Here is a 57,671-nt window from a genome sequence, read left to right as displayed (position 1 = left end):
TGTGGCCCTGCCCGGCGAGCCACTTGGCGAGCTTGCCGGCCAGCGTGGTCTTACCCGAACCCTGCAGACCGGCCAGCATGATCACGGTCGGCGGGGTCTTGGCGAACTGCAGCCGCCGGGTCTCGCCGCCGAGGATGGTGACGAGCTCCTCGTTGACGATCTTGATGACCTGCTGGGCCGGGTTGAGAGCCTGGGAGACCTCGGTGCCCTTCGCCCGCTCCTTGACACCCTTGATGAAGCTGCGCACCACGGGAAGCGCCACGTCGGCTTCGAGCAGGGCGATGCGGATCTCCCGCGCGGTGGCGTCGATGTCGGCGTCGGAGAGCCGACCCTTGCCGCGCAGGTTCGTCAGGACCGAGGTGAGCCGGTCGGTGAGAGTGTCGAACACGGGTTCACGGGCTCCAGAGTCGATGGGTGTACCTGGGTACCACTGCGAGGGTAACCGGCGCGGCCTACCGCCCGGCGTCGGCTGCGTGGCGGAGTTCGGCGAGCACCGCACATCCGCCCGGGTGGCGGTGCTCACCGCGGAGTCAGGTGAGCGAGCACGCCTGCCCTCGCCCGACCGTCCCCGAGGTGGCGCTACGCGCCGCTGTGCCGCAGATCGCGCTTGCCGGCCGAGGACCGCGACTGCGGCGCGCGCTGGCCCTTGCGGTGCGGTCGCCGGTCGCCGCGGTCGCGGCCGGGGCGACGCGGGCGGCGGCTGATGAACTCGTCCTCGGCGCGGCTGATGCGCAGGCCGCGCCCGGCGACCTGGGTGTTGCGCAGCTTGCTGAGCAGCTCGTCCGGCAGGTCCGCGGGCAGTTCGATCAGGGTGTGCTCGCTGCGGATGTCGATGTGCCCGATGTACTTGCTGGGCACGCCGCCCTCGTTGGCCAGCGCCCCGACCAGGGCGCGCGGCGTGACCCGGTTGCGGCGGCCGACCTCGACCCGGTAGGTCTCGGTCTCCGAGGTGCTGGGTTCGAACAGGTCCCCGTCACGCGACGGCTCGGCGCCCGGTTCGGGATCCAGCAGCAGCGGCCGGTCGCCCTGCACCATGGCCGCCAGCGCCGCGGCGATCTCCACCATCGGCACGTCGTGGGTGCGCTCGTACTCCCGGACCAGCTCCTGGAACACCTCCAGCCCACCCTTGGCCAGGGTGTCGGTGATGCTGTCGGCGAACCTGGCCAGCCGGCGGTCGTTGACCGCGTCGATGCTGGGCAGCTCCATCTGCGGGATGTTCTGCCGGGTGGCGCGCTCGATGGCCCGCAGCAGGTGGCGTTCGCGGGGCGCGACGAACAGGATGGCCTCGCCGCTGCGCCCGGCCCGCCCGGTGCGGCCCACGCGGTGCACGTACGACTCGGTGTCGTGCGGGATGTCGTAGTTGAGCACGTGCGAGATGCGTTCCACGTCGAGGCCGCGGGCCGCGACGTCGGTGGCGACCAGGATGTCGATCCGGCCGTCGCGCAGCTGGCCGATGGTGCGTTCCCGCTGCGCCTGCGCGATGTCGCCGTTGATGGCCGCCGCGCTGAAGCCGCGGGCCTGCAGCTTCTCGGCGAGTTCCTCGGTGAGCTGCTTGGTGCGGACGAAGACGATCATCGCGTCGAACAGCTCGACCTCGAGGATCCGGGTCAGCGCGTCGAGCTTGTCGGCCGCCCGCACCGGCACGTGCCGCTGGTTGATGTTGGTGGCGGTGCTGGTTTTGGTCCGGACCGAGATCTCGGCCGGTTCGTTGAGATAGGACTGGCTGATCTTGCGGATCGCGCCCGGCATGGTCGCGGAGAACAGCGCGACCTGCCGCTGGGCGGGCACCGCCTGCAGGATCCGCTCCACGTCCTCGATGAAGCCCATCCGCAGCATCTCGTCGGCCTCGTCGAGCACCACGTGCCGGAGCCCGGTGAGGTCCAGCGAGCCCTTCTCCAGGTGGTCGATCAACCGGCCGGGGGTGCCGACGACGACGTGCGCGCCGCGGCGCAGACCGCCCAGCTGCGGCCCGTAGCTCGTGCCGCCGTAGATGGGCAGCACGTGGAAACCGGGCAGGTGGGCGGCGTAGCGCTGGAATGCCTCGGAGACCTGGATGGCCAGTTCCCGGGTGGGGGTGAGAACCAGGGCCTGCGGGGTGGTGGCGTCGAGGTCGAGCCGGGACAGGATCGGCAGGGCGAACGCGGCGGTCTTGCCGGTGCCGGTCTGGGCCAGGCCCAGCACGTCGCGCCCCTCCAGCAGCAGCGGGATGGTCTTCTCCTGGATGGGCGACGGCGTCTCGTAGCCGATCTCGCCCAGCACCTGCCGGACGCGCGGGTCGAGGTCGAGTTCGTCGAAGGTGGGCATGCTGGCGCGGATCTCCTCGCTGGGGTCAGGCTGACGGGTACGGAAACGGCCCGGCACTACCCGCCCGGAGACCACGAGGTGCTGGTCGTGGGCTCGGGAGCTCGGCCCGCCGCAGTGCGCCGTTCGCGCAGTTCGAACCGCGTGTACCGCTGGACGCTCAACCCTGTTGCCAGTCACCCGCAGCTCGATCGTGCTCAGCCTGGTGCGGCTTCGTGGCACCGCACCAGGTGCCTACCCTAGCGATCGTCTGCAACGCGCGGACCGCGGGCCCCGGGGCAACGGGACGCACGTCACCCCGCGACATCCAGCCGCAACCCGCCGTCGACCTGATCGCGGGTGAACAGGTACACCCGCTGCCAGCCGCGCGGCAGGTCCCCGCCGCGCAGCCTGCGGTGCATGCGGTCGGCGCGCTGCACGTGTCGCAGGAACGACCGCGGGCGGATGAGCCGTCCCCTGGCCCGCTGCCCGGCCAACGCCTCACGCGGGTCGGCGTGCAGCCACACCAGCACCAGCTGGCGCCTGGTGAGGCGGCCGAACAACAGCAGCATGGCGCGGGTGGTGGCGCGGGTCGCCGGCTCGTGCGCGACGACCGGGTCCGTGGTCCACAGGCAGTACCAGGCGATGCGGGTGCGGTGCATCAGGTGCACCAGCGGCCGGTAGTAGCGGTAGGGCAACGCGGCGGGCACCACCCTGCGCAGCCGGGCCCGGGCCTGCTCGGAGTCCAGCGCGGCGAGGTCGGTGGCGCCGTGCAACTTGCCGAGCACCGTGCTCTTGCCCGCGCCGGGCAACCCGGCGAGCACGACGAGCGACCGGCGCTCGATGCGCACTGCCGGCGGCGGGCTGGCTGCCCCGGGGAGTACGTCCGGTAAGTCCACGACGGCACCAAGGTTACGCGTTGCTCGATCTTGGCCGGCGAGGCGCGTGGGCAACGCCACCGGGCAGAAAAGCGGGAGGCGGCCCGCTCCCCCTTCGGACCGCCTCCCGCCCCATCCCCCTGGGGTGGTACGTCGAGTCACCACCATCCCCGCGTGGATGACCTCCGGGCCACCACGCGGGCTCCTCCCCCTCGAAGCGATAGCAGGGCTCCGGTTCTCCCGCCCGACCCCCAGAACGGGCGGGTCCCCCTCCGGCTTGCCTCTCCTCGTCGCGTCGCACTGAGAAGTCTGCCGGTCGGCGGGCCTCTGGCGAGACCGTGAAGCCCCCTGAATACGGGTGCGTAGTGTTACTCATCCGGCCCGGGCGACAGCCCGCAGACCAGCTCGTGTCCTGCGAAAACGACGCGGGGCACCTCCGGCCGGACCAGCCGGAGGTGCCCCGCGGAGCACACGACGCTAGATCGCCTCGGGTCCGGTCTCGCCGGTGCGGACCCGCACGACCGTGTCCACCGAGGTCACCCAGACCTTGCCGTCACCGACCCTGCCGGTGCGCGCGGCGGTCACGATCCCGTCCACCACCTTGTCCACGTTGGCCTCCTCGACGAGCACCTCGACGCGCAGCTTGTCGATGAAGTCCACGGCGTACTCGGCACCCCGGTACACCTCGGTGTGGCCCTTCTGGCGCCCGTAGCCCTGGGCCTGGCTGATGGTCATGCCCAGCACCCCGAGCCGCCCCAGCGCCTCCTTGAGATCGTCCAGCTTGAACGGTTGAACGATCGCGGTCACCAGTTTCATGCGCGGCTGCCCTCCAGCTTGCGTGCAACCTCGTCGGCCGGGACGGGAGAACGGCGCGCGGAGCGGTCGTCACCGAAGTGGTAGGCGGTCTCGGCGTGCTCGGTCTCATCGATGCCGACGGTCTCGTCCTCGGCGGTCACCCGGAACCCGACGACCGCCTTGACCAGCAGCGCCAGCACCAGGCTGAGCACGAACGAGTAAACCAGCACGGCGACCGCGCCGACAGCCTGCCGCCACAGCTGGTCGAAGCCGCCGCCGTAGAACAGTCCGTCCACACCGGCCGGGGCGGCCGAGGACGCGAACAGCCCGACCAGCAGGGTGCCCGCCAGACCACCGACCAGGTGCACGCCCACGACATCCAGCGAGTCGTCGAAGCCGAACCGGTACTTCAGGCTGACCGCCAGCGCGCAGATCGCACCGGTGATCACGCCGACCGCGATCGCGCCCAGCGGCGTCACCGAGGAGCACGCCGGCGTGATCGCGACCAGACCAGCGACGATGCCCGACGCCGCGCCCAGCGTGGTGGCGTGCCCGTCGCGGATGCGCTCGACCAGCAACCAGCCCAGCATCGCCGCGCTGGTGGCCACCAGGGTGTTGACCAGCGTGACGGCCGCGGTGGTGTTGGCGGCCAGCGCCGAACCCGCGTTGAAGCCGAACCAGCCGAACCACAGCAGACCGGCGCCGAGCACCACGAACGGCAGATTGTGCGGCTTGCCCGGGTCCTTCGGCCAGCCGACGCGCCTGCCCAGCACCAGGGCCAGCGCCAGTGCGGCGGCACCGGCGTTGATGTGCACCGCCGTACCACCGGCGAAGTCGATCGCGGCAAGCCGGTTGGCGATCCAGCCGCCGACCGCGGTCACGTTGCCCGCGTCGTCGGTGGTGTCGAACGCGAACACCCAGTGCGCGACCGGGAAGTAGACCACGATCGCCCACAACCCGGCGAACAGCAGCCACGGGCCGAAGCGGGCCCGGTCGGCGATCGCACCGGAGATCAGCGCGACCGTGATGATCGCGAACATCGCCTGGAAACCGACGAACGCCAGCGTCGGGACGCTGCCGGAGACCTGGTCCTCACCGAGCAGCTGGCCAAGGCCGAAGAACTCCGCGGGGTTGCCGAGCAGACCGAGCCCACCGACGTCCGAACCGAAGGCGGTCGAGTAGCCGATGAGCACCCACAGCACGCCCACCACGCCGATGCTGCCGAGGCTCATCATCAGCATGTTGAGCACGCCCCGCGAGCGCACCATGCCACCGTAGAAAAACGCCAGACCAGGGGTCATGAGCAGCACCAGGGCCGCGCTCACGAGCACCCATGCGGTGTCGCCTGAATTCACCTTGCCTCCCCGTGCGGACCGAGTTGCGCCGCATCCTGGGGAATGTCTGTTTCAGGCGGCCCGTTTCGTTGTTTCGCCCCGGTGAAATCGAGCTCACCATGCGTTACGGGTGTGTTGTGAGGTTACCGGCGTGTTGCCGCGCCGATCACCGACGGCACGTGGCGCGGACGTCCGGCCAGCAGCCCCGCGGCCAGCCACCCGGCGGTGCAGACCATGAGCAGGACCAGCGGGGCGGTCCAGTCCCCGGACACGTCGTAGAGCAGCCCGACCAGCAGCGGACCGGCCGCGGCGATGAGGTAGCCGGTGCCCTGCGCCATCCCGGACAGGGCCGTGGTGGTGTCGCTGTCCGGCGACCGCAGCCCGAACATCGTCAGCGCGAGACCGAAGCCGGCGCCCTGGGCGAAACCGAGCACGACGGCCGCAGGCCACAGTCCCGCCGCGGGACCGGCCAGGATGCCCGCGAACCCCACCGCCACCATCACGGCCAGCACCACGGCGATCGGCCGCTGGTCCCGGAAGCGGCGGCACAGCACGGGCACGGACATCGACCCCACGGCCTGCACCGCAGCCTGGATGCCCAGCGCCAGCCCGGACAGCTCCGGACTCATTCCACGGCTCTGGAGCATGGTCGGCAGCCAACCGAAGACCACGTAGGCCATCGCCGACTGCAGGCCCATGAACAGCGTCACCTGCCAGGCCAGCGGGGTGCGCCACAGCTGGCCGGGCCGCGACGGCCGCGGCGGGGCACCGGAACTGCGACGCAGCGCGAACACGCTGATCACCAGCGCCAGCAACACGGGAACCGCGAGCAGCCCGAGCGGCGCCTGCCAGGCCGACCGCACCACGGCACCCAGCGGCACCACGACGCTGGCCGCGACGGCACCGCCCAGGGTCAGGCACATCGTGAAGACGGCCGTGATGACCGGAACGTTGTCCGGGAAGTCCCGCTTGATCAGCCCGGGCATCGCCACGTTGGCCACCGCGACGCCGGCCCCGACCACGACCGTGCCGCCGAGCAGCGTCCACGCCGAACCCAGGGCCCGCAGGCAGGTGCCGACCAGCAGCACGACCAGGCAGCCGACCAGCACCCTCTCGTCGCCGAAGCGCTGCCGCAGCGTGGGCGTCACGAAGGCGAACACGCCCAGGCACACCACCGGCAGCGTGGTCAGCACACCACCGAAGGTGGTCGACACGCCCAGATCGTGCTGGATGCGCGACAGCAGCGGTGCGACCGCGGTGAACGGCGGCCGCAACGCCAGCGCCACCAGCACCATGGTGACAACCGCGGCGGTGCCCGCCGGGCGGGTCTGGATGCGGCTCACTGCGCCCTCCACTGCTCGCCGAGCACTCCCCGCAGGGACGTCAGGCTGGGTTCGATCACCGCGTGCGCCGCCGCAGCGGCCGCGTGCGGTCTGACCAATCTAGGGCCCCGATCACCCGGGTCGGAACGCGCGGGAATGTGATCCCTGAAACAGCGAACAGCCCCCGCGGGATCGATCGGCGCGGGGGCTGTGGTCGTCGTTGGTCAGTCGAGGAGGGCGTCGACGAAGGCCCCGGGCTCGAAGGGGGCCAGGTCGTCCGGACCCTCGCCGAGTCCCACCAGCTTCACCGGCACCCCCAGCTCGCGCTGCACCTGGAACACGATGCCGCCCTTGGCGGTGCCGTCCAGCTTCGTCAGCACGATGCCCGTCACGTCCACCACGTCGGAGAACACCCGGGCCTGGGTCAGGCCGTTCTGGCCGGTGGTCGCGTCCAGCACCAGCAGAACCTCGTCCACCTGGGCCTTCTTGTCGACGACCCGCTTGACCTTGCCGAGCTCGTCCATCAGGCCCGTCTTGGTGTGCAGGCGGCCCGCGGTGTCCACCAGCACCGCGTCCACCGCGGTCTCGGTGCCACGGCTGACGGCCTCGAACGCCACGCTCGCCGGATCCGCGCCCTCCTTGCCGCGCACCACCTCGGCCCCCACGCGGTCGCCCCAGGTCGCCAGCTGCTCGACGGCGGCGGCGCGGAACGTGTCGGCCGCGCCCAGCAGCACCCTGCGGCCGTCGGCCACCAGCACCCGCGCCAGCTTGCCGGTGGTGGTGGTCTTGCCGGTGCCGTTGACACCGACCACCAGCACCACCGCGGGCTTGCCGCCGTTGGCGGGGTCGCCGTGCGGCAGCGCCCGCACCGCGCGCTCCATGTCCGGGCCGAGGGCGTCCACCAACACCTCGCGCAGCAGCGCACGCGCCTGCTCCGGGGTGCGGACACCGCGGCTGGCGATCTCGGTGCGCAGCCGCTCGGTGATCTCCGTGGTGGTGGCCGCGCCCAGGTCGGCCATCAGCAGGGTGTCCTCGATCTCCTCCCAGGAATCCTCGTCGAGGTCACCCGCACCGAGCAGGCCCAGCAGGCTCTGGCCGAGCGTGGACCGCGACCGGGACAGGCGGCCGCGCAGCCGCTCCAGCCGCCCCGTGGTCGGCTGGATCTCCTCGATCTCCGGCACGGCCGGTTCGGCGGGCGCCGGCTCGGGCACCGGTTCGACGCGCTCCTGCGGCGGCACCACCGGTTCCTCGACCGGCTTCTCCACCGGCTCCTCGACCGGCGCGGTCGCGGTCGGATTGTCCGGCAGCGGCACGTCCACGATGCCGCGCCGCTCGCTGTCGCGCGGCACGGCCGCGTCGTCGCCGACTCCGGGCTGCCCCTCCACCTCGGTGCGCTCGCCCGCAGGGTGCTCCGGAGGGGCGACCGTGGTGACGCCGCCGCTGGACAGGCTGATGCCGCCGTCGGCGCGGTACCCGCCGCCCTTGACGGCCCCGGCCGGGCCCGCGCTCTCGTCCCGTTCGCTCAGGTTGATCCGCCGCCGACGGTTGAGCACGACACCGGCGACCACCGCGACCGCCAGCACGACCGCGACGACGACGAGGATCAGGATCAGGGTAGAGGTCGTCACACGCCCATCCTCCCACCTGGACAGACCGGCCCCGGAGCGCCCCGCCGCAGGCGAGTGGGCAATTCACCAACAATGCGCGGATGATGCTTGCATTTACCGGGCCGTGTGGAATACACCACACCTGTGCGGGTGCTCGGGCTCATCTCCGGCACGTCGATGGACGGTGTCGACGTGGCCGCCGTCGAGCTGCGGCTGGACGGCGACACCATCGCATGCCGGTCCCTCGGCCACGACGTGGTCCCCTACCCAACGGCGCTGCGCGAACAGCTGCTCGCCGCGCTGCCCCCGGCGCAGTGCAGTCCGGCGCAGCTGTGCCGGCTCGACACCCTCGTCGGGCAGGCGTTCGCCACGGCCGCCCTGGTCGGCGTGGAGCTCGCGGGCGGCCACGCGGACCTCGTCGCCTCCCTCGGCCAGACCCTCTACCACTGGGTCGAGCCGGACGGCACGGCGCGCGGCACGCTGCAGATCGGCCAGCCGGCGTGGATCGCCGAGGCCACCGGGCTGCCGGTGGTGTCGGACCTGCGGGCCCGCGACGTGGCCGCCGGTGGGCAGGGCGCCCCGCTGGTCGGGGTGCTCGACGCCCTGTGGCTGGCCGACGAGCCCGGCACCACCGTCGCGCTCAACATCGGCGGCATCGCCAACATCACCGTCGTCGGCGGCCCGCACCCGCGGGCCTACGACACCGGGCCGGGCAACGCGCTGCTCGACCTCGCCGCCCACCAGCTGACCGGCACCGCGCAGGACACCGACGGCAGGATCGCCGCGACCGGCACCGTCCGCCACGACCTACTGGACCTGCTGCTCGCCGACGAGTACTACCGCCGCCCGGCGCCGAAGTCCACCGGCAAGGAACACTTCAACGCCGACTACCTGGCGCACGTCCTGGACGCGGTCCCCACACCGGTCGACGGCCCTGACCTGCTGGCCACGCTCACCGAACTCACCGCCCGCACCGTCGCCGACGCCTGCCGCGCCGAAGGGGCGAGGAAGGTCGTCGCCTCCGGCGGCGGCGTAGGCAACCCCGTCCTGCTCGCCGCGCTGCGGCGCCGGCTCGATGTGCCGGTGCTCGTCAGCGACGAGCTCGGGCTGCCCGCCGACGGCAAGGAAGCCCACCTGTCCGCGCTGCTCGGGTTCCTCACCTGGCACGGCATGACCGGCAACACGCCGGGCTGTACCGGCGCCGGCGGACCCCGCATGCTGGGCAGCATCACCCCGGGGGCCGGGCCGCTGCGGCTACCCGACCCCGCCACCCACCAGCCGAAACGGCTGCGCGTGCAGCCCAGCTAGGAGGACCTGTGCATCCCGTCGACGTCACGATCATCATCGGGTACCTGGTCCTGGTACCGCTGCTCGGTGTCCTGCTGGCCGGTCAACAGCGTTCCGCGAAGGACTTCTTCGTCAGCGACCGCAACATGCCGTCGTGGGCGGTGTGCTTCGCGGTGGTGGCGACCGAGACCTCCACGCTGACCGTGATCAGCACGCCGACCGTCGCCTACCTCGGGTCGTTCACCTTCCTGCAGCTGGCCATCGGCTACCTCATCGGCCGGATCGTGGTCGCCTTCGTGCTGCTGCCCCGCTACTACGGGGGCGAACTCGTCACCGCCTACGCCTACCTCGGCAAGCGGTTCGGGTCCCGGGTGCAGGTCACCGCGTCCGCGACGTTCCTGATCACCCGCCTGCTCGCGGACGGGGTGCGGCTGTTCGCCACCGCCATCCCGGTCAAGGTGATGCTGGCGGCCGCCGGTTTCGACGTCTCTTTCTGGCAGATCATCCTGGTCATCACCATCGTCACCGTGCTCTACACCTACCTCGGCGGCACCCGCGCCGTGGTCTGGGTGGACGCGCTGCAGATGATCCTCTATGTCCTCGGCGGCATCATCGCCGTCGTGGTGCTCGCCGGGAAGCTGCCCGCCGACTGGTTCACCAGCGCCGTCGACGCCGGCAAGTTCCAGCTGTTCGACTTCGGCGCGTCGATCGTCACCGAGCCGTACGCGTTCGTCACCGCGGTCGTCGGCGGCGCGATGCTGTCGATGGCTTCACACGGCGCGGACCAGCTGATCGTGCAGCGCCTGCTGGCCACGCGGACGCTGCGGGCCGGCCAGGGCGCGCTGATCGGCAGCGGCGTGCTGGTGTTCTTCCAGTTCGGCCTGTTCCTGCTGATCGGCACCATGCTGTGGTCGTTCTACGAGGGGGCGAAGCCCAGGGACATGGGCATGGCCACCAACGACGACCTGTTCCCCACGTTCATCGTCACCGAGATGCCGCCGGGCATCGCGGGCCTGCTCATCGCCAGCATCCTGGCGGCGGCCATGAGCTCCTCGCTGAACTCGCTGGCGACCTCCACCGTCACCGACGTGTACCAGCGGCTGACCAGGCGGCCGCTGGACGACCGTGCGGTGCTGCGGCAGGCCAAGATCTGGGTGCTGGTGTGGGGTGTGGTGCTGTTCGGGTTCGCGTCGATGTTCACCAGCACCGACAACCCCGTCATCGAGCTGGGTCTCGGCATCACCGGCTACACCTACGGCGCGCTGCTCGGCTCGTTCTTCCTGGGCCTGGCGGTGAAGCGGGCGACGCAGACCGACGCGGTGATCGCGTTCCTGACCACCGTGGCGGTGATGGCCGTGGTGATCCTCGGGGTCACCTTCCCCGACGGCGAGGGCGGCAACGCCCCGCTGGCCTACCCCTGGTACACGCCGATCGGCGTCGCGGTCACGCTCGTGGTGGGCGGTCTGCTGTCGCTGCGCCACCCCCGCCCGGCGCGGGAAGCCGTCGCCGAGCGCGCCGACAACGCCTGACGCAACGAGGGGCCGCGGTTCCCGGCGAACCGCGGCCCCTCTGACGTAGCGTGGCCACCCGAGCGGAACCACCGATCTGCGCAGCGAAGCTCAGAGGGCGGAGATGATCGACAGCAGCACGATCAGGAAGCACAGGCCGATGCTGCCGCCCATGATGCCCAGCGCCAGCCCCATGCCGGGGGCCTTCTGCGGCACCGGTCCGATCGCGCCGTCGACGAACACGATCACCGGTGCCGCGTAGTAGACGTCGACCTGCTGGCCGGCGTTCACCGGGATCACCGCAGTGGCGTTACCGACCCGCCACAGGTAGTTGACGTGGATCTGGATCTGGTGCTGCCCGGGCGGCAGGTCGATCGGCGTCTTGCCCCAGTTGAGGATCGGGCCGGGCTGGCCGTTGATGGTGACCTGCGGCTTGAAGAACATCAGCATCCAGGCCAGCCAGAAGTACGAGCAGTCGATCATGATGCGCGCCATGCCGGGCGGCGGAGGCGCCATCGGCTGCGGCATCGGCGCGGGCGGCTGCGGCATGCCCGGCTGCGGGTAGCCCTGCGGCGGCATCCCCTGCTGCATCGGGGGCTGCGGCATGGGGGGGTGCATCGGCTGCGGACCGGACGGCGGGCCGTAAGCGCCCGGCGGCGGAGCCATCGGGCCCTGCTGCGGGTACGGCTGGCTGCCCGGCGGCGGGCCGTACGGGTTGGTCATGGAAGCCTCCTGTACCTGATGGGACCCCGCACTCGGGGTATGTGGGCGAAACCCCGCGCCCTCTTTCGTACCGACACCCGCCCCCACGGCTCGATGCCGGGCCGCCGAACATCTTCTCGCACGCGGAATCGGGCTCTCCAACACCGTGTGGCTGCCCACCCTAATGCCTCCGGTCAGCTGTTCAGCCCGGCTCCCGGAAAGTCGATGAACTACTCGACGAACATCGGCTGCGAGCACTACGGGGGGCGCCGTGCGCGTTCGTGATCACGAGCAGTTCCGGGAGTTGCTGGGCGGATACGCGACGGGTGCGTTGACCGACGTCGAGTGGCTGCTGATGTACACGCACCTGTCCGAGTGCCGCCACTGCCGCACCGAACTCGGGCGCCCCGACCTGCCGAATCGCGCTGCGCCGCAGGTGATTCGGCCACCCGCGCCGGGACGCGCGCGGCAGCCCCGCCCGGGCTGGTCGGTGGCGGTGGGACTCGCGCTGGTGACCGCGCTCGTCGCGTTCGGCGTCGGCTACGCGCTCGGCGTCTCGGGCTGAGCCGCGGGCTCCGCGTCCGCCGGTTTCCTGTTCACGGGTTCGCCGCGCAGCCGCTGCGAGATCACCTGGGTGATGCCGTCGCCGCGCATCGTCACGCCGTAGAGCGCGTCCGCGATCTCCATGGTCGGCTTCTGGTGCGTGATGATGATCAGCTGCGACGTGGCGCGCAGCTGGTCCAGCAGCGTGATCAGGCGCCGCAGGTTGGTGTCGTCCAGCGCCGCCTCGACCTCGTCCATCACGTAGAACGGCGAGGGCCGGGCGCGGAAGATCGACACCAGCATGGCCACCGCGGTCAGCGACTTCTCCCCACCGGACAGCAGCGACAGCCGCTTGACCTTCTTACCCGGCGGCCGGGCCTCCACCTCGACACCGGTGGTGAGCATGTCGTCGGGATCGGTGAGCCGCAGCCGCCCCTCACCACCGGGGAACAGGACCTTGAAGACGGTCTCGAACTCCTTGGCCACGTCGTGGAACGCGGAGGTGAAGACCTCCAGGATCTTCTCGTCCACCTCCTTGACCACGCTGAGCAGGTCGCGGCGGCTGTCCTTGAGGTCCTCCAGCTGCGTGGACAGGAACCTGTAGCGCTCCTCCAGCGCGGCGAACTCCTCCAGCGCCAGCGGGTTCACCTTGCCCAGCAGGGCGAGGTCCCGCTCGGCGCGCTTGGCGCGGCGCTCCTGGGTGGCACGGTCGTACGGCACCGGCGGCGGTTCGCTGACCTGCTCGCCGCGTTCCTTGGCGGCTTCGTATTCGGCCAGTTCGGCCGGGCTCGGCGGAACCGGCACGGTGGGCCCGTACTCCTCGACGAGGTCGTCCAGGCCGATCCCGAAGTCCTCGATGATCTTGGTTTCCAGCTGCTCGATGCGCAGCCGCTGCTCGGCGCGCACGACCTCGTCGCGGTGCACCGCGTCGGTCAGCTTCTCCAGTTCACCGCTGAGCTCGCGCACCCGCGCGCGCACCGCGCCCAGCGCCTGCTCATGCTCGCTCTGCTTGGCCTGCGCGACGTCGCGCTCCTGCGTCGCCTGGCGCAGCGACTGTGCGATGCGCTCCAACGCCGTCTCACAGCCCGACACCACGGCTCGCGTCACGCGCGCCGCGCGTTCGCGGGCCTTGCGGGCCGCTTCGGCGCGGGCACGCGCTTCGCGCTCGTGGCGAGCCGCCCGGCGGAGCTGGTCGCCGCGGCCCTGAACCGCGCGGGCGCGTTCCTCCGCGGTCCGCAACCCAAGGCGGGCGTCCATCTCCTGCTGCCGCACCGTGGCAAGCTCGGCGCTGAGCCGGTCCCGTTCCCCGGTGTCGGGTTCGGCGGCCTGGTCCTGCTCGTCCTTGACCGCGGCCAGCCGTTCCTCCAGTTCGGCCAGCTTGATCAGGGAGTGCTCGCGGGACTGCTCGACCTTGACGCGCTGCTGCCGAATCCGGTCGACCTCGGCGGCCGCGGCGCGGGCCGCGCGCTGGAGGCTGGCGAGCCGTTCCGTGCTGCGCGCTCGGCGCACCTTGGCGTCGTTGATCTGCTCCTGCACGGCGCGGACTTCGGCGCGCCGCGCGTCTTCCTCGGCCCGCGCGCCCTCCAACGCGGCGGAGTGGTGCTCCAACCGCCGCTCGGCGGCCGCGAGTTCGCGTTCGGCTTCGTCGACGGCGGCCCGCACCTCGAGGACGCTCTGCCGGTCGTCGGAGCCGCCGGTGGCCCAGTGCGAGCCGAGCACGTCACCGGTGGTGGTCACCGCCCGCACCTCGGGGTGGCGCTGCACCAGGTCGCGGGCCTCGGCCAGCGAACCGACAACGGCGACGCGGTCCAGGACCCTGGTCACGGCCGCCTGCAGGGCCTGCGGCGCGGACACCAGGTCGACCGCCCAGCGCGCCGAGCCGTCCAACTGCGGCCAGCCCGACCGATCGACATCCACAGTGGACTCACCGATGAGCAGCCCGGCACGCCCGGCGTCGTCGCTCTTGAGCAGCTCCAGGGCGGTCACCGCGTCGGTGACACCGCGGACGGCGACCGCGTCGGCCACCGCGCCCAGGGCCGCGGCCAGCGCCGCTTCCGCACCCGACTCGACGGTGAGCAGGGCGGCCACCGAACCCAGCAGTCCCGGCACCCGGTCCCCGGCCGCCAGCAGCGCGCCCGCGCCGTCCTTGCGCTGCAGGCCCATCGACAGCGCCTCGACGCGCGCCTTCCACGACGCGATCTCCCGCTCCGCGGCCCGCTCCGCCTTCACCAGCTCCTCGACGCGGGCCCGCGCGGCATCGCGCGCTTCCGCCGCCGCTTCGCGGCGCTCCTGCAGGCCGGCGTCGTCGGAGTCGTAGCCGCCGCTCTCCTCCTCGGCGTCAGCCAGCGCGCGCTCGGCCTCCTCGGCGCGGGCGGCGGCCTCCTCCAACGCATCCGACAGCCGCTCGATCTCGTCGGCGGTGTCGTTGACCTTGCCGCGCAGCGACTCGACCTGACCGGACAGCCGCGCCGCGCCCTCCCGCCGGTCGGCGATGGCCCGGACGGCGGCCAGGTGCGCCTGCTCGGCCTGCTTCAGCGCCGACTCCAGCTCCGAGCGCCGCTGCACAACCTCGTGGAGGACTTCGCGGGCCTCCTCCATCTGCTCGCGGAGCTCGATCTCCTGCTCCGCGGCCTCCTCGGCCTCCGCCTCCAGCTGGTCGGGATCCCGGCCGGGCCGGTGCTCCTCGGTCTGCGCGGTGAGGTGCCGGTGCCGCTCGGCGGCCAGCCGCATGGTGCCGCGCAGCCGCTCCTCCAGGGCGGACAGCCGGTACCAGGTCTCCTGCGCGCGGTGCAGCCGCGGCGCGTCGGCGGCGACCTGCTCCTCCAGCTCCTTCTCCTGGGACTGCGCGAACTGCAGGGCCCGCTCCACCTCGGCGCGCTTGGCCCGCGCGGCCTCCTGGTCGGCCTCGTCGCGGGCCAGTTCGGCGCGCGCGGTGACCAGGTCGTCAGCGATCAGCCGCAGCCGCGCGTCGCGCAGCTCGGCCTGCACGGTCTGCGCCTTGCGCGCGATCTCGGCCTGCTTGCCCAGCGGTTTGAGCTGGCGGCGCAACTCACTGGTCAGGTCGGTCAACCGGGTCAGGTTGGCCTGCATCGCGTCGAGCTTGCGCAGCGCCTTCTCCTTGCGCTTGCGGTGCTTGAGCACACCCGCGGCTTCTTCGATGAGCCTGCGGTGCTCCTCGGGCTTGGCCTGCAGGATGGTGGCCAGCTGACCCTGACCGACGATGACGTGCATCTCGCGGCCGATGCCGGAGTCCGACAGCAGTTCCTGCACGTCCATCAGGCGGCACGAGTTGCCGTTGATCTCGTACTCGCTGGCCCCGTCGCGGAACATCCGGCGCGTGATGGAGACCTCGGTGTACTCGATCGGCAGCGCGCCGTCGGAGTTGTCGATGGTCAGCGTGACCTCGGCGCGGCCGAGCGGGGGGCGGCCCGCGGTGCCGGCGAAGATCACGTCCTCCATCTTGCCGCCGCGCAGCGCCTTCGCCCCCTGCTCGCCCATCACCCAGGTCAGCGCGTCGAGCACGTTGGACTTGCCCGAGCCGTTGGGGCCGACGACGCAGGTGATGCCGGGTTCGAAGCGCAGCGTGGTGGCCGAGGCGAAGGATTTGAAGCCCTTCAGCGTCAGGCTCTTGAGGTGCACGGCTGCGATCGCCCTTCGATGTCTGGTCCGTCCGGTTGACCGGGGGTCACATCCGGCAGAGCCTACCCCTCACCCACCCGGCGACCACGCAGAACCGCTGCACGCACCGAATTTCGGCAACGGCGGTCGGGTGGGGTCAGCGTTCGACGAAGCCGGTGAGGCCGCCTCGTGGCTCGGACCACTGTTCGGCGACGTGGTCGACGCGGCCTGGTGTCTCCCCGGACCGCAGCGCGGCCAGCAGCTTCTCGCACGCCTCGCGGGGGCCTTCGGCGACCACCTCAACCCGACTGGCGGGCAGGTTGGTGGCGCTGCCGACGAGCCCGAGCTCCAGCGCCCGGGCCCGCGTCCACCAGCGAAAACCCACACCCTGCACGCGTCCGTGCACCCACGCGGTCAGTCGTGCCTGTTGCGAATCCGTCACGCCCGGCATGATGCCGTACCCGCGGCACCACGGCCCGGGAGACTGGGGCCCGACAGGCGCGGTTTATGATCCGCCAGATCTTCATCGGCGCAGCCGACCGGACGAGTGGGGCACCCATGGACCCGATGCTGCTGGAAGACCCGGACGATCGGCCGAAGCGCCTCGTGGTGCTGGCCGCCTCCGGCATCGCCGTGGCGACGGTGTTCGCCACGACGGCCGCGATGGTCGCGGGCACGCAACGGCAGGACGCCGCCACACCGGACTTCACGCTCAAACCCACGGCCACGTCGCGGCCGGGCACCACGTCGCTGACACCACCGCCGCTGCTGCCCCCGCCGCCGATCGACAGCAGCACCTCGGCCACGCGGTCGTCCACCACCACGCGCAGCAGCGAGTCGACGACGCCGACGTCGACCGGTGGCGGCGACACGCCCCCGGAACCGCCGCCGACGCCCACTCCCCCCGAGCCGTCCCCGACGTCGACGTCTCGGCCGAAGCCGCCGACGAGTTCCAAGCCTCCGACGAGCTCCAAGCCCCCGACGACGTCGAAGCCAACGACGTCCAAGACGCCGTCCGAGACCTCGGGGATCGACGAATGACGGAGCTGGCCGTGCACGCCTGCCGATCGCTGTGCTCGTGGCACCGGACCCGCAAGCAGCTCAACGGGCTGCCGCTGCTGGCCTGCCGGGGCTGCGGCTCGCAGTGGATCCGCAGCGAGCCGTGGACACCGATCGACCACACCGGCCGCATCCCGGACGACGTTTGCACGGAGCTGGCCAGGCGCTGATCACAGGTCGCCGAGCACCACGAGGTCGGCCCGCGCCCGGGTCGGTGCGACCAGGGCGGCGTTGCGCTCATCGCTGCGGTACACCCATTCCGCCGCCTCTTCCGGACTGCGCCCGTACCGGACGTGCCGCGCGATGAGCCGCTGCACCCGGACGTCGTCGTCCGGCGCCAGGAACCACGCCTCGTCGAGCAGCTCCCGCACCTGCGACCAGGGTGGCTCGTCCAGCAGCAGGTAGTTGCCCTCGGTGATGACCAGCGGTACCCCAGGCTCGACGGCGATGGCGGCGGCGTAGGACTCCTCGACCTCCCGGTGGAACTCGGGCGCGTACACCGTCTCCGGCCCACCGGCCCGAATCCGCCGGAGCAGCGCGACGTACCCGGCGGCGTCGAAGGTGTCAGGAGCTCCCTTGCGATCAGCCCGCCCGAGCCGCCGCAGCTGCGCGTTGGCCAGGTGAAACCCGTCCATCGGCACGAGCACAGCAGCGTCCCCGAGCTCCCGGAGAAGCCGCTCGGCCACGGTTCCCTTCCCGGCTCCGGGAGCCCCGGCGATCCCCAGGATCCGCCGCTGCCCGCTCCGGGCCAGCGCCCAGGCCCGCTTCACCAACTCGGCATATGCGACCAAGTCCCACCTCCACCACAGCGGAACCCCAGGTTACTGCCGCGCCCCGGTCAGCCCGCGCAGACTTCGGCGAGGAGTTCCCGGACGTATTCGGCGAGTTTGGCGTTGTCTGCCGGGGCAATGGTGCTCCAGCGGCGGCCGTCGCCGCTCGTGCGGACCACATGGAGGTAGCGGCCCTGGTGGGTGTCGTGGAAGGCCACCACCCGGTTGGCGCGTTCGGGTTTGCCGCCGCGGTTCGGGCAGGATTCCGCGCCGAACTGACCGCGGATGCCCATGCCGTCGGCCATGTTCGCGATATCCGCCGCGTCGTCCGGGGGGATGCCCAGGGCGCGGAGTTCGTCGGTGAAGCCGAGCGGGTTGTTCTGGCCCGCATAGGCGCTGGCCTCGCGCAGGACGTCATTCGGCAGGCTCACCGCGCGTCCCCGGCCGGGTACCGCGTCGCCCGCGACCGAGACCGCCGCCTCGGCCAGCGAGCTGGCCCGGATCGGGGTCAGCTCGACGATGTCGCCGTCGACGATGGTGAGCAGGCCGTTGCCGCCGTTCGCCGAGGCCAGGGCGCGGATCGGGCGGTCCGCCCAGATCCGCACGTCGATGCTGCGCTGCGGGCGGTCAAGCAGGCCGAGCAGGTCGGCGAACTCGACGTCGACACGGTCCCGGTTCGGTTCGGCGAGGCGGCGCCGGCGCAGCGCCGACCACGCCTCGGCGACCAGCTCGGCGCGTTCCGTGTAGGTGGTCCCGGGGCTGGGCACGTCCAGCACGATGTGGCGGTGGTCGGTGAGCTTCTCCGCCTCGCACACCACATCGAATTCCAAGGTGGACAGAACGATCGGGTCGGCTTCGGCTCCGGGGCGCACGTCAGTCCTGCTTCTTCGGCTCGGTGTCGTCGTCGGGCTCGTCGACCTGGCCGAGCACCGGGGGCGCGACCAGGCGTTCGTCGTCGAACGGGGTTTCCTCGGCGACGTACTTGTTCTCGTGTTCGGCGTCCTCGGCGCGCTTCTCGCCGCGCGTCGCCGCCGGGGTCATCATCGACCCGGCGCCCGGGCGGCTGCCCGGCGTGTTGCCCGCGGCCTTCCCGGCCTGGGTGTCGCCGGGACCGCCGCCGATGCCGGACGACCCGCCGCGCGCCATCCCGGGGGACCTGCCCTCGAGGCCCCCGCCGCGTACGGTGCCACCACCGGCGCCGGCGGCAGCGCTGCGACCGCCGAGCATGCGGCTCGCCGCGTATGCGCCGAGACCGGCGACCGCGGCACCACCGGCGGCGATGCCGAGCACGCCAGGCATGCCGATACCGCTGCCCTGGTCGTCGCCGCCCGGCGTCGGGTCGGCCGACCCGGCGTGGTCGCGCTCCTGCGGCTCCTTGGTGCCGCTGCGGTCCCCACCGGGCGGCGGAGGCGTGCGGTCTCCGCGCTTGGTGCCGTCGCCGACGTCCCCGCCGCGGGTGTTCCCGCCGACGAAACCACCGGACACGTCACCCTGCGCGGAGCCACCTCCGCCGACGGGCGACCCGATGGAGCCGATCCCGGAACCAGCCACGCTCGGCGGCGCCGCGGCCGCGGCCACGGTGAGCGCGGGCATCTCCGGCAGCGGCCGGAAGCTGTCGGCCTGGTGCACCGAGGTGTCGCGGTAGGAGCTCAACGCGGCCTGCGCGGCCTTCTTCTGCGCGTCGATCGCCTTGGCTTCGGCGTCGTAGTCGCTCTCGTAGCCGAAGTAGCCGCCGGCCTTCTCGAAGATGTTCTCCGACTCCTTGTGCCGCAGCTCGTCGTTGTTCGGCAGCCGGTTCTTCGCCGACTCGTAACCCCGCCCCTGAGCATCGACGCTGGTCGCGGACGCCTTCAGCGGATCCGGGGCATCGGCGAGGAAGACGCTCTGCTGCTGCGTCGCGGCCGCGGCCAGGCTCCCGGCGTTGCCCTCCCAGGCGATCTGTAGCTTCCCGAGCTCCCGGCGCAGCGTCTCGTCGAGCTCGACGACGACCTTCACGCACTCGTCGAGGGCCCGGACCGCGCCGTGCATCGACTCCGCGCCGCGCCCCTGCTTGATCTGGGTGATCCACTCCTGGAGCTGGGGAATGTCCATCCCCTCGAACCGGATGTCGCGAATCGGATCGATGCTCGTCACAGCCATCCCCCTAGCTCTGGCTCTGTAAGGTCGTCACAGCCGCGTCAGCAGCCTGCTTCGCCTTCTCGCACATCTGCTGGTTGTCCATCCCGCCGGGGCTGTTCAGCGCCAGGTCCACGTACAGGGTCTGTCCCTCGGCAGCGTCGACGAACACGTGGCAGCCGAGACTCTCCGCTCCCGAAATCTGGCCTTGCACAGCACCGAAGCCCTGGATGTCGTAGTTCGCCGCCGTCTCCGGTGACGAGTCCGCGGTCTTCTTCACGAAGTCCTCGATGCCCTCGGGGACGACGCGAAGGACGATCCCGAACTGCACCCTTCCGCCCTGCAACTCACCCGCGAAGTCGCACCCGTTGTAGTTGTTGCCGTCCTTGATCACCGGACGGCCGCCCCCTACATCGAGCGCCTTCTTCTGCTCGGAGGTGAGCCACGTGCAGATGTCCGCGTCCTGCTTCCCCGCAATCGCCAGATCCTTCGGGCGTTGTGGGAGGTTCAACGAAGACGACTCCGAGGTCGTCGTCGTGGGCTCCGAGCTCGGGGGATTGGCCTCGGGAGTGGTCCCCGTGCATCCGCTGAGCGTAACCACCACAGCAGCCAACGTGATCAAGCCATACCCGTGACGCGCCCGCACGAGACTCTCCTTACTCCTGTGTATTCCGCTTGAGGGATGCCCAATCCCTCGAACCGGATGTCGCGAATCGGATCGATGCTCGTCACAGCCATCCCCCTAGCTCTGGCTCTGCAAGGTCGTCACAGCCGCGTCAGCAGCCTGCTTCGCCTTCTCGCACATCTGCTGGTTGTCCATGGTTCCGGGGGCGTCGAGCGCCATATCGACGTAGAGGGTCTGCCCCTCTGCGGCGTCCACATACACGGCGCAGCCGAGGCTTTCGGCTCCCGGAATCTGCCCCTGCACGGCACCGAAGCCCTGGATGTCGTATGTCGCGGCCGTCTCCGCGGACGGATCAACGACCTTCTTCAGGAAGTCTTCGATGCCCTCGGGCACCACGCGAAACGCGATCCCGTACAGCGCTGGTCCGTCCTCACCCGCGAAGTCGCAACCGTTGTAGTTGTTGCCGTCCTTGATCACCGGACGGCCGCCCCCTACATCGAGCGCCTTCTTCTGCTCGGAGGTGAGCCACGTGCAGATGTCCGCGTCCTGCTTCCCCGCAATCGCCAGATCCTTCGGGCGTTGTGGGAGGTTCAACGAAGACGACTCCGCAGTCGTGGTGGTGGGTTGCGGACTCGGCGGATCTACGTCTGATCTGTTCCCCGTGCAACCACTGAGTGTGGCCACAGCAGCAGCCAACGCAATCAAGCCGTACCCGTGACGCGCCCGCACGAGACTCCCCTTACTCCTGTGCATTCCGCTTGAACGAAGCCTCGATCTCTTCGTCGGTGAAACCGTACTGCTTGGCCGCTTCCTCGAGTTGGAGCCCGAGGTTGTAAACGTTGGTCACGTACTGGTTCAACCGATTGAAGTGGGAGTCCGGGTTCCCGACGAGAAACGCGCGCCAGACCGCCGCGGCCGTGTCGCTGATCTGGTCTTTGGCGGGGCTCTGGATCGCCAGGCTCGGCCGAAGGTTCCGCAGCTTCGCCTGGGCGTCCTCGGCTGCCTGCAGGACGATCTTGCGGGCCTCGAGGACGGTGTCCTTGGTGACGGAGATCTTCTGGCCCTCACCACCGGGGACCGGCGGTGGTGGCGGCGGTGCTGGCGTCGTCATCGCGGGAAACCCCCAGGTCGCGGCATCTGATCACCGGGTTCGACCGCCGACCCTAGCAGTGCGCGCCACCGCCGGGGAGCAACTCGCGGAAACTTTACACCAACCGAACGCACGTATGCCGAACCCCGCATGAGAGGCACCGACGAGGTCGGCCTACCGGCCAGCGGGAAGCACCAGCACACCGCCCCTCTGGATCCTTTGGGTTTCGCACCCTGACTCGCGTCTGCCCTGTCGACCTCGACGCACCTGGAGGCTCCGGTGCTGACGTCGTGACACTTTCCGCGAGGTGGCGCTCACACTCGGCGAACAGGAAAACCGGTAGCGATCTTCATCGACAAGGCCACGCCCCGTTGGGAGTACGGCCACGCGAGGGAATAAAAGCGTTCTGCGCTCGCGCCGAGTCACCCGCGGTCAACACCCGCGGAGCCGACGCGGTAATCATGCTGCGTACAACGAGTAAATGCCTTTTTGCCCAGTCATGGACGCTGCCGCCCTGCGCTACGTTCGTTCACTGCGTGGCGGAAAGAGGTGTCCATGACTGGCTTTCACGTCGATCCCGAATCCATTAACGGGAACTCGCACCTGCTCGCCGAAATCGCTGGCCTGGTCCAGGAAGGTCGACTCGACGGCGACCTGGCCACCATGTCGAGAGCCCCCGGGCACATCCCGAAATCGTCAAGCAGGTCATGAAGTTCTCGACCTTCGCCAACAACCAGTACCGCGACCTCGTCGCACTTCTCGGGGCTCTCTCCACCAAGCTCAAAGCCGTTGGGGAGGAGCACGTCACCATCGACGGCCAGGTCCGCGATGAGCTGGACAGGTTCCTGGCGAACAGTTTCCTGCTACCACCGGGAAAGAAGTGACGCGGATGGCCTACTACAAGGACGTCGAGTTCCTCAAAGAGGCCATGCCCGGTCTGGTGGAGGTTGGCGGCAAGGGACGAATCTGGGATGACCTGGGACAGATCGGGCGGGACCTGGCCAGCTCCGAGCTGAGTCCGGTCACGCCGGAGAACCTGCCGGGCAGACTCGGAGGCGCGCCGGATGAGGTGTCCTACGGCCCGTTGTCCGTCCAGACCCGCCGGGCGGCCGAAGTGTTGGGGTACGACCCGGAGAACCTCACCGAGGGGCAGCGGGACGAAGTCATCGCGGCCGCCAAGGACCCTCCGGCTGTCCTCCTGCTCGCAGCCATCGCCAGGTTCCTGTGGATCGACATCGCGTACCCGGTCAATGAGCAGGCGACGGCGCCAACGACCCCACGCACGTATGCCGGAGCCCGCATGATGAACCGACGGTCCTACACGACGTGCCAACGGAGACCTCCCTGAAGGACGCGAAAAGGGCAAGGCGCGAGGCACGCTTCATCCACCACCGAATCGTGTAGTTGAGCGAAGAAACGCACGCGACCGAACTCTGTAGTGTCCGCCCAGAAACCAGGGGGCAGTGATCGCGAGATGGGTGTGCGGGCGGACGACGCGGAACTCGGCTGCACCCGTGGGAGACATCCAGGTTCCGCCAAGCCTTCGACGAGGCGCCGGTCGAAGCCGACCTCGCCGCCCGCTGACCAGCACATCGACGGTCGTGAGCGCCGCCCGGTGCCACGCTCACGACCCGCTTACCGCCGAACGGAGCAATGACGACCGTGATGTACCCGATACTGCGAGTTACCGCGACCACGCATGGGCGCACCAGTCCACTTGGTACGGTCCCCTCTCGTCGATTCCATGATCCACGTTGGGGAGGCGTGGTTGCATGACGCCGACACGGCCGCGTCTCGGCGCGAATTTTCCGCGTACACAGAACGCACTGAGCCTGTCGGGCCAGCTCTTCGACGAGCCCGACCCGGTGCCAGAACCACACCAGCACCTGCTGGCAGCCGCGCACGCCCTGCACGCCGGACACGGCACAGTGCCTGACCTCGTGGCGGCATTTCGGGCCGCGACCCTGCTCGTCCCGGTCGTCGTCACCGAATCCGGGCTGTCGCTGATGCTTCCGCGTCGTTCCGACGAAGACCTGCACTGGCTGGTCGCGTTCAGCAGTGCGAGCACGCTCGCAGCCTTCTTCGCACCGTCCTCACCGACGCAGCCGGTGCGCTACGGCACCCCGACCGGTGAACAGCTACTCGACACCTACCTTCCGCAGTTGCCGCGTGGCACCGCAGTACTGCTGGACGCCGGGGCCGAGCACACGGTCGCCCTCCCTCCGGTGACCGGCATCGTCCCCGACCGCCTCGCCCTTGACCACGACCAGGACCAGTCATGACCAATGGATTCGGAGTAGACCTCTCCGCACTGCAATCACTGGAAGACAGCGTCCGCGCCGCCGTCAGCCAGCTTTCGGACATGAATCCGTGGGGATTCGAAGCGGCGGGCAAGCAGGGTGCCGGGCTCGCCACCGAATGCAGTGACGCGGCCAACGACTGCGGAGACCCGAACCTGGAGGCCGCACTCTGCGAGTTTGGCGGCCGCTGGGAGCTTGGTCTTCGCACCCTGGTGCAGGACGGACTGACCGCCGCCGACCTGATCGCGGAGGTCCGCGCCGAGTACCAGACCTTGGACGACAACACCGCGCTTGAGGTCCTGCGGATCGTCGGAGGACTGTGACGATGGTGTCCAACACCTCCTCCTTCCAGCAGGACCTCGCCGAACTCGGGGCCACCGCCGCCGAGTCGGCTCAGGACCTCGCCCACAGCGTAGGTATCGACATCGGGTACCGCAGCCCCATCCCCGGCGACCCCGCACGGCTCCACGAGCTGGCTGACCGCCTGCAGCAGTTGTCCACGACGCTGAACAGCGCCGGGGAGGCTTACAAACGGCTCGAGACCGGTGGCTGGACCGGACCCGCCGGAGACGCCTTCCGCGCCAACTACCTCGAAACAGCACCGTCGATGTGGCTGAAGGCCGCTGACGCGCTTGGTGACGGCGCCACCGCAGTGCGCACCTATGCTGACGAACTCGCCCGCCAGCAACAAGCGGCAAGCGCCGCCGCGCAGGCACTGCAGGACGCTCACGCTCGCACCGAGCAGGCACGCCAGCAGTACAACGCCAAGGTGGAGGCCAATGTCGATCCGGGGCCGTGGCAGGACCCGGGCGCGGCGGCCGCCGCCCAGGCAGAACGCGACATCGCGAAGGCGAAAGCCGCTGTCGCCAACGCCGCCAAACAGGCCGCCTACGCGGTGCGTGCCACAACCACCGGCGCCCCGGAGAAAGGTCTTCTGGACTACCTCGGCATCGCCGTCGATGCATTCCAGGCAACGACGGACACCGTCAGCGAGTTCCTCGGCGGGTTCGGCGCCGGAGCATGGGAGATGGGCAAGTCCATCCTGCTCACCCCAGGCGGGGAACTGGCCCTCGGGCTCTGGGACATGCTGCAGAACCCGGACAAGGCCCAGCAGGTTGCCGCATCGGTGCAGACGATGTGGACGCAATTCCAGGCGGACCCGCTGGGCACTGCCTACACCATGGGAAAGACCATGCTCGGCATCGAGCAACTCCGCGACAACCCCGCCCGCTGGGCCGGGGAAATGACACCCGGCGCGATCGCAGCGGCGGCCACCGCCGGCGCGGGCACCGCGGGCAAGCTCACCAGCGGCCTCGGCAAGGTCGCCAGAAAGCTCGATGACATCGGGCAGCGACCCGGCATTTTTGAGCATCACGGGCAACCGCCAGGGCCTGGCGCACCACCGCGCGATCACGGTGCGCACGCCCAACCACCCGCCCCACCGCAGGCACCGCCAGCACACCACCCCGCTCCTCCGGCTTCTGGATCACCGGTGCCGTTCGAACCGCGCCCCGACGGTGAATACGAAAAGCCCTTCGGCCCCCGGGGCTCCGACCCGGCACCCGAGCCCGACCCGGCTCCGGACCCCGGCCCCACAACGTCACGACGGGAGATGCCGGACTGGGATGACCACACGCCCGACAGCTGGATGGACGACGGCAGCGGCCACCACGCCCAGCCAGAGCTGGATCCCCCGCCGCAACACAGCGAACCAGCACCCGGCCCGGACCCGCAGCAGATCATGGCCAAGCAGGAACACGTCCAGCGGCTGGAGGCCGCGCTCAAAGACGTGGAGGACAGGCTCCGGTCCCCGGAAGGGTTGACGCCCAACGAAATCGCTTCGCTGCGGACCAATGCCGACCTCATCTCCCGCGAACTCGACCAGGCCCGGGCCGATCTCAAACGGCTGCTTGGAGGAAGGTGACCCATGACCAACGAGAACGTGGTGCGGCGAGACGTGCTGGCCTACGGGCCGGACGGCTCCGGCGCCAAGAAGATCCAGCTCACGCAGATCGAGTGGTATTTCTCCGGGAACGAGATCCACGCCTGGACCAGCGCGGAGGGCCCCTGCCCGCGCGTCGGCGGGGCCGGGCCCGACCTGTTCTGCGCGCTGCTGGGTGTCCGCCGCCAACTCGCCGAGGCCGACTGGCTGCTGCTGATCAAGGCGAGTCGCCGCGACGCCTGGTTCTCCACCAAGCAGTACCCCGCTCGACGCGCGGGGGTTCGGCTCTACCCGAACCTCGATGGCCCGCCCCTCGACGACCTCGTGGACGCGCTGGCTCCCGAAGAGGACGTGACCATGCTGGCGAGCTGGGAAGAGCAGATGTTGTGGCGCAAGCAGTGGAAGCACCCGGAAAGCCAGGCGTGGACCAGGGTCTACGGCAGCCCGCCCACGCACCGCGTCACCGGCCAGCCTTAGGTCGTCCTGAAGGACGCGTGAGACACGATGACAGCCATGAATCACGACGAGCTCGTACGCCGGTTCAGCGTGCCCTACGACTCTCGCTGACGCCTGAGCAGCGCGCATTGCGCGACTCGTCGGCCTCCACCTTGGTGCTGTTTCGAGGTAGCTGGTGCGGAAGCCACCTCCGGCAAGCCCGGTCCCCAGCGGGTTGCCGCATCGGTGCAGACGATGTGGACACAATTCCCGGCGGACCCGCTGGGCACTGCCTACACCATGGGAAAGACCATGCTCGGCCTGGCGGCGTAGCAGCCACGGCTGCATCGGGCTGATCAGCCCGGAAGGCTGGGGCGGAAAGACCCATGATCGGATGACGCGTGTTGGGCACCTTTGACCAAGCAACTGGGCGAAAGGTGCCCAACCTTGCCGAACAACTCGCTCAGGGGTCGAAGCGGTAGCCCATGCCCGCTGCCGTGATCAGGTGGCGGGGTGGCTGGGGTTGATCCAGCTTGCGGCGGAGTCGGGCCAGGACCTCCAGCATGCCCACTCCGCCGGTGTCAGGTGCACCTGCGCGCCGTCGCGCAGAACCTCCACCGACAGGTTCACCGTGATCGTCGCCGTTTCCACCACGGGCCCATGACGGGCCTCTGACGGGGCCCACACCGCTCGACGGGACTTGGCACCCGATCGGGCGAAGAGAAACGTCAGCTTTCGCACCGTTTTCACGACTCACACCTTTTGTGCGTGGGTGATTTCACTCCGTCATACGGTTTCATCAATGCAACCATCTAGTTAACATCGCTAATGAAGGGCGTGGGTGGCGCACGCCACCCCAGTCCGCGCAACCACGTCCACAACGGACCAGGAGCACCAATCCCGACGAACAGGAGAGCACCGGCATGTGCGGCATCTCCGGCTGGATCGACTTCCAGCGCGACCTGACCCGCGAACAGCAGGTGGTCGACGCGATGTGCGCGACCATGACCTGCCGCGGCCCGGACGCGGGCGGCACCTGGGTCGCCCGGCACGCCGCCCTCGGCCACCGGCGGCTGGCCATCATCGACCTGCCGGGCGGGGCCCAGCCGATGACCACGCCCGACGGCGAGGTCGCCATGGTCTACAGCGGCGAAACCTACAACTTCGCCGAACTGCGCGACGAACTCCGCCGCCGAGGCCACCGCTTCGACACCGACAGCGACACCGAGGTCGTGCTGCACGGCTACCTGGAGTGGGGCGCGCAGGTCGCCGAACACCTCAACGGCATGTTCGCCTTCGCCGTGTGGGACTCCCGCACCGAGCAGCTGCTGCTGGTCCGCGACCGGATGGGCATCAAGCCGCTGTACTACCACCCCACCGAGCACGGCGTGCTGTTCGGCTCCGAACCCAAGGCCGTGCTGGCCAACCCGCTGGCCGACAAGGTCGTCGACGCCGACGGACTGCGCGAGCTGTTCGCCATGGTGAAGACCCCGCGGCACGCGATCTGGGCCGGCATGCGCGAGGTGGAGCCCGGTACCGTGGTCACCGTCGACCGCGCGGGCCTGCGCGAGCACACCTACTGGACCCTGCGGGCCCTCCCGCACACCGACGACCAGCAGACCTCGGTGGCGCACGTCCGCGAACTGCTCGACGACATCGTCGCCCGGCAGCTGGTCTCCGACGTGCCCCGCTGCGTGCTGCTGTCCGGTGGCCTGGACTCCAGCGCCATCACCGCGCTCGCCGGGCAGCACCTCGGCCGCACCGGCGAGCAGGTCCGCAGCTTCGCCGTCGACTTCCTCGGCCAGACCGAGAACTTCGTGCCCGACCCCTTGCGCGCCACCCCCGACGGGCCGTACGTGCACGACGTCGCCGAGCACGTCGGCTCGCAGCACCAGGACATCGTGCTTGACCCGGACACCCTGGCCGACCCCGAGGTGCGGCGGGCCGCCGTGCAGGCCCGCGACCTGCCGATCGGCATGGGCGACCTGGACCAGTCGCTGTACCTGCTGTTCAAGGCGATCCGGCAGCACTCCACGGTCGCGTTGTCCGGCGAGTCCGCGGACGAGGTGTTCGGCGGCTACCAGTGGTTCCACGACCCGCGGGCCCGCGAGGCCGAGACGTTCCCGTGGCTGGCGGCCATGCGGACGCAGGCCGGTGGGCAGCTGAACCCGCTCAGCCCCGACGTGGCGGCGGCGCTGGACCTGCAGTCGTACGTGGCCGACGGCTACCGCGACGCGATTCGGTCGGTGCCGGTGCTGGAGGGCGAGAGCGGCGCCGAGCGGCGGATGCGGGAGATCTGCTACCTGCACCTGACCCGGTTCGTACGGATCCTGCTGGACCGCAAGGACCGGATGAGCATGGCGGTCGGCCTGGAGGTGCGGGTGCCGTTCTGCGACCACCGGCTGGTGGAGTACGTGTTCAACACCCCGTGGTCGCTGAAGACCTTCGACGGCCGGGAGAAGAGCCTGCTGCGGCACGCGACCGCCGACGTGCTGCCGAAGTCGGTGGTGGAGCGGGTGAAGAGCCCATATCCGTCCACACAGGACCCGAAGTACGCGGCGGTGCTGCAGCGGCAGGTCGCCGACCTGGTGGCCGCGGGCAACCCGGCACTGTCGCTGCTGAACGAGACATGGCTGCGGGAGGCGCTGGCGCAGGCCCCGGACCGCATCGACACGGCGGCGCGGTTCACCTTCGAACGAGCCCTGGACCTGGCGGCGTGGTTCGACCTGCACAACCCGACGATCAAGCTCTGATCACGTGTGGGGCACCTTCGACCACTCGGCGGGAGGTGCCCCACACCGCCGAGCAGATCAGGAGAGGGGAACGAGGAGGCGGAAGGTGCTGCCGCCCGCCGCGTTGCGGAGCAGTTCCACCCGGCCGTTGTGCGCCTCCGCCAGGGCCGCCGTGATCGCCAGGCCCAGGCCCGTGCCGCCCGCCGCCCGGTCCCGGCTGTCCGCCACCCGGTAGAACCGGTCGAACACCCGCTCCGCGTGGCCCGGCGGGATGCCCGGCCCGCTGTCGGCCACCTCCACCACGCCCATCGGGGTGCCCGGCGGCGGCTCGGCACCCGCCGCCGCCAGCACCGCCGCGGACATCACGCCGTGCCCGACGCGCAGGTGCACCGGCGTTCCCGGACTGGTGTGCACCAGGGCGTTGACGACCAGGTTGGCCACCACCTGCCGCAGCCGCGCGCTGTCGGCCAGTACCCGCACCGGGGAATCCGTCGCGGTGAACGTGATCTCGCGCTCCGGGTCGCGGGCCCGCGCGTCGTGTGCGGCGTCCTGCACCAGCGGCACCAGGTCGAGGTCGGTCAGCTCGATGGTGCGCTCCCGGTCCAGCCGGGCCAGCAGCAGCAGGTCCTCCACCAGCGACCCCATCCGCACCGACTCGCTCTCGATCCGCGACATCATCAACCGCACGTCCTCCTCGCGCGGCTGGTCGCTGCGCCGGTACAGCTCGGCGAACCCGCGGATCGACGTCAGCGGGGTCCGCAGCTCGTGCGAGGCGTCGGCGACGAACCGGCGCAGCCGCTGCTCGGAGTGCTCCCGCTGCTGCAACGCGTCCACCAGCCGCCCGAGCATGGTGTTCAGCGCGACGCCGAGCCGACCGGTCTCGGTGCGTGGATCGGGATCGGGCACGCGCCGCTGCAACTCCCCCGCCGCGATCGCGTCCGCCGTCTCCTCGATCCGCGTCAGCGGGCGCAGGCTTAACCGCACCACCGCGGTCGTCGCGGTCGCGATCACCGCCAGCACGACCACGCCCACCACCAGCTCGATCATGACGAGCTGGTGCACCGTGGCCGCCACGCTGTGCAGCGACACCGCCAGCGCGATGGTGTCCCCGTCCGGCAGCTGCACCGTGCGCACCCGCCACGCCGAACCACCCTCCCGGTCGGGCACCGTCCCGACCGCCGGGCCGTGCAGCGGGTTGCGCAGCAGCGGGCCGCTGGTGTCCCCTTCGGACTGGCCGAGCATGTCGACCTGGCGCCCCGCGGAGTCGAAGAACAGCACGCGGAAATCGGTGGGCACGTCGTCGCGCCGACCGTCATCCGGCGGCATCGGCGGCGGCCGACGGCCCTCCGCCCACGGCCGCGACATCTCGGCCAGCCGCTCGTCGACCCGGGCCAGCAACGACCGGTCCAGCAGCGCCACGCTGGTGAACCCCATCAGCAGCAGCCCCACCGCGGTGGCCCCCACCAGCACGAGCACCAGCCGCCCCCGCAGCGTGCGGAACAGCCTCATCACGCCTCCGGCGGCAGCCGCAGCACGTACCCAACGCCGCGGATGGTGTGGATCAGCGGTGGGAACGTGGAGTCGATCTTGCGACGCAGGTAGCTGATGTAGGACTCGACGATCCGGCTGTCACCGGCGAACTCGTAGTTCCACACCCGGTCCAGGATCTGCACCTTGCTGACCACCCGCTCGGCGTTGATCAGCAGGTACCGCAGCAGCTTGAACTCCGTCGGCGACAGGTTCACCAGCCGCCCGGCGCGGCGCACCTCGTAGGTGTCCTCGTCCAGCTCCAGGTCGTGGTAGCGCAGCTTCGCGTCGCTGCTCTGCTCCGGCCGCACCCGGCGCAGGATGGCGCGCAGCCGCAGCACCACCTCGTCGAGGCTGAACGGCTTGGTGACGTAGTCGTCGCCGCCCGCGGTCAGGCCGCAGATGCGGTCCTCCACGGCGTCCCGCGCGGTCAGGAACAGCACCGGCACGTTGTTCCCGCCTCCCCGCAGCCGCTTGGCCACCGCGAACCCGTCGAGGTCCGGCAGCATCACGTCCAGCACCACGATGTCCGGCCGCAACTCCTCGGCCGCGCGCAACGCGTCCGACCCGGTGCCGACACCGCGCACCTGGAAACCGCTGAGCCGCAGGGCCGCGGTGAGCAGTTCCAGGATGTTCGGCTCGTCGTCGACGACGAGGACCCGCGCGTTGTTGCCGTCTGCCACGTGCCCAGGGTCCCGCACCTTGCTGGGAAAACGCTGAACGGCAGCTGGGAACCAGCCGGGTGCTCACGTGCAGGCGTAGAGCCGCAGGGAGCTGTCCGCGGAACCGCCCCACACCGCGGGGTCAACCTCGGTGCAGTTGCGCTCCACCCACTCCTGTCGCGGCGAGTTGCCCCGCATGCGCATCGCGTCGGCCGGGCGCTGCGGCCCGTCGCCGCCGGGCCCGACACCACCGCCGAGGAGGACGAACCCGAGCTGCCCGGAGTTCTTCCACCCGGTCAGCTGCGCCACCGACGGGGCGTCGTCGCCGCCGGTGAAGCCGCCCATGCCGACCACCGTGACGTCGGAGTTGAGGATGAGCGACGACGCGCTCATCGCACCGCCCTCCACGGCCAGCGGGACCTGCAGGTCACCGGCCTGCTGCTGGACGTAGCCGAGCATCCTGCGCTGCTCGTCGGTCAGCGACGCACCGCCAGGACCGCCGGGCATCCGCGCGCCGTGCCGGTCCTGGCCCGCTGCGTCCCCGCGGTCCGGGCCCGGCGGCAACCCGTTTTGTCCCCCGCCACCGGGGCCACCCATGCCGGTGGCCGGACCGGCCATCGGGTTGGTCCCGTTCATGCCGGTCTGGCCGCTGGTGGCGGCGATCGCCGACCACGTCGTCGGCACCATCAGCACCGCCGCCAGGGCGAGCGCCGGCCCGGACTTCGCCGCGCCGCGCCTGCCGACCAGCAGCACAATTAGCGCGAGCAGCCCCAGCGCCACGGCCGCGTACCCGGCCCAGGCGTGCCAGCTCAGGTCGCGGGCCACGACCGCCATCGCCCACGCCACCGTGATCGCGACGCCCACCGGCAGCAGCAGCCACGCCCTGCCCCGCGGCTCGCGGTACCAGCGCCAGAACCGGACGAGCCCGGCACCGACGACCGCGCCGACCGCGGGCGCGAGCATGGTCGTGTAGTACGGGTGCATCGTGCCCTGGGCGAAGCTGAACACCAGGCCGATCACCACGAGCCAGCCACCCCACAGCACCCAGCCCGCGGCCCGCTCGCGGTCGAGCGGCAACCCGCCGCGCCAGCGCCGGACACCGACGGCGACCATCGCGACCAGCACCAGTGCGCACAGCGGCAGCAGCCAGCTGATCTGCCCGGCGAGCTGCTCGTTGAACATCCGCAGGACGCCCGGCGTGCCGGAGAAACCACCGCCGCCCCCCGGACCGCCGGGGAGCTCCGCAGGTCCGCCGGCGGCGTCACCGCCGGGCGCGCCGGGGCCACCGCCGCCCATGTTGCCCGCGCCGCCGAAGATCCGGCCGAACCCGTTGTAACCGATGATCAGGTTCCACGCGGAACCGTCCTCGCTGCCGCCGATGTAGGGCTTCGGAGCCGGCCACAGCGCCGTGGCCACGACCCACCAGAAGGAACTGACGAGCAGCACCCCGGCCGCGACCGCCAGGTCGACGACCCGGCGGCCCCACCCGGCCCGGCTGCCGACCAGGTACGCCGCGACGAACGCGGGCAGCACCATCCATGCCTGCAACATCTTGGTGAGGAACCCGCACCCCACCAGGAAGGCGGCCAGCGCGAGCCACCCGGTGGGCCGCCGGGCCCCGACGGCCCGCGTCATCGCGTAGGCCGCCGCGACGAGAAGCAGAACCAGCAGCGTGTCCGGGTTGTTGTCCCGGTTGATCACCACGGTGATCGGGGTGACCGCCAGCACCAGCGCGGCCAGCAGCGCCGCGTGCTCCCCGGCCCACCGGCGAACGGTACAGTGCAGCAGGAACACGGCCGCGACACCGGCGAGGACCTGCGGGAACAGCACGGCGAACCGGGTGAACCCGAACACCCACACCGACAGCACCTGCACCCACAGGGCCATCGGCGGCTTGTCCACTGTGATCACACCGGCCGCGTCGAAGGACCCGAAGAAGAAGTTCTCGAAGCTCTGCGACATCGACTTCACGGCGGCCGAGTAGTACGCGTTGCCCCACGAACCACCGATCCCCCACAGGTACAGGCCCCCGGCCAGCGCGCAGATCGCGGCCAGCGCCAGCCGCTGCCACCGGGTGCTCCGATGGCGCGGCACCTCGTCCGCGACGGGCCTGAGCACCGTCGTCGTCTCCACCGACGTCATCACGATTCCCCTTCCGCAGCGGTGGCCGCCGGGCGGAACACCCACGACCGCAGCAGCACGAAGCGCAGCGCGGTGCCGACCACCGACGACACCACGAGCACCAGGACTTCCAGCCACCGCGAGGCATCCGGCTGCCAGGCGTGCAGGCCCAGCAGCGCGCCGGAGGTGACCACGTAGTAGAGGGCGAAGACGATGAGGCCCTGCAGGTGCACCCGGCCGGACGAGCCCGGCTGGGACAGGAACGTGAACCGCCGGTTGGCCTCGGTGTTCCACAGCGTCGTCGCGGTCAGCGCCACCAGGTTCGCCAGCAGCGGCGGCCACCACGTGCGCAACAGCGCGTACAGCGCCGAGGTGAGCACTGTGGACACCAGCCCGATCAGGCCGAACGAGACCAGCTGCCACAGCAGTCCGTTCTCCCGCTTCGCCAGTACCGCCTGCGGATGCACCGCGCGGGGCTCCGGACGCCGCGGCAGACCCGGCACCCGGGCGGCGCCCGTGACCTTCGCACGCGCCACCCGGATTAGGCCCGCGATGTCCTCCGCCGCGGTCCTGACCACGTTCACCCGGGTGTCCACATCCTCCACCCAGTCCACCGGGACCTCGTGCACCCGCAAACCGTTGTGCTCGGCGAGCAGCAGCAGTTCGGTGTCGAAGAACCAGGAGTCGTCCCTGACGTGCGTGAGCAGCGGCCTGATGACATCGGTGCGCGCGGCTTTGAACCCGCACTGCGCGTCGGTGAACCGGGCACCGTGCGTCCAGCGGATCATCTTGTTGTAGCAGCGGGAGATCAACTCCCGCTTGCCGCCGCGGACGGTGCGCGCGCCCGGGGCCAGCCGCGACCCGATGGCCAGGTCCGAGTGCCCGTTGACCAGCGGCGCCACCAGCGGCAGCAGGGCTTCCAGACCGGTGGACAGGTCGACGTCCATGTACACCACGACATCGGCGTCGCTGTAGCCCCACGCGGTGCGCAGCGCGAGACCCCGGCCCTTGCGGTCCAGGTGCAGCACCCGCACGTTGTCCAGCGCACCGGCCCACTCGTGCGCGACGCGCAGCGTGTCGTCGGTGCTGGCGTTGTCGACCACCGTGATGGTCCAGGAGAACGGGAAGTCCTCGGCCAGGTGCCGACTCAGCACCTCCAGGCATCCCGGCAGGGACCGCTCCTCGTTGTACACCGGGATGACCACGTCGACCGTCGCGGTCCGGGGCGCCGCGCGACGCGCGGGATGCTCGCCGAGCTGCGACACGACACTCATTGCCCACCACCAACCTTTCCGGCTCCGCCGTTTCGGCCTCCATCAAGCCGGACCGACGTGCGAAAGCCGTGGGTCAGAGCTGGGAAAACCCCGAGAGCGCCGGGGACGCCGCGCATGAGGCGCGGGTCAGAGGTGCGCGTTGCGGGGTTTGGGTTGGCAGACCGGGCAGGTGTAGGCGGACCGGTTCATGAACGCGTCCCGCCGCACCGACGCGCCGCACCGCGGGCACGGCCGCCCCGCCTGGCCGTACACCGCCAGGGACCGGTCGAAGTAGCCGGACTCGCCGTTGACGTTGACGTACAGCGCGTCGAACGAGGTGCCGCCCGCGCGCAACGCCTCCTGCATGACGTCGGTGACCGCCGCGAACAGCTCGCGGATCTTGGGCCGGGTCAGCGTCGCGGTCGGCCGGGCCCAGTGCAGCCGGGCCCGCCACAGCGCCTCGTCCGCGTAGATGTTGCCCACCCCCGACACGAGGCTCTGGTCCAGCAGGGCGCGCTTGATGCCGGTGCGCCGCGACCGCAACCGCGTCGCCACCGCCTCGACGTCGAACACCCGCTCCAGCGGGTCGGGGGCGATGTGCGCGACCGGCTTCGGCAGCGCGATGCCGGCCACCTCGACCAGCTCGGCCAGGTGCAGGCCGCCGAAGGTGCGCTGGTCGACGAACCGCAGTTCCGGACCGCCGTCGGCGAAGGTCATCCGCACCCGCAGGTGCTTCTCGTCCGGGGTGCCGACGGGCTGCACCAGCAGCTGGCCGCTCATGCCCAGGTGCACCACCAGCGCCTCGCCACCGGACGCCGGGTCCCGCGCCTCGTCGCCGAGCTCCAGCCACAGGTACTTGCCGCGCCGCCGCGCGGCGGTCAGCCACCGCCCGGCGAGGCGAGCGGCGAGGTCCTCGGCCCCGGGCACGTGCCGACGCACCGCACGCGGGTGCAGGACCTCGACGCTGGACAGCTTCCGGCCGACCGCGTGTTCGGCGACACCGCGGCGCACGACCTCGACCTCGGGCAACTCGGGCACGCGACCATCTTCGACCACGCGGTGCGTGGCCTTGCCCGCAGGGTCAGGCGGAGGAGGTCCCGGCCTCGCCGGCGGTCTGCTCCGACAACTGCCGCCAGGCCGCCTCGGCGGCCTTCTGCTCGGCTTCCTTCTTGGTGCGGCCGTCGCCGCGGCCGTAGGTCTGGCCGCCGACCGACACGAAGGCGCTGAACTCCTTGCGGTGATCGGGCCCCTGCTCCTCGACCCGGTACTCCGGCACCCCGAGCCCGGTGGAGGCGGTCAGCTCCTGCAGGCTCGTCTTCCAGTCCAAGCCGGCACCCCGCTGCGGCGCCTCGGCCAGCAGCGGCTCGAACAGCCGGTGGATCACGTCGCGGGCGACGTCGATGCCCTTCTCCAGGTACACCGCACCGAGCACGGCTTCCAGGCCGTCCGCGAGGATGCTCGCCTTGTCGCGGCCCCCCGTCAGCTCCTCACCGCGCCCCAGCAGCAGGTAGTGGCCCAGGCCGCCCTCACCGAGCCCGCGCGCGACCCCGGCCAGCGCATGCATGTTGACCACGCTGGCGCGCAGCTTCGCGAGCTGCCCCTCGGGCAGTTCCGGGTGCTCGTTGTAGAGGCGATCGGTGATCACCAGCCCGAGCACCGCGTCACCGAGGAACTCCAACCGCTCGTTCGGTGGCAGACCGCCGTTCTCGTACGCGTACGAGCGGTGGGTGAGAGCAAGGGTCAGCAGCTCGGCGTCCAACTCGACGCCGAGCGCTGCCAACAGCGGAGCCCGGTCGACCTTCCGGGCCCGCGACTGCTTTCCCCCCACTACGCGACCGCCGCTCAGGCGGGCTGGACGACCTGGCGGCCGTCGTACTGACCGCAGGCCGGGCAGACCACGTGCGGCAGCTTCGGCTCGCGGCACGCACGGTTGGAGCACTGCGCCAGCGTCGGCGCCGAGGTCTTCCACTGCGACCGGCGGTGACGGGTGTTGGCCCGGGACATCTTGCGCTTCGGGACGGCCACGACTACTTCTCCTCCTCGGTCCCGCCGAACCGCTCCTGCAGCGCGGCCCAGCGAGGATCAATGGTCTCATGCGTGTGGTCGGGGGCGAGCTCGGCCCACTTCACGCCGCACCCGGAGCACAGCCCCTGGCAGTCCGGCGAGCACAGCGGCGCTGAGGGCAGCGACAGCAGCATCGCGTCCCGCACCACTGGTTCGAGGTCGATGAGGTCGTCCACGACCCGCTCCACCTCGTCGTCATCGGTGCTGGCGTCCGTGGCGCTGTCCGGATAGGCGTACAGTTCGCGCACCTCGACCTTGGTCTGCTCGGAGATCGGGTCCAGGCAGCGGACGCACTCGCCGACCAGGGTTGCGGCGGCGGTCCCCGACACCAGCACGCCCTCCACCACCGACTCGGCCAGCAGGTCGAGCTCGACCGGCTCGCCCTCCGGAACCCTGATCATGTCCAACCCGAACCCGGCCGGTGCTGGAGCACGGCGCGTGTAGGCGCGGCTACTGCCCGCTCGGTGGCCGATCTCCCGGGTGTCGATCACCCAGGGCCCGGCATGCGCGGTGCGCGCTTCGTGGTTCTGAGACATCACAGGTTTCGGTCGGTTGAACAGGGCGTTCGCCGGCATCGGCGGGCAAGGCACTCGCCCGTAGCCAGCTCTCCCAGGGTACGCGACACCACGCCGGCCACGACACCAGGCCCTCGCCGCACCCGCGGTGCCGCGCCAGCCCGAACGGCGCGCCCCCTGGGCAGAACCCACGCACGCAAGGAGGTACGCCGCTTCCCCGGTGAGCAACGCCGGGCGGATGGTCATCGGTCGCCCAGCGGCCGCTAGTGGCCTCCGTCGCCGCCGTTGGCGGAAGAACCGGATCGGGCGGGGTTCCACTCCTCGTAGTCGAACGGCGCCCCGACCGGGGTGCGCAGCTGCTGCCGCCCCTTGCCGACGGTGCGCAGCGTGCGGCTGAGCAGGTCCTCGAAGTCGGCGAGGCGGGAGTCCACGTAGGCGTCGCACTCGCTGCGCAGCCGCTCGGCGTCCTCGTTGGCCTCGTCCACGATGCGCTTGGCCTCGGCCTTCGCCGCCTGCACCACCTCGGTGTCGGCCACCAGCCGAGCCTGCTCGGCCTTGCCCTCGTGCACCGACTGCTCGTAGGCCGCGCGCCCGGCCTGCACCATGCGGTCGGCCTCGGACTGGGCGCGGCTGACGAGCTCCTCGTACTCGCGGCGCCCCGCCGTCACGGTTTGCTCGGCCTGCGCCCGCGCCTCCGCCAGCAGCTCGTCGGCCCGCTCGCGGGCCTCGGCGAGCATCTGCTCGGCCTCGGCGCGGGCGGCCGCCAGCGTGCGCTCGGCCTCGTTGCGGGCGTCGGTGACGGACCTGTCGGCCTGCGACTCGGCGGTCGAGATCACCTCGTCGCGGTGGTCGAGGACGTCCTGGGCGTCGTCGAGCTCCTGCGGGAGCGCGTCCCGCACGTCGTCGAGCAGCTCCAGCACGTCGCCGCGGGGCACCACGCACCCCGACGTCATGGGCACACCACGCGCTTCCTCGACGATCGTGACCAGCTCGTCGAGCGCCTCGAACACCCGGTACACCTTGATCTCCCTGCCGTCGTAGCCGCCGCAGCGGCAAGCATGTCAGAACGCCCGAGATCACCGATCCCGGACCGCTCCGACTTCCAGTCTGCCCGCGCCGGGAGGCGGGGCGGGGGAAATCCGGTGCCCGCGTGTCAGCCCGCGGGCGGGCACCGCGGTCGGCGCCCACCCACGAGCGGAGGGTCACGCGTTGATGTCGGTCAGGCGGAAGGTCTCGTAGTGGTCCTCGGTGTAGAAGTACTCGCCGCCCTCGCCGACGACGAAGCGGCGGGCGCCCCGGTCGTCGCTGCCCGGCGTCTCCACCGTGTACTCGCGGTAGTAGCCCTCGGCGCAGTCCGGCAGGATGCCCTCGCGGTTCTGGAACACCTGGCCGTCCTGCGGGTACGGGAACGGACCGCCCTGCTTGATCAGGTTCACCGTCTCGGTCGCCTCTGGCGGCAGGTCCGACAGGTTCACCTTCTCGAATCCGGAGGTGTCCCCGCACGGCTCCTGCGCGACGGCCGCCACCGGCTGGGCGGACAGGGCGCTCTCCTGGAAGCCGACCAGCCCCGCCACGGCGAGCAGGGCGGCCAGCGCCAGCTGGACTGTCTTGGTCATGATCCGGCTCATGCCCGGCACGCTAGGAGCCGGATGCGAACAACCGCTGGCCCTGTCGTGAACCCGAAGCAAAGCGGGCACCATCGTGCGAAGCCCGCTGATCCGGACGGATCAGCCGTCGGCGTTCTGCTGGGCGAGGCGTTGGCGGAGGCGCTGCTCGATCTCGGGGGGCAGCAGGTTGGAGACGTCACCGCCGTAGGTGGCGACCTCCTTGACCAGGGAGCTGGCCAGGAAGCTGTACAGCGGGTTGGTGGACATGAACATCGTCTCCACCCCGGACAGCTGCTGGTTCATCTGCGCCATCTGTAGCTCGTAGTCGAAGTCGCTGACCGCGCGCAGGCCCTTGACGATCGCGTCGATCTCGTGCGCGCGGCAGTAGTCCACCAGCAGGCCGTGCCAGGAGTCGATGCGCACGTTCGGCCACTGGTGGGTGACCTCGCGCAGCATCTCCAGCCGCTCCTCGACGGTGAACAGGCTCTTCTTGTTCTTGTTGATGAGCACCGCGACGACGACCTCGTCGAACAGCTTCGACGCTCGCTCGATGATGTCCAGATGACCGTTGGTCACGGGATCGTAAGAGCCTGGACACACGGCACGCCTCATGTGCCGGGACGGTAGCAGCAGCACGCCGCCGCCCCCACGACGACGTGGCACGGGTCACCAGGCGGAGTGGTCGGGCTCTGCGTGCACGGCCCAGTGAACCGCGGTGTCGCCGTAGCGTCTGCTGCGCAGCGCGTGCAGCGGCGGCGGCCAGTCCGGCTCGCCGCTGCGGACGGCGCGCTCCAGCACCACCACGCTGCCCGGGGCCGTCCAGCCGTTGGCGGCCAGACCGGCCAGCACGCGGTCCAGCTGGGCGGGGGCGATGTCGTAGGGCGGGTCGGCCAGCACCACGTCGAACGGTTCCTCGGCCGGGGCGCCGAGCAGCGTCTCGGCCTTGGCCTGTGCCACCCGCACCTCGCGGAAGCCGAGCGCGGCGGCGTTGCGGCGCAGCAGCTGGGCGGCGCGGCGGTCGGACTCGACGAACGTGGCGTGCGCGGCTCCCCGGGACAGCGCCTCCAGACCGAGCGCGCCGGACCCGCCGTAGAGGTCGAGCACCCGCGCCCCGGGCAGTTCGACGGCTGATTCCAGCGCGCTGAACAGGGCTTCCCGCACCCGCTCGGAGGTGGGTCTGGTACCTCGCGGCGGCACCTCGATGCGGCGCCCGCCCGCGCTTCCGGCCACGATCCGCGTCACCCGTCCATCGTCGCGCACGCCCTGCGGGCCGGCGTTCGGCGGGTCGCTGGTTTCCGCGCAGTTTACGCCTGGGTACGCAGCTTCTTGGCTCCTGGGAGCCGGTACGGCGGGCCGACGGCGGGCCGTACGCTGACTGGTCTGCCCACCGCGCCAGACGGGGAGAACGAACTCAGGTGTCCGAAGCGTCCATCAAGCAGGCCGAGATCGCGGTCGAGCAACAGCACGTCGACCGCGTCTACGCACGGCTCGACGAGTTGCGCGCCGAAGCCAGAGCGATGCGCGACAGGAGCTACGAGTACGGCCGGGAGGCGACGCCCGAGGCACTCAACGAGCGGGACGTGATGCTGCACCACGCCAACCGCACGTTGCAGGCGCTGGACGCCGAGTCCGAGGGCCTGGTGTTCGGCCGCCTGGACTTCGCCGACGGCGAGACGGTGCACATCGGCCGCCTGGGCATCCGCGACCCGCAGTTCAACAACCTGCTGGTGGACTGGCGCGCGCCGCTGGCCGCCGCGTTCTACCAGGCCACCCCGGAGCAGCCGCGGAACGTGGTGCGGCGCCGGGTGATCCGGTCCTCCCGGGAGCGGGTGGTGGACCTCTCCGACGACCTGCTGGACCCCGACCGCGCGCCCGCGGACATGCGGGTGGTCGGCGAGGGGGCGCTGATGGCGGCGTTGACCCGCTCGCGCGGCGACGCGATGCGCAACATCATCGCGACCATCCAGAAGGAGCAGGACGAGGCGATCCGGGCGCCGGAGGGCGGGGTCACCGAGATCACCGGCGGTCCGGGCACCGGGAAGACCGCGGTGGCGCTGCACCGCGCGGCCTACCTGCTGTACCGGGAGCAGCGGCGGCTGGGCGGCCCGGGTGTGCTCGTGGTGGGGCCGTCGCCGGTGTTCATGTCCTACATCTCGCGGGTGCTGCCGTCGATGGGCGAGCACAACGTGGAGCTGCGGGCGCTGGGCGAGGTGCTGGACGGCATCAGCACCGACAAGGTCGACGATCCACGCACCGCGGAGATCAAGGGGTCGTCGCGGATGGTGAAGGTGCTTCGGCGAGCGCTGCGGCTGCCGCCGCCGGACGCCCCGGACCAGCTGCAGATGTTCTACCGCGGTGTGGTGCTCAGGCTGGAGGCCGACGAGCTGAAGCGGATCCGCCGGTCGCTGCACGCCAAGGGCGGGCAGCCGAACCGGTGCCGGATGCGGGCGGCCGACGCACTGCTGGAGGCCCTGTGGCAGCAGGCCCGGCAGGCCGCGGGGCCGGACTTCCAGCCGGACCGGGACCAGCTGATCAGCGAGATCGGCGAGCGCATCGAGTTCCACCGGTTCCTGGTGCGCTGGTGGCCGCCGCTGTACCCGATGCAGGTGCTGCGGTGGTTGTCGGACCCGGCGCGGCTGTCGCAGGCCGCGCGGCGGTTGCTGTCGGCCGAGGAGGTCGACCTGTTGGCCAAGTCGTGGACCGAGGTGACTGAGTGGACGGTGGCCGACATCGCGCTGATCGACGAGCTGCGGGTACTGGCCGGGCCGCCGCCCAGGCGGCGCCGCGACGAACCGCACGCGGCCGCCGAGTCGCCGCAGCGCCCGGCCAACTACGACGAGTACGCGCACGTTGTCATCGACGAGGCACAGGACCTGTCACCGATGCAGTGGCGCATGGTGGGCCGCCGCGGGCGGCACGCGAGCTGGACGATCGTGGGCGACCCGGTGCAGTCCTCGTGGCCCGACCCGGCGGAGGCGGCCGAGGCGCGGCGGGAGGCGTTGAGCGGGCAGCGCACGCACCGCCGCTTCACGCTGCGCACGAACTACCGCAACTCGGCGGAGATCTTTGACCTGGCTGCGGACGCCGTGCGCGACCTGGTGCCTGCCGACGACCTTCCGGTGGCGGTGCGCAGCACCGGCGTGCAGCCGGTGGTGCGGGAGGCGGCGGCCGAGGTGCTGCCGCGGGAGGCGCGGTCGGCGGCCGAGGAGCTGGTGGCCGCCGCCGAGGGCACGGTCGGCGTGATCACCACGATGGCGCGCCGCGACGAGGTGCGGGAGTGGATGTCCGGGGCGAAATCCGACCGCCTGCGGGTGGTCGGCAGCCTGGAGGCCAAGGGCATGGAGTACGACGCGGTGCTGGTGGTGGACCCGGACGGGCTGGCGGCGGAGTCCTCGACCGGCCGCCGGGCGCTCTACGTGGCCCTCAGCCGCGCGACCCAGCTCCTCACCGTCCTCAAGCCGGTCTGATCGCGCGACGAACCTCAGTGTCGCCGGCCTGCCCGCCCGACCGATGCTCAAGGGGCGCTGGAAGGGCACCACGCTGGGCAGCGGCTCGGACACCTGGGCACAGAAGCGCGCCGGGGTCATCGGCGACCGGGAGTGGGACGAGATCGAGGACGGCATCGCCCGCTCCCCCGGCCACTGCATGACGATGGGCACCGCCTCCACCATGACCGCCGCGGCCGAGGCGCTGGGCCTGACGCTGCCCGGCGCGTCGTCGATCCCGGCCGCGTTCTCCCACCACCCGCAGCTGGCGGTGGCCACCGGGCGGCTGGCCGTCGAGCTCGCCTGGCAGGACATCCGCCGCCGTGACGACCCGCTGTCCGAGAGGGCGGGCTCGCGGTGCTGCGCGGCAGCCTCGCCCCGGACGGTTGCGTGATCAAGACGACCGCGGCGAGCCGAACCTGTTGCGGCACACCGGTCCCGCGCTGGTCTTCGACGGCTACGAGCACCTGGAGTCGCGCATCGACGTGCGAGGACCTCGACGTGGACGAGAACACCGTGCTGGTGCTGCGCGGCGCGAGACCGCTGGGCGGCCGGGCATGCCGGAGTGGGGCATGCTGCCGATCCCCCGGCGCCTGCTGCAGCAGGGCGTCACCGACATGGTGCGAATCTCCGACGCCCGGATGAGCGGCACCAGCTATGGCACCTGCGTGCTGCACGTCGCGCCCGAGTCGTTCGCGGGCGGCCCGCTGGCGCTGGTGCGCGACGGTGACCTGATCGAGCTGGACGTGCCGAACCGCCGCCTGGACCTGCACGTCCCGCCGAAGGAACTGGAACGCAGGCGCGCGGAGTGGCAGCAGCCGGAGCCGGTGTTCACCCGCGGCTACGGAAAGCTCTTCGGCAGGCACATCACGCAGGCCGACAAGGGCTGCGACTTCGACTTCCTGGCCGGTTCGGGTGGCGCGCCCGAGCCCGCCATCCACTGACGTTCGCCGAACACGGGGCTGCCCAACGGAAATTCCGGTTCTCTCCGCATGTGCGCCAACCGGGCGACTTGCTGGAAAAACCGCGGAACGCCGGAGTAGCGTTGCGCGCGGACGCGGGGCGAATCGCGCTGGGGGCAGAGAATTCGGCGGTTGCGCCCGGGAAAACGGTGCCGCGCCGGTACGAACCCGAATTCGGTCATCTCCACCCGCGCGTCAGCACGCCACCGGTTCGGCCCAATGCACCACTCGCGTACGAAAAACCGAGGGGAGGTCCGCCATGTCCTACATCCACTGAGAACACCCGGGGAACTGATCCGGCGGTCGGTGCCTGCCAGCCCCGATGCGGGCAGGTGCTGATCACCCAGTCGTGCCGAGGAGCGCAGATGACCGCGTCCGCCACCGGGGAGATCTTCCGCCCGCTGTCCCCCGAGATGCTCGCCGACCCGTACCGGGTCTACGCGCAGCTGCGGGCCACCGACCCGGTGCGCTGGCACGAGCAGCTGCGCTCCTGGGTGCTGACCAGGCACGACGACTGCGTGCGGGTGCTGCGCGATCCGGCCTGCTTCGGCTCCGATCCGCGCGCCCTCGGGCTGCCGATCCCGGATTCGGTGATCAGCCTGCAGACCATGGACCCGCCCGAACATCCCGCCGTGCGGCACTACTTCGTGCGCGCGTTGCGCGGTCGGGACCTGGACCGCTGGGCCGTCGAGGTGCGCCGGATCGCCGACGAACTGCTGCGCCGCGCAAGCACTTTCGACTTCGTCGACGACGTGGCCGAACCGCTTGCGCTGCAGGCGATGTGCCTGCTGTGCGAGGTGCCGTACCCGGACGACGACCGACCGCTGCGCGAGGCGTCGCGGACCATGGTGCTCGGCATGGACTCGGGCCTCGACCCGCGGCGCCGGGAACCCGCGCTCGCCGCCCGGGAGGTCCTCAACGACATCGTGGCGCGGTGGGTTTCCACCGCGCGGAGCGGGATGTTCGCCGGACTGGCCGACATCACCTCGATCGACCACCGGTACCTGGTGAACTCGGCGAAGGCCGTGTTCGACGCGGGCTACTCCTCGACCAGCAACATGCTGGGCAACGTGATGCACCAGCTGGTGCGGCGAGGCCCGCTGAAGACCTCACAGGTGCGCGGGATCGACGCGGACGGCGTCGCCGAACTCGGGCGGCTCGACCCCGTGGTGCAGGCGGTGAGCCGGTTCTGCCTGGCGGACGTGGAACTGCGCGGTCGCCGGTTGCGGCGCGGTGACGTCGTGATCGCCATGCTCGGGGCCGCCAACCACGATCCGGCGGTCTTCCCGGACCCGGCCGAACCGGACCTCACCCGGGCCGCGGGACCGAGCCTGCTGTACGGGCGCGGCGCCCACTCGTGCCTGGGCGGGCACCTGGCCAACCGGATCGGCGTGGTGCTGCTGCACGCCATGGCCGACGCCTTCGACCGCGTCGAACTCGCCGGACCGGTGCGGCAGCGCCCCACCGCCACGCAGCGCGGACTGGACGAACTGCCGCTGCGGGCCGGCTGATCAACGCCGGACGTCGTCGGCGTAGACCGCGAACCGGCCCACCGCCCACGCCACCGCGCGGGCGCTCTGCCGCATCGCGTCCCGGTTGAGGTGGGCTAGGTCGTCGCAGGGCTGGTGGTAGCACGGATCGTAGAACTGGCCCGCCGTGCCGCCGAAGAGCGCCGCCTCCTGTGGTGTCTTGATGCCGCGGATGCCGCCGTGCGCACCGCCCGAGGGCACACCGGCCGCGATGAACGCCTCGCTGTCGGAGGGCATCGTGGTGAAGTCGGCGCTGAGCACCGGCACGCCCTGGACGCGGTACCCCTGCGTCAGCACCGCCTCCACCGCACCGGACCCGGGCGGTGCGCCGGGACCGCCGGTGTCCGGGTGGTCGCTGTCGTCGCCGTCCATCACGAAGTGCGCGTAGTTGCCGGACGCCAGCATCTCGAAGTTCAGGTACAGCGCGATGGATTGGATCTGGGCGGGCGTCAGCGAGTCGACGTAGTGCCGGGAGCCGACGTTGATCAGCTCCTCCGCGCCCCAGAACGCGAACCGCACCTTGTTCGGCACCCCATGCTGGTGGGGCGCCAGCCGCAGCGCGGCCTCCAGCACGGCCGCCGCGCTGGAGCCGTTGTCGTTGATCCCCGGGCCATCGTAGGCGCTGTCCAGGTGGGCACCGGCCATCACCACCCGGCGCGGGTCCCCACCGGCGGTTTCGGCGAAGACGTTGACCATCGTGCCGTCCTCGTCGTGCCCGCACAGTTCCAGCGCGACCGGCCGCCCCGCCTGCGCGGCGAGGTCCTCGGCCGCGAGCTGGGTGATGTGCCCGACCGGGATGGCGGAATCCGGCGCGCGTAACCGCAGGACCGCCCACGGAGCGGGCGAGACGTCATGCAGCAGCAGCGCGGCCGCACCTGCTTCGCCTGCGGCGCGGGCCTTGTCCGGGGTGGTGCAGCCACCGGTACGCACCAGCGCGACCGCGCCGCGTACCGTGGTCGGGAAGTCGGTGGCCTCGCAGCCGGGCGTGGCGTCGCCCTCGGCGGGCAGCGCGACAAGCGGTGCGGTCAGGCCGCCTTCCGGGGTGGAGGGCGCGTACTGGGACATCAGGACGCGCACGGCCGACCCGTCGGGCGTGGTCAGCCGCTCCACGTCAGGCCGGAACCCGTGGTAGGGCACGTCCTGGTAGGTGACCCGGTATCCGGCGGCGGTGAGCCGGTCGGTGACGTAGCGCACCGAGGCGTCGTAACCCGGGGTGCCCACCGCGCGGGTGCCGCCGTGGGCGGCGGCGATCGCGTCCAGCGCGACCAGGTGCGCCACGACGTCGCCACCGGTGGTCATCCGGTGGGCCAGCCAGTCCCGATCCGCCGCTCCCGCTTCCGGGACGCTCGCCGCGATCAGCAGCGCAGCCAGCGCGACACCCAGCCGTCCCATGCCGAACCTCCCGGGTCAGTACCCGGATCGTGGCACGGTGGTGATCTCGCCGACAGCGACAAACGGACCAACCGCATCACAAAGACCTCTCGGGGTGACGGGTGGGACGCTCGCCCGGCGACCGACCACCAGGTTTGCCGAACCTTGGGACAGGAAGTCCGAAGTCTGCCGGAAGTTGGGGAGTGCGGCGGCGTCCGTGCGGCGAATCGCGAAGCATGCCGAAAAAGCATGCCGAGGAGGGTCATCCGCGGGTGCGCGACCTCGGCCGCGCACCCGCGCCCGGGGCTGGTCGCGCGCCGAGCGGGATCACTGCCCGTCGACGCGCACGAACGCCCGGGCGGACTGCGCCCACCGGTAGTGCTCGGTCCAGGTCGCGCCGGTGTCGAAGTCCTCGATCCGCACCGCGATGTCGCCGTCATGCACGGTCACCTGGTTGGGCACCTGGGTCCACACCGGCGGGCTCACCACGGTGCCCAGCGGCTGGATCCGGGCGTCCGAACCGGTCGTCACGCCGACCAGCGCCCGCGAGTACTCCGAGTTGCGCGGCCCGCACTCGACGAACAGCAGCGCGTCCTCCACGCCCTCCCCGGTGACGTCGGCGTACCCGACCGGCAGGTCAGGCGCGAGCCGGTACACCCAGTTGCCGACCTCGGCGGCGCCGTCGGTGAACGGCACGAACTGCTCCGGGCACGGTCCGACCGGCGGCACGGTGTACTGCGCGTTCCGCCAGTCCACGTCCCGAACCCCCGAACCGCCCTGCGCCGAGGCAACACCCCCACCGACGACCAACCCGAAGGCGAACAGCACACCCAGCGAACCACGAACCCAACGCCGCATCACAACCCCCACACCCTTCGATGGCGGACCATCCGCCGACACCTCGTGGACGCCGTTCCCCCTCAGCCGGTTGCCAAAACCCCGAAGCCAGCCACCACGCCCAACGACGTTGACCCCAGAGCCATGAAGGGGCTCACGCGAAGCGGGCCGTCCCGCTGTGGAACGGCCCGCTTCACGGACAGGGGTCAACCGAGTTCGATGATCAGGTCGCCGCCCTCGACCTGCTGGACGCCGCCGATCGCCACGCGCTTGACCTGGCCGCTTTGCGGGGCCGTGATCGCCGCCTCCATCTTCATCGCCTCGATGGTCGCGATCGTCTGCCCCTGCTCCACGACGTCGCCCTCGCCGACCGACAACGTCACCACACCGGCGAACGGCGCGGGCACGTGGCCCGGATTGGACCGGTCGGCCTTCTCCGCCACCGGCAGGTTCGACGCCACCGAGCGGTCGCGCACCTGGATCGGCCGCAGCTGGCCGTTCAGCGTGGCCATCACGGTGCGGATGCCACGCTCGTCCGGCTCGCTGATCGCCTCCAGGCCGATGAGCAGCCGCACGCCCGGCTCCAGGTCCACCGAGTACTCCTCACCCGGCCGCAGCCCGTAGAAGAAGTCCTTGCTGCGCAGCAGCGAGGTGTCGCCGAACGCCTCGCGGTGCTCGGTGAACTCCTTGGTGGGCTTGGCGAACAACAGCCGGTTGAGGGTGTTGCGGCGGTCGCTGCGCAGTCCCTCGCGGTCCTCTTCGGACAGCTCCGCCACCTTGCGGACCGCGGTACGGCCCTGAAGCGCGCGGGTGCGGAACGGCTCCGGCCAGCCCGCCGGCGGGTCGCCCAGCTCGCCCTGCAGGAAGCCGATGACCGAGTCCGGGATGTCGAACCGGCGCGGGTCGGCCTCGAAGTCGGCCGGGTCCACCCCGGCGCCCACCAGGTGCAGCGCCAGGTCGCCGACCACCTTCGACGACGGGGTGACCTTGACCAACCGGCCCAGGATCCGGTCGGCCGCGGCGTACATCGCCTCGATCTCCTCGAACTTGTCGCCGAGGCCGAGCGCCACGGCCTGGGTGCGCAGGTTCGACAGCTGGCCACCGGGAATCTCGTGCGTGTAGACCCGGCCGGTCGGCGAGGCCAGCCCCGCCTCGAACGGCTGGTAAATCTTGCGCACCGCCTCCCAGTACGGTTCCAGGTCGCACACCGCCCGCAGGTCCAGCCCGGTGGCCTGGTCGGTGTGGTCGGTGGCGGCCACCACCGACGACAGCGCGGGCTGCGAGGTGGTGCCGGCCATCGACGCGGTGGCCGCGTCCACGGCGTCCACACCGGACTGGATGGCGGCCAGGTAGGTGGCCAGCTGCCCGCCCGGGGTGTCGTGGGTGTGCAGGTGCACCGGCAGGTCGAACTCCCGGCGCAGCGCCGACACCAGCTTCACCGCCGCCGGGGCGCGCAGCAGCCCGGCCATGTCCTTGATCGCCAGCACGTGCGCCCCGGCCTTGACGATCTGCTCGGCCAGCCGCAGGTAGTAGTCCAGCGTGTACAGCTTCTCGTTCGGGTCCGACAGGTCGGCCGTGTAGCACAGCGCGACCTCGGCGACCGACTTGCCGGTGGCGCGCACCGCATCGATGGCCGGGCGCATCTGCTCGACGTCATTGAGCGCGTCGAAGATGCGGAAGATGTCGATGCCGGTGTCGGTGGCCTCCTGCACGAAGTGCTCGGTCACCTCCGTCGGGTACGGCGTGTAGCCGACCGTGTTGCGGCCCCGCAGCAGCATCTGCAGGCAGATGTTGGGCACCGCCTCGCGCAGCTTCGCCAGCCGCTCCCACGGGTCCTCGGCCAGGAACCGCAGCGCCACGTCGTAGGTCGCGCCGCCCCAGCACTCCAGGGACAGCAGCTGCGGGGTCGTCCGCGCCACGTGCGGCGCCACCGCGAGCAGGTCCTTGGTGCGCACCCGGGTGGCCAGCAACGACTGGTGCGCGTCACGGAAGGTGGTGTCGGTGACGCCGACCGCCTTGGACTCGCGCAGCCAGCGGGCGAAGCCCTCCGGGCCCAGCTCGGTGAGCTTCTGCTTGGAGCCCGCGGGCGGCTCGGTCGACAGGTCCAGCTCCGGCAGCTTGTGCAGCGGGTCCGGCGTGCTGGGACGCTCCCCGTGGGGGCGGTTGACCGTGACGTCGGCGAGGTAGCTCAGCAGTCGGGTGCCGCGGTCGGCGGAGTGCCGCGCGGTCAGCAGGTGCGGCCGCTCGTCGATGAACGAGGTGGTGACCCGGCCCGCGGCGAAGTCCGGGTCGTCCAGGACCGCCTGCAGGAACGGGATGTTGGTGGCCACGCCGCGGATGCGGAACTCGGCGACGGCCCGGCGGGCACGGGCGACCGCGGTGGCGAAGTCCCGGCCACGGCACGACAGCTTCACCAGCATCGAGTCGAAGTGCGCGCTGACGCTGGTGCCGGCGAACGCGGTGCCGCCGTCGAGGCGGATGCCCGCGCCGCCCGGCGAGCGGTAGGCGCTGATCATGCCGGTGTCCGGGCGGAACCCGTTGGCCGGGTCCTCGGTGGTGATCCGGCACTGCAGCGCCGCGCCGCGCAGCCGGATCGAGTCCTGCGTCAGACCGAGGTCCTGCAGGGTCTCCCCGGCGGCGATGCGCAGCTGCGACTGCACCAGGTCGGCGTCGGTGACCTCCTCGGTGACGGTGTGCTCGACCTGGATACGCGGGTTCATCTCGATGAACACGTGGCGGCCCTGCTCATCGACCAGGAACTCCACGGTGCCCGCGTTGACGTAGCCGATCTTGCGGGCGAAGGCGACCGCGTCGGCGCAGATCCGCTCCCGCAGCTGCGGGTCGAGGTTGGGCGCCGGGGCGATCTCGATGACCTTCTGGTGGCGGCGCTGCACCGAGCAGTCCCGCTCGAACAGGTGAATCACGTTGCCCGCGGCGTCGGCGAGGATCTGCACCTCGATGTGCCGTGGGTTGACCACGGCCTGCTCCAGGAACACCGTGGGGTCGCCGAAGGCCGACTCGGCCTCCCGCATCGCCGCCTCCAGTGCCTCGCGCAACGCGGGCGGCGCGTCGACGCGCCGCATACCGCGCCCGCCGCCACCGGCGACGGCCTTGACGAACACCGGGAACGTCATGCCCTCGGCGGCGGCCAGCAGCTCGTCGATGTCGCGCGACGGTGCGGAGGAGTCCAGCACCGGTACGCCGGCTTCGCGGGCCGCGGCGACCGCGGTCGCCTTGTTGCCGGTCATCTGCAGGATCTCGTGGCTGGGACCGACGAAGGTGATCCCGGCCTCCTGGCAGGCGCGGGCCAGTTCGGGGTTCTCGGAGAGGAACCCGTAGCCGGGGTACACGGCGTCCGCCCCGGATCGCCTGGCGGCCTTGATGATCTCCTCGACGGACAGGTAGGCGCGGACCGGGTGGCCGGGCTCGCCGATCTCGTAGGACTCGTCGGCCTTCAGGCGGTGCAACGAGTTGCGGTCTTCGTGCGGGAACACAGCCACCGTGCCAGCGCCGAGTTCGTACGCTGCGCGGAAGGCGCGGATCGCAATCTCGCCGCGGTTTGCGACGAGCACCTTGCGGAACATGCCGGACTCCTCGAGACGACGGGTGTCGGTCGGTGTCAGCACACTACCGCGAAAATTCCTCCTTCCGGGAGAACCTCCCGAGTGATGGACACCTTCACACCATCGGTGACCAGGACAAACGAAAGCCACAGGCAAGAGGCGCGAGAAAGAAAATTCCCTTGATTTTTCTTCCGCAGAATTTTGTGGATCTGCCGCAGGCGTAGGCGGCGGTGCGTCGCGGTCAGGTCTTCTCGAGGTACTCGGCCCGTTCGGCGTCGACCACCTCGGCGACCATGCGGGCCAGGCCCGGGTGGTGGCGCAACTGGGGGTCCTCGGCGACGAGTCGGGCCGCTTCCTCGCGGGCCTGGGCGATCACGTCCTCGTCGCGCAGCAGGGACAGCATCTTCAGGCCGGACTTGCGGCCCGACTGGGCCGCGCCGAGGATGTCGCCCTCACGGCGCAGCTCCAGATCCAGCCGGGCCAGCTCGAAGCCGTCGGTGGTGGAGGCCACCGCCTCCAGCCGCTCCCGCGTGGTCGTGCCCGCCACCGCCTCGGTGACCAGCAGGCACAGTCCCGGCGCGCTGCCCCGGCCGACGCGGCCGCGCAGCTGGTGCAGCTGGCTGACGCCGAACCGGTCGGCGTCCATGATCACCATCATGGTGGCGTTCGGGACGTTCACGCCCACCTCGACGACCGTCGTCGCGACCAGCACGTCCAGCTCACCGGCGGCGAAGGCGCGCATCACCGCGTCCTTGTCGTCGGCGGCCAGCCTGCCGTGCAGCACGCCCAGCCGCAGCCCCCGCAGCGGCCCGGTCGCGAGCTGCTCGGCGACCTCCAGCACCGCCAGCGGCGGCCGCCGGTCCGCCCCGTCCTCGGGCGGTGGCTCCTCACCCCCGCCGTCGCTGTCGTCCACAGCGGACTTCGCGGCCTTCTTCCGGCCCCTGCCACCGTTGTCCTCGTCGTCGCCGATGCGCGGGCACACCACGTAGACTTGGTGCCCGGCGGCGACCTCCTCGTGGATGCGCGCCCACGCCCGATCCAGCCAGGCCGGTTTCTCCGCCACCGGCACGACGCTCGTGCTGATCGGCGAACGCCCGCTCGGCAACTCCCGCAGCGCCGAGGTCTCCAGGTCGCCGTAGACCGTCATCGCGACCGTGCGCGGGATCGGCGTCGCCGTCATGACGAGCACGTGCGGCGACACGTCGTCCCCGCCGCGAGCCCGCAGCGCGTCCCGCTGCTCGACGCCGAACCGGTGCTGCTCGTCGACGACCACCAGGCCCAGGTCGGCGAACGACACCCGGTCCTGGATCAGCGCGTGCGTGCCGACGACGATCCCCGCCTCCCCGGAAGCCGCCTCCAACAGGGCCTTCCTGCGCTGCGCGGCGGTCAGCGAACCGGTCAGCAGCGTCACCCGCGTGGCGTTGTCCGCCCCGCCGAGCTCACCCGCCATCGCCAGGTCGCCGAGCAGTTCGCGCAAGGAGCGCGCGTGCTGCGCGGCCAACACCTCGGTGGGCGCGAGCATCGCCGCCTGCCGTCCGGCGTCCACCACCTGCAACATCGCACGCAGCGCGACCACCGTCTTGCCGCTGCCGACCTCGCCCTGCACCAGGCGGTTCATCGGGTGCGCGGTGGCCAGGTCGGCGGCGATCTGCTCGCCGATCTCCTGCTGCCCGCGGGTCAGCTCGAACGGAATCCGCTTGTCGAAGGCGGCCAGCACGCCGTCGTCGCGCCGCGGGCACACCGGCGCCGGGTGCGCCAGGGCGGCGTCGCGCAGCCGCGCCAGCGCCAGCTGCACCGCCAGCGCCTCGTCCCACTTCAGCCGCTGCTGTGCGGCGGCGACGTCGCGGAAGTGCTGCGGGCGGTGGATCTTGCGCAGCGCCGACTCCAAATCGGCCAGGCCCATCCGGTCGCGCAGCTCCGCCGGCAGCGGGTCGTCGGTGCCGTCCCAGACGTCGAGGACCTGACGCACGCACCGGGCGATCGACCACGAGGGCAGGCCCTGCGCCGCCGGGTACACCGGGATCAGCGCGGCGGCGAACTCCTCGGCGGCCGCCCCCACGTCCTCGTGGTCGGACTCGAACAGCTGGTATTCCGGGTGCGCCAGCTGCAGCTGGTTGCGGTAGGCGGTGACCTTGCCCGCGAACATCCCGCGCCGCCCCGGCAACAGCTCCCGCTCCCGCCACGCCTGGTTGAAGAAGGTGCAGGTCAGCGAGCGGTGGCCGTCGGTGATGCGGGCCTCGACGATGGTGCCGCGCCGCGACTTCATGGTCCGCTTGCTGACCCGCTCGACCTGCGCCAGCACCGTGGCGTGCTCACCGATCTCCAGCCCGGCGATCGCGGTCAGCTCGCCGCGTTCGGCGTAGCGGCGCGGGTAGTGGCGCAGCAGATCTCCCACACTCACCAGACCGAGCGCCGATTCGAGTGCCCGGCCGGTCTTGGCACCGAGCACCCGGTCCAGCTTCGCGTCCAATGTGGTCACTGCCTGTCCTCCGCCGTGCGCGTCGTCACCAGGGGCGCAGGAGCGATTATCTCCACCGCACCGACGTCAGTCGGCGTGGTGAGCTCCCCGGCGGCCCAACCGCCAGCCCAGCCAGCCCGCGAGCAGCCCGCCCAGCAGCAGCCAGCCCTGCCCGTGCAGCTCCGCCGCGTCGCGGAAGTCCGGAGCGTCGAGGTTGGCCACCGCGGTCAGCACCACGGTGCCGAGCATCAGCGCGCCGAACACGCCCAGCGCCGCCCCGGCCAGCGCCAACCCCTGGCGCCGCAGCACACCGCGCACCCCGAACACGCTCCAGACCGCGGCGACCACCAGCCACCAGACGAGCTTGCCGAACACAAAATCACGCAACGAGCTGGAGCTCTCCGGGGCACCGGACGACGCCCACTCGACCGCCAGGGGCTCGGGCAGCCGGGAACGCAGCGCCAGCGGCACGGCGACCATGCCCACGGCGATGAGCACCGTCCAGCCGACCACGAACCACAGATACCGCCTGCGGACACCCACTGCGCGCTCCCGTCTCGACAAACCGCCAGCATCGACGGTAGCCGCCTGGTCAGCCGGCGGGGCGCACGACCGGCCAGCGGCGCAGCACGACCATCCCGAGCACCGCGAACAGCACCCACCCGAGCAGACCGGTGCTCCCGGCGACCAGCAGGTTCGGTGGTTCGGCCGCCGATCCCACCAGCATCGGCAGCCCGGCGCTGGCGTTGAACGCCCCGTGCGCCAGCACCGGCGGCCACACGCTGCCGGAGCGCAGCCGCAGCCAGCCCATGACCACCCCGTAGACGGTGCAGAAACCGGCGAACACCACCGCTGCCAGCGGCCCGAGCTGCGGGTAGTTGTAGCCCAGCAGCGTCAGCGGGGCGTGCCAGACGCCCCAGACCAGGCCGGACACCAGCAGCGCGCGGACGGTCCCGGCGCCGGTGAGGCGGGGCAGCAGCCAGCCGCGCCATCCCCACTCCTCGCCGAAGGCCACCACCGAGTTGATCAGCGGCGCGAGAAGGACCATGGCGAGCAGCTGCACCAGCACCACGGTTCCGGCACTGAGTGGCACGCCCTGCGCGGTCAGCGCCTGCTGGAGCAGGCTGAACCCGGTGAGGTCCACGGCCAGCAGGCCCAGCGCGGAGCTGAGCGCGACCACCACCACGCTGAACACCACGGTGCCGAACCAGGCGAGCAGCACCAGCACAACGGTGTGGCGCGGGCGCGGTCCCAGGGTCAGGCCGGTGTCACGGGCCCACTGGCGGGCCGGGACGCGGTGGTCGACCAGCCGCACCGCGAGCACCCCGAGCGACGGGGTGAGCATCATCAACGGCCCGACGTAGGCCAGATGCGGACCGAGGTTCCCGCCGTCCACCCAGGCCGGCAGCGCCACCAGCCAGGCACCGCCCAGCGCCACCAGCAGGAAGAGCCAGATGTCACGCCGTCCCACGACCGCCTCCCTCACAGCGCCGAGCGTTCGGTGACCAGGGCGTTGACCAGCTCGGCACCGCGTTCGGGGTGGTCGACGCTGATGACGAAGTCGCGACCGGACGTCAGCCGCAGGACCAGGCAGGGGCCGCCGCGCAGCATGATCGCCGTGCTGGCGGGAAGCACCCGGTAGCCCCAGCCTCCAGCGCCCAGCGCGTGCCGGTGCTCCGCCCGCGCGCTGGTGATCCGGTCCAGGTGGATGCGCCGGGCGGGCCAGCGCTGCGGGCCGAACGCGGTGCGCACCCCGCGTTCGTCGATCTGCACCCGCGCCGACGACAGGGCCAGGCAGGTCACCCCGGCCAGCGCCAGCGGCATCGCGGCCGCCGGGGTTTCCAGCAGCGCGGACCCCAGCGCCGCGAGCAGCGTCAGACCACCGATCGACAGCAGCACCGGGCTGGTCACCGAGGACACCCACACCGTGCGCTCGGTCGCCTTCAGCGCCAGTGCGGGGCTACTCGTCTCCGCTTCGGGGGTCTCGTCGGGGCCGCGGTTGCCGAGCTTCCAGCCGATCCCGCCGGCGGCGCCGGCGAGGGCCAGCACCGCGAACGGCTGCCAGTTCAGCGAGCGGGCCCGCGTCCAGTCGGCGACGTCGAGGTTCGCGGCCACCACGGCGACCGCCATCCCGGTGACGAACACCGCGGCCGCGCCCAGGACCGCCGCGGACGCGGCCCGGGTCCGCCGCTGCCGTCGGCCGAGCACCCCGCACACCACCGCGATCGTCGCGATCACCAGCCAGCCGACCAGTAGGACGACCAGGAAACCGGTCCGCGACTGGAAACCGTCGGGGACGCCGGAGAACCCCCAGTGCGTGGCGAGCGGATCGGGCAGCCGGTCGCGGACGACTCCCACGCCGAGCAGCAGGGCCGCGGTCACGGCGACGACCCAGCAGACGGCCGACACGAGGAACCGGACGAGGTGGCTCATGGCACCTCCCGGCCGGGCGACTCGGCAGCGGGGTGGCAGCTCCTCACTTCTCCTCCTCGATCCACGCGGCGACGTCGTCCGGCCCGTAGCCGTGCCGCGCCGCCTCGGCGAGCAGCTCCCGCAGCTTCTGCTGGAGCGCGGCGCGCGGATCGGGACGGCGCAGCACGGTCACGCCCCGTCCCCGCCGGAACTCCAGCAGTCCCTCCTCTCGGAGCTGGCGCAGCGCCCGCAGCACGGTGTTGGCGTTGATCTGCAGCGCGACCGCGAGATCCCGCGCGGGCGGCAACCGGTCACCGGGAGCCACCTCGCCCTCGGCGATGGCGCGGCGGAGGGCGTCGGCTGCCTGCTCGTGCAGCGGACGCTGGTCGTGCAGATCCAACGAGAGCAACATGATGCTAATAAAACTAGCATCATTCACGTCTTCCGGTCACGACCGCGCAAGCACCCGCACCGGGGACCTTCGACCGGATTCCGCACCAAGTTCCGGCAAACCCGGAAGGTTCCCTCACGGGGATGGCTCTCGCGTCGCCTCACTCGACTCCGAGGAGCAGGCGGGGATGCAGGGTGCCCGCCGGGTAGTGGGTGAACTCCACCTCGGGATGGGCCCGGCGGAGGTGCTCGGCGAGGTCGTCCGGGAGCCCCGCCGGGGCGTCGTCGGAAACCAGCGCGGTCACCAGCTCGCCGCCGGTGGTGAGCATCCGCTCGGCGAGGTCACGGGCCGCCGCCAGCAGGTTGTCGCCGATGAGCACCACCTCGCCGTCGACCAGCCCCAGCACGTCCCCCGGTCGGCAGCGGCCCACCCAGGTCAGCGCCTCCGCCTCGGCGATGCGCAGCTCGCCGCGCCGAGTCGCGGCGGCCGCCTCGGCCATCGCCACCTGGTCGTCGGCCCGCCGCCGCCCCGGATCGTGCACGGCGAGCGCGGCCAGCCCCTGCACCGGCGAGGCGGTCGGCACCACCACCACGTCCTGGCCATCGCCGATGACCTCGGCCGCGACCTGCTCGATCACCGCGGTCACCGCGCCGTCGTTGGGCAGCACCGCCACGTGCGCCGCGCCCGTGGCGGCGAACGCCTCGCGCACCTGCTCTGCGGACGGCTCCGCGTCGACGACCAGGACGTCCGCGCCTTCGGCGGCGAACAGCTCGCCCAGCGCACCGCTGGGGACACAGGCGAGCACCGCGACCTCGCGGGCGAACGCCCGGCGCTGGTCGGCGAACCGGGTCACCTTGATCCGGTGCACCCGGCCGACCCCGATCCCCGACTCGATCGCCGCGCCGATGTCGTCGCAGTGCACGTGCACCGCCCACGACGCCAGCCCGTCACCGACCACCGACACGCAGTCGCCGATGCCGCACAACGCCTCCCGCAGGCCCGCCACCCGTGCGGGGTCGGTATCCGCGAGCAGGTACATGACCTCGTACTCGTACTGCGACTCGTGCTCCAGCACACCCGCTTCACCGGCGACCGGCGCCTTGGGCGCCAGCCGTTCGCCGTCGCGCACCACGGCGTGCAACGCGTCGAGCAGGACCACCAGGCCGCGCCCGCCGGCGTCGACGACCCCCGCGTCCGCCAGGACCGGCAACTGCGCCGGTGTCGCGGCCAACGCGCTGATCGCGGCCCGGGTCGCGTTGTGTACGACGACGTCCAGCTGCTCAGCCCCCTGCGCTGCGCACGCGGCCGCGTGCAGCACCGACAGCACGGTGCCCTCCGCAGGTTCGGCCACCGCCTCCCGGGCGAGTTCGGCGGCCCTGACCAGGGCCGCACCGATGTCCGCGCCGTCGGCCGCCGGAACATCCCGCAACTGCTCGGCCATGCCGCGCAGCGCCTGCGACAGCAGCACTCCCGAGTTGCCGCGGGCGCCGCCGAGCGCCCCCTTGGCCAGGGCCGTCAGCACCCCACCAAGGGTGTCCGGTTCGGCCGCGTCGAGCTCCGTGACCGCGGCCCGCATGGTCTGCAGCAGGTTCGTGCCGGTGTCGCCATCGGCCACCGGGTAGACGTTGATCCGGTCGATCGCCTCCCGCTCGACGGCCAGCGCGGCCAGCGCCAGGTCCACCCAGCGGCGGGCAGCCGCCGCGTTCAACGTCCGCAACACCCGGGACCTCCCACGCAACCACGAACGGATTGTCCGAGACTAGTCGCTGCGTGAAGCCGGCCCGCCTCACGGGCCTGGGCCGGCGAACCCACCGGACCGTGGAACGCCGCCACCGCGGCAGCACTCACGCAGGATCGCGTGCGTGCACGCGAGGCGGGAAAGGTTGCGGCCGACGCGTCGCTACGACGCGTGCCTGCGCCACTGCGGGCCGACGATCGCCCACTCCGCCGCCCAGGCGGCCAGGCGACGCCT

General features: G+C 71.3%; 54 protein-coding genes and 1 pseudogene (2 of these 55 cut by a window edge). 16 read left to right on the top strand and 39 right to left on the bottom strand.

From position 1 onward, the window contains the following. The 7 genes from ffh to ftsY all read right to left on the bottom strand — a co-directional run. Positions 1-388 carry the beginning of a signal recognition particle protein gene (gene ffh, locus IEY17_RS04195; RefSeq protein WP_188985643.1) on the bottom strand. The gene continues 1,154 nt to the left of window position 1, outside the view, so the window shows 388 of its 1,542 coding nt (coding positions 1-388); the start codon lies at positions 386-388; the stop codon falls past the left edge of the window. A 191-nt stretch (positions 389-579) separates the two neighbouring features. Further along, the gene (locus tag IEY17_RS04190; protein ID WP_188985641.1) at positions 580-2,304 is read right to left on the bottom strand and encodes a DEAD/DEAH box helicase; all 1,725 of its coding nucleotides are present in this window, start codon (positions 2,302-2,304) and stop codon (positions 580-582) included. A 290-nt stretch (positions 2,305-2,594) separates the two neighbouring features. After that, positions 2,595-3,179: an AAA family ATPase gene (locus tag IEY17_RS04185; RefSeq protein ID WP_229679835.1), complete on the bottom strand. Its 585-nt coding sequence runs from the start codon at positions 3,177-3,179 to the stop codon at positions 2,595-2,597. A 456-nt stretch (positions 3,180-3,635) separates the two neighbouring features. Continuing rightward, the gene (locus IEY17_RS04180; RefSeq protein ID WP_188985639.1) at positions 3,636-3,974 is read right to left on the bottom strand and encodes a P-II family nitrogen regulator; all 339 of its coding nucleotides are present in this window, start codon (positions 3,972-3,974) and stop codon (positions 3,636-3,638) included. Further along, positions 3,971-5,308 (bottom strand): ammonium transporter, encoded by a 1,338-nt coding sequence (locus tag IEY17_RS04175; RefSeq protein WP_188985638.1) that lies wholly within the window; start codon positions 5,306-5,308, stop codon positions 3,971-3,973. Before IEY17_RS04175 ends, IEY17_RS04180 begins: the two co-directional genes overlap by 4 nt. Before the next feature lie 122 nt (positions 5,309-5,430). Then, on the bottom strand, positions 5,431-6,630 hold the full coding sequence (locus IEY17_RS04170; RefSeq protein ID WP_229679834.1) for a CynX/NimT family MFS transporter: 1,200 nt from the start codon (positions 6,628-6,630) through the stop codon (positions 5,431-5,433). A 203-nt stretch (positions 6,631-6,833) separates the two neighbouring features. Continuing rightward, on the bottom strand, positions 6,834-8,237 hold the full coding sequence (gene ftsY / locus IEY17_RS04165) for a signal recognition particle-docking protein FtsY (RefSeq protein WP_188985637.1): 1,404 nt from the start codon (positions 8,235-8,237) through the stop codon (positions 6,834-6,836). Positions 8,238-8,366: 129 nt separating this feature from the next. Here ftsY and IEY17_RS04160 point away from each other — a divergent pair, with 129 nt between their 5' ends. Further along, a complete protein-coding gene (locus tag IEY17_RS04160) occupies positions 8,367-9,524 on the top strand; it encodes an anhydro-N-acetylmuramic acid kinase (protein WP_188986270.1) in 1,158 nt (385 codons plus the stop codon). 8 nt (positions 9,525-9,532) lie between these two features. Beyond that, a complete protein-coding gene (locus IEY17_RS04155; RefSeq protein ID WP_188985636.1) occupies positions 9,533-11,032 on the top strand; it encodes a sodium:solute symporter in 1,500 nt (499 codons plus the stop codon). Positions 11,033-11,122: 90 nt separating this feature from the next. Here IEY17_RS04155 and IEY17_RS04150 read toward each other — a convergent pair whose 3' ends face one another. Then, on the bottom strand, positions 11,123-11,734 hold the full coding sequence (locus tag IEY17_RS04150; RefSeq protein WP_188985634.1) for a DUF2057 domain-containing protein: 612 nt from the start codon (positions 11,732-11,734) through the stop codon (positions 11,123-11,125). Positions 11,735-11,984: 250 nt separating this feature from the next. On the opposite strand from IEY17_RS04150, the gene IEY17_RS04145 reads away from it, so the two are divergent. After that, entirely contained in the window at positions 11,985-12,278 is a 294-nt protein-coding gene (locus IEY17_RS04145) for a zf-HC2 domain-containing protein (RefSeq protein ID WP_188985632.1), read from the top strand. Here IEY17_RS04145 and smc read toward each other — a convergent pair. Together smc and IEY17_RS04135 are read right to left on the bottom strand one after the other, a co-directional pair. Next, entirely contained in the window at positions 12,254-15,895 is a 3,642-nt protein-coding gene (gene smc / locus IEY17_RS04140) for a chromosome segregation protein SMC (RefSeq protein WP_188985629.1), read from the bottom strand. The genes IEY17_RS04145 and smc overlap by 25 nt on opposite strands. 136 nt (positions 15,896-16,031) lie before the next feature. Further along, on the bottom strand, positions 16,032-16,325 hold the full coding sequence (locus IEY17_RS04135) for an acylphosphatase (protein ID WP_188985627.1): 294 nt from the start codon (positions 16,323-16,325) through the stop codon (positions 16,032-16,034). A gap of 56 nt (positions 16,326-16,381) precedes the next feature. Between IEY17_RS04135 and IEY17_RS04130 the strand changes: the two genes are divergently transcribed. Further along, on the top strand, positions 16,382-16,915 hold the full coding sequence (locus IEY17_RS04130; RefSeq protein ID WP_229679833.1) for a hypothetical protein: 534 nt from the start codon (positions 16,382-16,384) through the stop codon (positions 16,913-16,915). Next, positions 16,912-17,103: a hypothetical protein gene (locus IEY17_RS04125; RefSeq protein ID WP_188985625.1), complete on the top strand. Its 192-nt coding sequence runs from the start codon at positions 16,912-16,914 to the stop codon at positions 17,101-17,103. The genes IEY17_RS04130 and IEY17_RS04125 overlap by 4 nt, the downstream gene beginning before the upstream one ends. Here the strand turns inward: IEY17_RS04125 and IEY17_RS04120 are convergent, their stop codons facing one another. The 6 genes from IEY17_RS04120 to IEY17_RS04095 form a co-directional block, all read right to left on the bottom strand. Continuing rightward, entirely contained in the window at positions 17,104-17,724 is a 621-nt protein-coding gene (locus tag IEY17_RS04120; protein WP_188985623.1) for a nucleoside/nucleotide kinase family protein, read from the bottom strand. It lies immediately after the preceding gene. Positions 17,725-17,771: 47 nt separating this feature from the next. Then, on the bottom strand, positions 17,772-18,575 hold the full coding sequence (locus IEY17_RS04115; RefSeq protein WP_188985621.1) for an ESX secretion-associated protein EspG: 804 nt from the start codon (positions 18,573-18,575) through the stop codon (positions 17,772-17,774). A gap of 1 nt (position 18,576) precedes the next feature. Beyond that, positions 18,577-19,842: a PPE domain-containing protein gene (locus IEY17_RS04110; protein ID WP_373289841.1), complete on the bottom strand. Its 1,266-nt coding sequence runs from the start codon at positions 19,840-19,842 to the stop codon at positions 18,577-18,579. 4 nt (positions 19,843-19,846) lie between these two features. Beyond that, the gene (locus tag IEY17_RS04105) at positions 19,847-20,464 is read right to left on the bottom strand and encodes a DUF3558 family protein (RefSeq protein ID WP_188985617.1); all 618 of its coding nucleotides are present in this window, start codon (positions 20,462-20,464) and stop codon (positions 19,847-19,849) included. A gap of 96 nt (positions 20,465-20,560) precedes the next feature. Then, entirely contained in the window at positions 20,561-21,196 is a 636-nt protein-coding gene (locus IEY17_RS04100) for a DUF3558 domain-containing protein (protein WP_229679832.1), read from the bottom strand. After that, positions 21,183-21,554 carry a M90 metallopeptidase family protein gene (locus IEY17_RS04095; RefSeq protein WP_229679831.1) on the bottom strand — a complete coding sequence of 124 codons (372 nt, stop codon included), beginning with the start codon at positions 21,552-21,554 and terminating at the stop codon, positions 21,183-21,185. Before IEY17_RS04095 ends, IEY17_RS04100 begins: the two co-directional genes overlap by 14 nt. A gap of 686 nt (positions 21,555-22,240) precedes the next feature. On the opposite strand from IEY17_RS04095, the gene IEY17_RS25200 reads away from it, so the two are divergent. The 6 genes from IEY17_RS25200 (at position 22,241) to IEY17_RS04065 (ending at position 26,252) form a co-directional block, all read left to right on the top strand. Further along, complete coding sequence (locus IEY17_RS25200) at positions 22,241-22,417, top strand: cupin domain-containing protein (protein ID WP_229679830.1); 177 nt, start codon at positions 22,241-22,243, stop codon at positions 22,415-22,417. 5 nt (positions 22,418-22,422) lie between these two features. Continuing rightward, the gene (locus IEY17_RS04085; protein WP_188985612.1) at positions 22,423-22,881 is read left to right on the top strand and encodes a hypothetical protein; all 459 of its coding nucleotides are present in this window, start codon (positions 22,423-22,425) and stop codon (positions 22,879-22,881) included. A gap of 424 nt (positions 22,882-23,305) precedes the next feature. Continuing rightward, positions 23,306-23,815, top strand: coding sequence for an SseB family protein (locus IEY17_RS04080; RefSeq protein ID WP_188985610.1), 510 nt, complete (start codon positions 23,306-23,308; stop codon positions 23,813-23,815). After that, positions 23,812-24,156, top strand: coding sequence for a hypothetical protein (locus IEY17_RS04075; RefSeq protein ID WP_188985608.1), 345 nt, complete (start codon positions 23,812-23,814; stop codon positions 24,154-24,156). Before IEY17_RS04080 ends, IEY17_RS04075 begins: the two co-directional genes overlap by 4 nt. 2 nt (positions 24,157-24,158) lie before the next feature. Then, positions 24,159-25,757, top strand: coding sequence for a putative T7SS-secreted protein (locus IEY17_RS04070; protein ID WP_188985606.1), 1,599 nt, complete (start codon positions 24,159-24,161; stop codon positions 25,755-25,757). Positions 25,758-25,760: 3 nt separating this feature from the next. After that, positions 25,761-26,252, top strand: coding sequence for a hypothetical protein (locus IEY17_RS04065; protein ID WP_188985604.1), 492 nt, complete (start codon positions 25,761-25,763; stop codon positions 26,250-26,252). Positions 26,253-26,673: 421 nt separating this feature from the next. On the opposite strand, the gene IEY17_RS25925 is transcribed toward IEY17_RS04065, so the two are convergent. Then, positions 26,674-26,775: a helix-turn-helix domain-containing protein gene (locus IEY17_RS25925; RefSeq protein ID WP_308423943.1), complete on the bottom strand. Its 102-nt coding sequence runs from the start codon at positions 26,773-26,775 to the stop codon at positions 26,674-26,676. A 358-nt stretch (positions 26,776-27,133) separates the two neighbouring features. Between IEY17_RS25925 and asnB the strand changes: the two genes are divergently transcribed. Next, the gene (asnB, locus tag IEY17_RS04055) at positions 27,134-28,963 is read left to right on the top strand and encodes an asparagine synthase (glutamine-hydrolyzing) (protein WP_188985602.1); all 1,830 of its coding nucleotides are present in this window, start codon (positions 27,134-27,136) and stop codon (positions 28,961-28,963) included. Positions 28,964-29,020: 57 nt separating this feature from the next. Here asnB and IEY17_RS04050 read toward each other — a convergent pair whose 3' ends face one another. The 12 genes from IEY17_RS04050 to rsmD form a co-directional block, all read right to left on the bottom strand. After that, on the bottom strand, positions 29,021-30,451 hold the full coding sequence (locus IEY17_RS04050; RefSeq protein WP_188985600.1) for a sensor histidine kinase: 1,431 nt from the start codon (positions 30,449-30,451) through the stop codon (positions 29,021-29,023). Then, positions 30,451-31,152, bottom strand: coding sequence for a response regulator transcription factor (locus IEY17_RS04045; RefSeq protein ID WP_188985598.1), 702 nt, complete (start codon positions 31,150-31,152; stop codon positions 30,451-30,453). Before IEY17_RS04045 ends, IEY17_RS04050 begins: the two co-directional genes overlap by 1 nt. A 63-nt stretch (positions 31,153-31,215) precedes the next feature. Further along, positions 31,216-33,273, bottom strand: a complete 2,058-nt coding sequence (locus IEY17_RS04040) for an ArnT family glycosyltransferase (protein ID WP_188985596.1) — start codon at positions 33,271-33,273, stop codon at positions 31,216-31,218. Beyond that, positions 33,273-34,526, bottom strand: a complete 1,254-nt coding sequence (locus IEY17_RS04035; RefSeq protein ID WP_188985594.1) for a bifunctional glycosyltransferase family 2/GtrA family protein — start codon at positions 34,524-34,526, stop codon at positions 33,273-33,275. The genes IEY17_RS04040 and IEY17_RS04035 overlap by 1 nt, the downstream gene beginning before the upstream one ends. A gap of 126 nt (positions 34,527-34,652) precedes the next feature. Continuing rightward, positions 34,653-35,543: a bifunctional DNA-formamidopyrimidine glycosylase/DNA-(apurinic or apyrimidinic site) lyase gene (gene mutM / locus IEY17_RS04030; protein ID WP_188985592.1), complete on the bottom strand. Its 891-nt coding sequence runs from the start codon at positions 35,541-35,543 to the stop codon at positions 34,653-34,655. Positions 35,544-35,586: 43 nt separating this feature from the next. Next, positions 35,587-36,333, bottom strand: a complete 747-nt coding sequence (gene rnc, locus IEY17_RS04025; RefSeq protein WP_188985590.1) for a ribonuclease III — start codon at positions 36,331-36,333, stop codon at positions 35,587-35,589. Positions 36,334-36,347: 14 nt separating this feature from the next. Then, a complete protein-coding gene (gene rpmF / locus IEY17_RS04020; RefSeq protein WP_188985588.1) occupies positions 36,348-36,530 on the bottom strand; it encodes a 50S ribosomal protein L32 in 183 nt (60 codons plus the stop codon). 2 nt (positions 36,531-36,532) lie between these two features. Further along, complete coding sequence (locus IEY17_RS04015) at positions 36,533-37,105, bottom strand: YceD family protein (protein WP_188985586.1); 573 nt, start codon at positions 37,103-37,105, stop codon at positions 36,533-36,535. Between the two features lie 242 nt (positions 37,106-37,347). Further along, positions 37,348-38,103 carry a F0F1 ATP synthase subunit B family protein gene (locus tag IEY17_RS04010; RefSeq protein ID WP_188985584.1) on the bottom strand — a complete coding sequence of 252 codons (756 nt, stop codon included), beginning with the start codon at positions 38,101-38,103 and terminating at the stop codon, positions 37,348-37,350. Between the two features lie 183 nt (positions 38,104-38,286). Further along, a complete protein-coding gene (locus tag IEY17_RS04005) occupies positions 38,287-38,700 on the bottom strand; it encodes a guanyl-specific ribonuclease (RefSeq protein ID WP_229679829.1) in 414 nt (137 codons plus the stop codon). A gap of 111 nt (positions 38,701-38,811) precedes the next feature. Further along, entirely contained in the window at positions 38,812-39,303 is a 492-nt protein-coding gene (coaD, locus tag IEY17_RS04000; RefSeq protein ID WP_188985580.1) for a pantetheine-phosphate adenylyltransferase, read from the bottom strand. A gap of 54 nt (positions 39,304-39,357) precedes the next feature. Beyond that, positions 39,358-39,933, bottom strand: coding sequence for a 16S rRNA (guanine(966)-N(2))-methyltransferase RsmD (gene rsmD, locus IEY17_RS03995; protein WP_188985578.1), 576 nt, complete (start codon positions 39,931-39,933; stop codon positions 39,358-39,360). 173 nt (positions 39,934-40,106) lie between these two features. Here rsmD and IEY17_RS03990 point away from each other — a divergent pair, with 173 nt between their 5' ends. From IEY17_RS03990 to IEY17_RS03980, 4 genes and pseudogenes are all read left to right on the top strand, one after another. Beyond that, positions 40,107-42,158, top strand: coding sequence for a HelD family protein (locus tag IEY17_RS03990; protein ID WP_188985576.1), 2,052 nt, complete (start codon positions 40,107-40,109; stop codon positions 42,156-42,158). 43 nt (positions 42,159-42,201) lie between these two features. Further along, positions 42,202-42,570 carry a dihydroxy-acid dehydratase domain-containing protein gene (locus tag IEY17_RS25195; RefSeq protein ID WP_229679828.1) on the top strand — a complete coding sequence of 123 codons (369 nt, stop codon included), beginning with the start codon at positions 42,202-42,204 and terminating at the stop codon, positions 42,568-42,570. Then, positions 42,534-43,120 (top strand): annotated as a pseudogene (locus tag IEY17_RS25190) (hypothetical protein). The gene IEY17_RS25195 and the pseudogene IEY17_RS25190 overlap by 37 nt, the downstream one beginning before the upstream one ends. Positions 43,121-43,503: 383 nt before the next feature. After that, positions 43,504-44,649: a cytochrome P450 gene (locus IEY17_RS03980; RefSeq protein WP_188985575.1), complete on the top strand. Its 1,146-nt coding sequence runs from the start codon at positions 43,504-43,506 to the stop codon at positions 44,647-44,649. On the opposite strand, the gene IEY17_RS03975 is transcribed toward IEY17_RS03980, so the two are convergent. From IEY17_RS03975 to IEY17_RS03930, 10 genes are all read right to left on the bottom strand, one after another. Continuing rightward, entirely contained in the window at positions 44,650-46,059 is a 1,410-nt protein-coding gene (locus tag IEY17_RS03975) for a M20/M25/M40 family metallo-hydrolase (RefSeq protein WP_188985573.1), read from the bottom strand. It abuts the gene before it with no gap. 306 nt (positions 46,060-46,365) lie between these two features. Then, positions 46,366-46,896, bottom strand: a complete 531-nt coding sequence (locus IEY17_RS03970) for a hypothetical protein (RefSeq protein WP_188985571.1) — start codon at positions 46,894-46,896, stop codon at positions 46,366-46,368. A 185-nt stretch (positions 46,897-47,081) separates the two neighbouring features. After that, positions 47,082-50,459 carry a pyruvate carboxylase gene (locus tag IEY17_RS03965; protein ID WP_188985569.1) on the bottom strand — a complete coding sequence of 1,126 codons (3,378 nt, stop codon included), beginning with the start codon at positions 50,457-50,459 and terminating at the stop codon, positions 47,082-47,084. Positions 50,460-50,679: 220 nt separating this feature from the next. Further along, on the bottom strand, positions 50,680-52,917 hold the full coding sequence (gene recG / locus IEY17_RS03960) for an ATP-dependent DNA helicase RecG (RefSeq protein ID WP_188985567.1): 2,238 nt from the start codon (positions 52,915-52,917) through the stop codon (positions 50,680-50,682). A 66-nt stretch (positions 52,918-52,983) separates the two neighbouring features. After that, positions 52,984-53,439 carry a hypothetical protein gene (locus IEY17_RS03955; protein WP_188985565.1) on the bottom strand — a complete coding sequence of 152 codons (456 nt, stop codon included), beginning with the start codon at positions 53,437-53,439 and terminating at the stop codon, positions 52,984-52,986. A gap of 49 nt (positions 53,440-53,488) precedes the next feature. After that, positions 53,489-54,367, bottom strand: a complete 879-nt coding sequence (locus tag IEY17_RS03950; protein WP_188985563.1) for a CPBP family intramembrane glutamic endopeptidase — start codon at positions 54,365-54,367, stop codon at positions 53,489-53,491. An 11-nt stretch (positions 54,368-54,378) separates the two neighbouring features. Beyond that, positions 54,379-55,329, bottom strand: coding sequence for a DUF1648 domain-containing protein (locus IEY17_RS03945; protein ID WP_188985561.1), 951 nt, complete (start codon positions 55,327-55,329; stop codon positions 54,379-54,381). A gap of 43 nt (positions 55,330-55,372) precedes the next feature. Further along, complete coding sequence (locus tag IEY17_RS03940; protein ID WP_188985559.1) at positions 55,373-55,720, bottom strand: GntR family transcriptional regulator; 348 nt, start codon at positions 55,718-55,720, stop codon at positions 55,373-55,375. Between the two features lie 139 nt (positions 55,721-55,859). Then, a complete protein-coding gene (locus IEY17_RS03935; protein ID WP_188985557.1) occupies positions 55,860-57,419 on the bottom strand; it encodes a DAK2 domain-containing protein in 1,560 nt (519 codons plus the stop codon). Between the two features lie 180 nt (positions 57,420-57,599). Next, on the bottom strand, positions 57,600-57,671 hold the 3' portion of the coding sequence (locus tag IEY17_RS03930; RefSeq protein WP_188985555.1) for an Rv1733c family protein. The gene runs 510 nt beyond the window's last position; the window shows 72 of its 582 coding nt (coding positions 511-582); its start codon lies beyond the right edge, outside the window; its stop codon occupies positions 57,600-57,602.

It is taken from the genome of Saccharopolyspora thermophila, from assembly GCF_014646075.1.
In the GTDB taxonomy this organism is placed as follows: Bacteria; Actinomycetota; Actinomycetes; order Mycobacteriales; family Pseudonocardiaceae; genus Saccharopolyspora; species Saccharopolyspora thermophila.
The sequence above is the reverse complement of the archived record's forward strand: the minus strand, read 5'-3'. Positions and strand labels throughout refer to the sequence as shown.

Excerpts from the sequence above, each read along its gene's own strand:
- IEY17_RS04190 (WP_188985641.1), bottom strand. The coding sequence starts at position 2,304 with ATGCCCACCTTCGACGAACTCGACCTCGACCCGCGCGTCCGGCAGGTG.
- IEY17_RS04180 (WP_188985639.1), bottom strand. The coding sequence starts at position 3,974 with ATGAAACTGGTGACCGCGATCGTTCAACCGTTCAAGCTGGACGATCTC.
- IEY17_RS04150 (WP_188985634.1), bottom strand. The coding sequence starts at position 11,734 with ATGACCAACCCGTACGGCCCGCCGCCGGGCAGCCAGCCGTACCCGCAG.
- IEY17_RS04135 (WP_188985627.1), bottom strand. The coding sequence starts at position 16,325 with ATGCCGGGCGTGACGGATTCGCAACAGGCACGACTGACCGCGTGGGTG.
- IEY17_RS04130 (WP_229679833.1), top strand. The coding sequence starts at position 16,382 with ATGATCCGCCAGATCTTCATCGGCGCAGCCGACCGGACGAGTGGGGCA.
- IEY17_RS04125 (WP_188985625.1), top strand. The coding sequence starts at position 16,912 with ATGACGGAGCTGGCCGTGCACGCCTGCCGATCGCTGTGCTCGTGGCAC.
- IEY17_RS04110 (WP_373289841.1), bottom strand. The coding sequence starts at position 19,842 with ATGGCTGTGACGAGCATCGATCCGATTCGCGACATCCGGTTCGAGGGG.
- IEY17_RS04100 (WP_229679832.1), bottom strand. The coding sequence starts at position 21,196 with ATGCACAGGAGTAAGGGGAGTCTCGTGCGGGCGCGTCACGGGTACGGC.
- IEY17_RS04095 (WP_229679831.1), bottom strand. The coding sequence starts at position 21,554 with ATGACGACGCCAGCACCGCCGCCACCACCGCCGGTCCCCGGTGGTGAG.
- IEY17_RS25200 (WP_229679830.1), top strand. The coding sequence starts at position 22,241 with ATGAAGTTCTCGACCTTCGCCAACAACCAGTACCGCGACCTCGTCGCA.
- IEY17_RS04085 (WP_188985612.1), top strand. The coding sequence starts at position 22,423 with ATGGCCTACTACAAGGACGTCGAGTTCCTCAAAGAGGCCATGCCCGGT.
- IEY17_RS04080 (WP_188985610.1), top strand. The coding sequence starts at position 23,306 with ATGACGCCGACACGGCCGCGTCTCGGCGCGAATTTTCCGCGTACACAG.
- IEY17_RS04075 (WP_188985608.1), top strand. The coding sequence starts at position 23,812 with ATGACCAATGGATTCGGAGTAGACCTCTCCGCACTGCAATCACTGGAA.
- IEY17_RS04070 (WP_188985606.1), top strand. The coding sequence starts at position 24,159 with ATGGTGTCCAACACCTCCTCCTTCCAGCAGGACCTCGCCGAACTCGGG.
- IEY17_RS04065 (WP_188985604.1), top strand. The coding sequence starts at position 25,761 with ATGACCAACGAGAACGTGGTGCGGCGAGACGTGCTGGCCTACGGGCCG.
- IEY17_RS25925 (WP_308423943.1), bottom strand. The coding sequence starts at position 26,775 with ATGCTGGAGGTCCTGGCCCGACTCCGCCGCAAGCTGGATCAACCCCAG.
- asnB (WP_188985602.1), top strand. The coding sequence starts at position 27,134 with ATGTGCGGCATCTCCGGCTGGATCGACTTCCAGCGCGACCTGACCCGC.
- IEY17_RS04050 (WP_188985600.1), bottom strand. The coding sequence starts at position 30,451 with ATGAGGCTGTTCCGCACGCTGCGGGGGCGGCTGGTGCTCGTGCTGGTG.
- IEY17_RS04040 (WP_188985596.1), bottom strand. The coding sequence starts at position 33,273 with ATGACGTCGGTGGAGACGACGACGGTGCTCAGGCCCGTCGCGGACGAG.
- IEY17_RS04035 (WP_188985594.1), bottom strand. The coding sequence starts at position 34,526 with ATGAGTGTCGTGTCGCAGCTCGGCGAGCATCCCGCGCGTCGCGCGGCG.
- IEY17_RS04015 (WP_188985586.1), bottom strand. The coding sequence starts at position 37,105 with ATGTCTCAGAACCACGAAGCGCGCACCGCGCATGCCGGGCCCTGGGTG.
- IEY17_RS04005 (WP_229679829.1), bottom strand. The coding sequence starts at position 38,700 with ATGACCAAGACAGTCCAGCTGGCGCTGGCCGCCCTGCTCGCCGTGGCG.
- coaD (WP_188985580.1), bottom strand. The coding sequence starts at position 39,303 with ATGAGGCGTGCCGTGTGTCCAGGCTCTTACGATCCCGTGACCAACGGT.
- IEY17_RS25195 (WP_229679828.1), top strand. The coding sequence starts at position 42,202 with ATGCTCAAGGGGCGCTGGAAGGGCACCACGCTGGGCAGCGGCTCGGAC.
- IEY17_RS03980 (WP_188985575.1), top strand. The coding sequence starts at position 43,504 with ATGACCGCGTCCGCCACCGGGGAGATCTTCCGCCCGCTGTCCCCCGAG.
- IEY17_RS03975 (WP_188985573.1), bottom strand. The coding sequence starts at position 46,059 with ATGGGACGGCTGGGTGTCGCGCTGGCTGCGCTGCTGATCGCGGCGAGC.
- IEY17_RS03970 (WP_188985571.1), bottom strand. The coding sequence starts at position 46,896 with ATGCGGCGTTGGGTTCGTGGTTCGCTGGGTGTGCTGTTCGCCTTCGGG.
- IEY17_RS03965 (WP_188985569.1), bottom strand. The coding sequence starts at position 50,459 with ATGTTCCGCAAGGTGCTCGTCGCAAACCGCGGCGAGATTGCGATCCGC.
- IEY17_RS03945 (WP_188985561.1), bottom strand. The coding sequence starts at position 55,329 with ATGAGCCACCTCGTCCGGTTCCTCGTGTCGGCCGTCTGCTGGGTCGTC.
- IEY17_RS03940 (WP_188985559.1), bottom strand. The coding sequence starts at position 55,720 with ATGTTGCTCTCGTTGGATCTGCACGACCAGCGTCCGCTGCACGAGCAG.